This is a genomic window from Kitasatospora sp. NPDC034023 (assembly GCF_055575795.1).
The window spans coordinates 56533-111472 of record NZ_JBVIRY010000032.1 but is presented as its reverse complement, the minus strand read 5'-3'; the positions used below and the strand labels follow the sequence as shown (position 1 = coordinate 111472).

General features: G+C 73.2%; 53 protein-coding genes (2 of these 53 running past the window's edge). 23 read left to right on the top strand and 30 right to left on the bottom strand.

Annotation, left to right across the window (positions count from 1 at the left end; genetic code table 11):
- The 3 genes in view from ACZ52R_RS33335 to ACZ52R_RS33325 are tightly spaced (each overlapping or abutting the next) and all read right to left on the bottom strand, a layout consistent with a single transcriptional unit that may run on beyond the window.
- On the bottom strand, positions 1 to 1005 hold the start of the coding sequence (locus tag ACZ52R_RS33335) for a lantibiotic dehydratase (RefSeq protein ID WP_465660631.1). Its footprint begins 2376 nt before the window's first position; 1005 of the gene's 3381 nt are visible here — the first part of the coding sequence; its start codon is at positions 1003 to 1005; its stop codon lies off the left edge, out of view.
- The gene (locus ACZ52R_RS33330) at positions 1002 to 2393 is read right to left on the bottom strand and encodes a lanthionine synthetase C family protein (protein ID WP_465660629.1); all 1392 of its coding nucleotides are present in this window, start codon (positions 2391 to 2393) and stop codon (positions 1002 to 1004) included. The genes ACZ52R_RS33335 and ACZ52R_RS33330 overlap by 4 nt, the downstream gene beginning before the upstream one ends.
- On the bottom strand, positions 2381 to 3184 hold the full coding sequence (locus ACZ52R_RS33325) for a hypothetical protein (protein WP_465660627.1): 804 nt from the start codon (positions 3182 to 3184) through the stop codon (positions 2381 to 2383). Before ACZ52R_RS33325 ends, ACZ52R_RS33330 begins: the two co-directional genes overlap by 13 nt.
- A 665-nt stretch (positions 3185 to 3849) precedes the next feature.
- Between ACZ52R_RS33325 and ACZ52R_RS33320 the strand changes: the two genes are divergently transcribed.
- Positions 3850 to 4563: a molybdopterin-dependent oxidoreductase gene (locus tag ACZ52R_RS33320; protein WP_465660625.1), complete on the top strand. Its 714-nt coding sequence runs from the start codon at positions 3850 to 3852 to the stop codon at positions 4561 to 4563.
- The gene (locus tag ACZ52R_RS33315; protein ID WP_465614871.1) at positions 4547 to 5161 is read left to right on the top strand and encodes a cytochrome b/b6 domain-containing protein; all 615 of its coding nucleotides are present in this window, start codon (positions 4547 to 4549) and stop codon (positions 5159 to 5161) included. Before ACZ52R_RS33320 ends, ACZ52R_RS33315 begins: the two co-directional genes overlap by 17 nt.
- 182 nt (positions 5162 to 5343) lie before the next feature.
- Here the strand turns inward: ACZ52R_RS33315 and ACZ52R_RS33310 are convergent, their stop codons facing one another.
- A complete protein-coding gene (locus tag ACZ52R_RS33310) occupies positions 5344 to 5745 on the bottom strand; it encodes a hypothetical protein (protein WP_465614872.1) in 402 nt (133 codons plus the stop codon).
- Positions 5746 to 6016: 271 nt separating this feature from the next.
- Between ACZ52R_RS33310 and ACZ52R_RS33305 the strand changes: the two genes are divergently transcribed.
- From ACZ52R_RS33305 to ACZ52R_RS33290, 4 genes are all read left to right on the top strand, one after another.
- Positions 6017 to 7294 carry an ABC transporter substrate-binding protein gene (locus ACZ52R_RS33305; RefSeq protein WP_465614873.1) on the top strand — a complete coding sequence of 426 codons (1278 nt, stop codon included), beginning with the start codon at positions 6017 to 6019 and terminating at the stop codon, positions 7292 to 7294.
- A gap of 98 nt (positions 7295 to 7392) precedes the next feature.
- Complete coding sequence (locus tag ACZ52R_RS33300; RefSeq protein ID WP_360502014.1) at positions 7393 to 8238, top strand: carbohydrate ABC transporter permease; 846 nt, start codon at positions 7393 to 7395, stop codon at positions 8236 to 8238.
- Entirely contained in the window at positions 8235 to 9068 is an 834-nt protein-coding gene (locus ACZ52R_RS33295) for a carbohydrate ABC transporter permease (RefSeq protein ID WP_465660624.1), read from the top strand. The genes ACZ52R_RS33300 and ACZ52R_RS33295 overlap by 4 nt, the downstream gene beginning before the upstream one ends.
- A gap of 40 nt (positions 9069 to 9108) precedes the next feature.
- Positions 9109 to 10323, top strand: a complete 1215-nt coding sequence (locus ACZ52R_RS33290; protein ID WP_465614875.1) for an ABC transporter ATP-binding protein — start codon at positions 9109 to 9111, stop codon at positions 10321 to 10323.
- A gap of 20 nt (positions 10324 to 10343) precedes the next feature.
- Here ACZ52R_RS33290 and ACZ52R_RS33285 read toward each other — a convergent pair whose 3' ends face one another.
- The 3 genes from ACZ52R_RS33285 to ACZ52R_RS33275 all read right to left on the bottom strand — a co-directional run bounded on the left by ACZ52R_RS33285 (position 10344) and on the right by ACZ52R_RS33275 (position 13370).
- Complete coding sequence (locus ACZ52R_RS33285) at positions 10344 to 10727, bottom strand: cupin domain-containing protein (RefSeq protein ID WP_465754698.1); 384 nt, start codon at positions 10725 to 10727, stop codon at positions 10344 to 10346.
- Between the two features lie 163 nt (positions 10728 to 10890).
- A complete protein-coding gene (locus ACZ52R_RS33280) occupies positions 10891 to 12075 on the bottom strand; it encodes a CopD family protein (protein ID WP_465660622.1) in 1185 nt (394 codons plus the stop codon).
- A 35-nt stretch (positions 12076 to 12110) separates the two neighbouring features.
- The gene (locus ACZ52R_RS33275) at positions 12111 to 13370 is read right to left on the bottom strand and encodes an MFS transporter (protein ID WP_465660620.1); all 1260 of its coding nucleotides are present in this window, start codon (positions 13368 to 13370) and stop codon (positions 12111 to 12113) included.
- A gap of 123 nt (positions 13371 to 13493) precedes the next feature.
- On the opposite strand from ACZ52R_RS33275, the gene ACZ52R_RS33270 reads away from it, so the two are divergent.
- Positions 13494 to 13793, top strand: a complete 300-nt coding sequence (locus ACZ52R_RS33270) for a hypothetical protein (RefSeq protein WP_360501876.1) — start codon at positions 13494 to 13496, stop codon at positions 13791 to 13793.
- A 78-nt stretch (positions 13794 to 13871) separates the two neighbouring features.
- Here the strand turns inward: ACZ52R_RS33270 and ACZ52R_RS33265 are convergent, their stop codons facing one another.
- The 3 genes from ACZ52R_RS33265 to ACZ52R_RS33255 all read right to left on the bottom strand — a co-directional run bounded on the left by ACZ52R_RS33265 (position 13872) and on the right by ACZ52R_RS33255 (position 15494).
- Positions 13872 to 14309, bottom strand: coding sequence for a universal stress protein (locus ACZ52R_RS33265; protein WP_465614879.1), 438 nt, complete (start codon positions 14307 to 14309; stop codon positions 13872 to 13874).
- A gap of 117 nt (positions 14310 to 14426) precedes the next feature.
- Entirely contained in the window at positions 14427 to 14990 is a 564-nt protein-coding gene (locus ACZ52R_RS33260) for a YbaK/EbsC family protein (RefSeq protein ID WP_465614880.1), read from the bottom strand.
- A 36-nt stretch (positions 14991 to 15026) separates the two neighbouring features.
- Positions 15027 to 15494 carry a nucleoside deaminase gene (locus ACZ52R_RS33255; RefSeq protein ID WP_360501884.1) on the bottom strand — a complete coding sequence of 156 codons (468 nt, stop codon included), beginning with the start codon at positions 15492 to 15494 and terminating at the stop codon, positions 15027 to 15029.
- Between the two features lie 103 nt (positions 15495 to 15597).
- Here ACZ52R_RS33255 and ACZ52R_RS33250 point away from each other — a divergent pair, with 103 nt between their 5' ends.
- Entirely contained in the window at positions 15598 to 16689 is a 1092-nt protein-coding gene (locus ACZ52R_RS33250; RefSeq protein ID WP_465614881.1) for a hypothetical protein, read from the top strand.
- Positions 16690 to 16714: 25 nt separating this feature from the next.
- On the opposite strand, the gene ACZ52R_RS33245 is transcribed toward ACZ52R_RS33250, so the two are convergent.
- Positions 16715 to 17563, bottom strand: a complete 849-nt coding sequence (locus ACZ52R_RS33245) for a universal stress protein (protein WP_465660618.1) — start codon at positions 17561 to 17563, stop codon at positions 16715 to 16717.
- Between the two features lie 169 nt (positions 17564 to 17732).
- Here ACZ52R_RS33245 and ACZ52R_RS33240 point away from each other — a divergent pair, with 169 nt between their 5' ends.
- Positions 17733 to 18107, top strand: coding sequence for a zinc ribbon domain-containing protein YjdM (locus ACZ52R_RS33240; protein ID WP_465614883.1), 375 nt, complete (start codon positions 17733 to 17735; stop codon positions 18105 to 18107).
- 81 nt (positions 18108 to 18188) lie between these two features.
- Here ACZ52R_RS33240 and ACZ52R_RS33235 read toward each other — a convergent pair whose 3' ends face one another.
- The 4 genes from ACZ52R_RS33235 to ACZ52R_RS33220 form a co-directional block, all read right to left on the bottom strand.
- Entirely contained in the window at positions 18189 to 19193 is a 1005-nt protein-coding gene (locus ACZ52R_RS33235) for a hypothetical protein (RefSeq protein ID WP_465614884.1), read from the bottom strand.
- On the bottom strand, positions 19190 to 20092 hold the full coding sequence (locus tag ACZ52R_RS33230) for an ABC transporter ATP-binding protein (RefSeq protein WP_465754705.1): 903 nt from the start codon (positions 20090 to 20092) through the stop codon (positions 19190 to 19192). The genes ACZ52R_RS33235 and ACZ52R_RS33230 overlap by 4 nt, the downstream gene beginning before the upstream one ends.
- 36 nt (positions 20093 to 20128) lie before the next feature.
- On the bottom strand, positions 20129 to 20536 hold the full coding sequence (locus ACZ52R_RS33225; RefSeq protein ID WP_360501900.1) for a GntR family transcriptional regulator: 408 nt from the start codon (positions 20534 to 20536) through the stop codon (positions 20129 to 20131).
- Positions 20537 to 20635: 99 nt separating this feature from the next.
- Complete coding sequence (locus ACZ52R_RS33220) at positions 20636 to 22156, bottom strand: DUF2079 domain-containing protein (RefSeq protein WP_465754697.1); 1521 nt, start codon at positions 22154 to 22156, stop codon at positions 20636 to 20638.
- Positions 22157 to 22439: 283 nt separating this feature from the next.
- Here ACZ52R_RS33220 and ACZ52R_RS33215 point away from each other — a divergent pair, with 283 nt between their 5' ends.
- Entirely contained in the window at positions 22440 to 22865 is a 426-nt protein-coding gene (locus ACZ52R_RS33215) for an Ohr family peroxiredoxin (RefSeq protein ID WP_465614886.1), read from the top strand.
- A 388-nt stretch (positions 22866 to 23253) separates the two neighbouring features.
- Here the strand turns inward: ACZ52R_RS33215 and ACZ52R_RS33210 are convergent, their stop codons facing one another.
- The 3 genes from ACZ52R_RS33210 to abc-f all read right to left on the bottom strand — a co-directional run bounded on the left by ACZ52R_RS33210 (position 23254) and on the right by abc-f (position 26184).
- On the bottom strand, positions 23254 to 23721 hold the full coding sequence (locus tag ACZ52R_RS33210; RefSeq protein WP_396288244.1) for a hypothetical protein: 468 nt from the start codon (positions 23719 to 23721) through the stop codon (positions 23254 to 23256).
- Between the two features lie 130 nt (positions 23722 to 23851).
- Entirely contained in the window at positions 23852 to 24415 is a 564-nt protein-coding gene (locus ACZ52R_RS33205) for a CGNR zinc finger domain-containing protein (RefSeq protein ID WP_465614887.1), read from the bottom strand.
- A gap of 134 nt (positions 24416 to 24549) precedes the next feature.
- The gene (gene abc-f / locus ACZ52R_RS33200; RefSeq protein WP_465614888.1) at positions 24550 to 26184 is read right to left on the bottom strand and encodes a ribosomal protection-like ABC-F family protein; all 1635 of its coding nucleotides are present in this window, start codon (positions 26182 to 26184) and stop codon (positions 24550 to 24552) included.
- A 433-nt stretch (positions 26185 to 26617) separates the two neighbouring features.
- On the opposite strand from abc-f, the gene ACZ52R_RS33195 reads away from it, so the two are divergent.
- The 3 genes from ACZ52R_RS33195 (at position 26618) to ACZ52R_RS33185 (ending at position 29769) form a co-directional block, all read left to right on the top strand.
- Positions 26618 to 27340, top strand: coding sequence for a molybdopterin-dependent oxidoreductase (locus tag ACZ52R_RS33195; protein WP_465754696.1), 723 nt, complete (start codon positions 26618 to 26620; stop codon positions 27338 to 27340).
- A complete protein-coding gene (locus ACZ52R_RS33190) occupies positions 27288 to 27992 on the top strand; it encodes a cytochrome b/b6 domain-containing protein (RefSeq protein WP_465754695.1) in 705 nt (234 codons plus the stop codon). Before ACZ52R_RS33195 ends, ACZ52R_RS33190 begins: the two co-directional genes overlap by 53 nt.
- Positions 27993 to 28155: 163 nt before the next feature.
- Positions 28156 to 29769 carry a tannase/feruloyl esterase family alpha/beta hydrolase gene (locus ACZ52R_RS33185; protein WP_465754694.1) on the top strand — a complete coding sequence of 538 codons (1614 nt, stop codon included), beginning with the start codon at positions 28156 to 28158 and terminating at the stop codon, positions 29767 to 29769.
- Between the two features lie 357 nt (positions 29770 to 30126).
- On the opposite strand, the gene ACZ52R_RS33180 is transcribed toward ACZ52R_RS33185, so the two are convergent.
- The 7 genes from ACZ52R_RS33180 to ACZ52R_RS33150 all read right to left on the bottom strand — a co-directional run bounded on the left by ACZ52R_RS33180 (position 30127) and on the right by ACZ52R_RS33150 (position 38663).
- Positions 30127 to 31011 (bottom strand): Bax inhibitor-1/YccA family protein, encoded by an 885-nt coding sequence (locus ACZ52R_RS33180; protein WP_465754693.1) that lies wholly within the window; start codon positions 31009 to 31011, stop codon positions 30127 to 30129.
- A gap of 175 nt (positions 31012 to 31186) precedes the next feature.
- The gene (locus ACZ52R_RS33175; protein WP_465754692.1) at positions 31187 to 31654 is read right to left on the bottom strand and encodes an SsgA family sporulation/cell division regulator; all 468 of its coding nucleotides are present in this window, start codon (positions 31652 to 31654) and stop codon (positions 31187 to 31189) included.
- Between the two features lie 303 nt (positions 31655 to 31957).
- Positions 31958 to 32386: an SRPBCC family protein gene (locus ACZ52R_RS33170; protein WP_465614894.1), complete on the bottom strand. Its 429-nt coding sequence runs from the start codon at positions 32384 to 32386 to the stop codon at positions 31958 to 31960.
- Between the two features lie 128 nt (positions 32387 to 32514).
- The gene (locus ACZ52R_RS33165) at positions 32515 to 33012 is read right to left on the bottom strand and encodes an SsgA family sporulation/cell division regulator (RefSeq protein ID WP_465754691.1); all 498 of its coding nucleotides are present in this window, start codon (positions 33010 to 33012) and stop codon (positions 32515 to 32517) included.
- Positions 33013 to 33152: 140 nt separating this feature from the next.
- Complete coding sequence (locus ACZ52R_RS33160; protein WP_465754704.1) at positions 33153 to 35954, bottom strand: helix-turn-helix transcriptional regulator; 2802 nt, start codon at positions 35952 to 35954, stop codon at positions 33153 to 33155.
- A 355-nt stretch (positions 35955 to 36309) separates the two neighbouring features.
- Positions 36310 to 37170, bottom strand: coding sequence for an alpha/beta fold hydrolase (locus ACZ52R_RS33155; protein WP_465754690.1), 861 nt, complete (start codon positions 37168 to 37170; stop codon positions 36310 to 36312).
- 125 nt (positions 37171 to 37295) lie between these two features.
- Entirely contained in the window at positions 37296 to 38663 is a 1368-nt protein-coding gene (locus ACZ52R_RS33150) for an amidase family protein (protein WP_465754689.1), read from the bottom strand.
- 209 nt (positions 38664 to 38872) lie between these two features.
- Here ACZ52R_RS33150 and ACZ52R_RS33145 point away from each other — a divergent pair, with 209 nt between their 5' ends.
- Positions 38873 to 39067 carry a hypothetical protein gene (locus ACZ52R_RS33145; protein ID WP_465614898.1) on the top strand — a complete coding sequence of 65 codons (195 nt, stop codon included), beginning with the start codon at positions 38873 to 38875 and terminating at the stop codon, positions 39065 to 39067.
- A gap of 134 nt (positions 39068 to 39201) precedes the next feature.
- Positions 39202 to 41265, top strand: coding sequence for a sensor histidine kinase (locus ACZ52R_RS33140; RefSeq protein ID WP_465660613.1), 2064 nt, complete (start codon positions 39202 to 39204; stop codon positions 41263 to 41265).
- A gap of 106 nt (positions 41266 to 41371) precedes the next feature.
- Here ACZ52R_RS33140 and ACZ52R_RS33135 read toward each other — a convergent pair whose 3' ends face one another.
- Positions 41372 to 41593, bottom strand: a complete 222-nt coding sequence (locus tag ACZ52R_RS33135; protein ID WP_360501944.1) for a hypothetical protein — start codon at positions 41591 to 41593, stop codon at positions 41372 to 41374.
- 624 nt (positions 41594 to 42217) lie between these two features.
- Between ACZ52R_RS33135 and ACZ52R_RS33130 the strand changes: the two genes are divergently transcribed.
- Positions 42218 to 42835 carry a TetR-like C-terminal domain-containing protein gene (locus ACZ52R_RS33130; protein ID WP_465614900.1) on the top strand — a complete coding sequence of 206 codons (618 nt, stop codon included), beginning with the start codon at positions 42218 to 42220 and terminating at the stop codon, positions 42833 to 42835.
- Between the two features lie 144 nt (positions 42836 to 42979).
- On the opposite strand, the gene ACZ52R_RS33125 is transcribed toward ACZ52R_RS33130, so the two are convergent.
- Both ACZ52R_RS33125 and ACZ52R_RS33120 read right to left on the bottom strand, forming a co-directional pair.
- Positions 42980 to 44344: an FAD-dependent oxidoreductase gene (locus ACZ52R_RS33125; protein ID WP_360501950.1), complete on the bottom strand. Its 1365-nt coding sequence runs from the start codon at positions 44342 to 44344 to the stop codon at positions 42980 to 42982.
- A 187-nt stretch (positions 44345 to 44531) separates the two neighbouring features.
- Complete coding sequence (locus tag ACZ52R_RS33120) at positions 44532 to 45347, bottom strand: slipin family protein (protein ID WP_360502020.1); 816 nt, start codon at positions 45345 to 45347, stop codon at positions 44532 to 44534.
- A gap of 415 nt (positions 45348 to 45762) precedes the next feature.
- Between ACZ52R_RS33120 and ACZ52R_RS33115 the strand changes: the two genes are divergently transcribed.
- Positions 45763 to 46413, top strand: a complete 651-nt coding sequence (locus tag ACZ52R_RS33115) for a helix-turn-helix domain-containing protein (RefSeq protein WP_465614901.1) — start codon at positions 45763 to 45765, stop codon at positions 46411 to 46413.
- Positions 46414 to 46494: 81 nt separating this feature from the next.
- Here ACZ52R_RS33115 and ACZ52R_RS33110 read toward each other — a convergent pair whose 3' ends face one another.
- A complete protein-coding gene (locus ACZ52R_RS33110) occupies positions 46495 to 47706 on the bottom strand; it encodes an MFS transporter (RefSeq protein WP_465754688.1) in 1212 nt (403 codons plus the stop codon).
- Positions 47707 to 47832: 126 nt separating this feature from the next.
- Between ACZ52R_RS33110 and ACZ52R_RS33105 the strand changes: the two genes are divergently transcribed.
- The gene (locus tag ACZ52R_RS33105; protein ID WP_465754687.1) at positions 47833 to 48870 is read left to right on the top strand and encodes an ArsR/SmtB family transcription factor; all 1038 of its coding nucleotides are present in this window, start codon (positions 47833 to 47835) and stop codon (positions 48868 to 48870) included.
- Positions 48871 to 48918: 48 nt separating this feature from the next.
- Here the strand turns inward: ACZ52R_RS33105 and ACZ52R_RS33100 are convergent, their stop codons facing one another.
- The gene (locus ACZ52R_RS33100; protein WP_465754686.1) at positions 48919 to 49632 is read right to left on the bottom strand and encodes an SMI1/KNR4 family protein; all 714 of its coding nucleotides are present in this window, start codon (positions 49630 to 49632) and stop codon (positions 48919 to 48921) included.
- Positions 49633 to 49847: 215 nt separating this feature from the next.
- Here ACZ52R_RS33100 and ACZ52R_RS33095 point away from each other — a divergent pair, with 215 nt between their 5' ends.
- The 5 genes from ACZ52R_RS33095 to ACZ52R_RS33075 form a co-directional block, all read left to right on the top strand.
- Positions 49848 to 51086, top strand: a complete 1239-nt coding sequence (locus tag ACZ52R_RS33095; RefSeq protein ID WP_465754685.1) for a styrene monooxygenase/indole monooxygenase family protein — start codon at positions 49848 to 49850, stop codon at positions 51084 to 51086.
- Positions 51087 to 51216: 130 nt separating this feature from the next.
- Entirely contained in the window at positions 51217 to 51762 is a 546-nt protein-coding gene (locus tag ACZ52R_RS33090) for a hypothetical protein (protein WP_360501963.1), read from the top strand.
- A 138-nt stretch (positions 51763 to 51900) separates the two neighbouring features.
- On the top strand, positions 51901 to 52812 hold the full coding sequence (locus ACZ52R_RS33085) for a phytoene/squalene synthase family protein (protein WP_465754684.1): 912 nt from the start codon (positions 51901 to 51903) through the stop codon (positions 52810 to 52812).
- Between the two features lie 451 nt (positions 52813 to 53263).
- Complete coding sequence (locus ACZ52R_RS33080) at positions 53264 to 54358, top strand: sugar ABC transporter substrate-binding protein (protein WP_360501968.1); 1095 nt, start codon at positions 53264 to 53266, stop codon at positions 54356 to 54358.
- Positions 54359 to 54521: 163 nt separating this feature from the next.
- Positions 54522 to 54940, top strand: partial view of an ATP-binding cassette domain-containing protein gene (locus ACZ52R_RS33075; protein WP_360501970.1) — the 5' portion only. 370 nt of this gene lie beyond the right edge of the window; the window shows 419 of its 789 coding nt (coding positions 1–419); its start codon is at positions 54522 to 54524; its stop codon lies beyond the right edge, outside the window.

The window sequence follows — 54940 nt, the reverse complement described above, 5'->3', positions numbered from 1 at the left end:
GGTGAGCCGGTCGCCGGCCACGGGCCGGGCCATGTCGGTCTGGAACGCCGGTCCGCCGGCCGGGTGGACGGCCTTCGCACGCTGGGCGATGCCGCGGGCCCGCTTCGGTGCCTCGTCCGCCGGGGCCCTGTCGAGATCGGCCATCTCGGCGAGCAGGTCGGCGAGTCGGCCGGCTGTGCGGGCGCAGGCGGGGCGGTCGGCAAGGCGGCCGCGCAGCTCGTCGGCCGGTTCGGCGGTGGTGAGGGCGGCGCGCAGGTCGGTGACCAGGAGGCGCTGGCGCCACAGGTCGGTGAGCAGCCGGTCGACCTGCTCGGGACTGCCGCCCGTGTGGTCCAACAGGTGGCGGCGCAGCGCCGCGTACGGGACGGGGCGGCGGGCGGCGCGCAGTGCCTCGCGTACGGCGGTGGTGAGGCGGACCGAGCCGGTGCTCTGCGCGGGTCCGCCGTCGGCCAGGGCGAGCCGGCCGTGGCGCTCGACGGCGTGGGCGCCGACCGCCCACCGGCTGTCGGCGCGGGCGGCGGGGTCGTCGTCCAGGGTGAGGCACAGGTCGGTCAGCCAGCCCATGTCCGGGCGGGTGCGGATGCGGTCGGCGTCGTTGCGCACGGACAGTGTGGTGCGCTCGCCCCAGCCCGCGAGGGACACGGCGGCGAACGCGCCGTACGGGGTGGGCCGGGTGCTCATCCGGATCAGGTAGCGGGCCAGCTTCAGCTCGGCTCGGGCGGCGTCGCGCGGGCTCGCCCCGGGGCGCTGCAGTGCTTCGAGCAGGTCGGGGCTGGCGATGGCCAGGGCCCGGCGGATGCGCGGGTCGGCGAGGGCGTCGCGGGGGTTCGCGGTGGTGGCGGCGCCCGGTCCGCGGGCAGGCAGCAGGGGGGTGCGGACGATCAGCCAGGGGGCCGGTTCGTAGAGGGGGGCGCGGCTGCGGGGGTGCGGCGGGGCCGCGTCGGCGGCGGCGCCGGTGTTCACGGGCGGTGCCGGGGCCGGGTCGGGGCTCGGGGCCGGCGTCATGACAGCGCCACGGCGCGGTCCCACACCGGCTCCTGGTCCGTCGCGGCCGCGAGCAGGACGAGGGCGACCCCGGCCGCCCCGTCGAGGAAGCCGGGCTGGTCGACGAGATTGCCCGCCGGCTCCACCGTCGCGATCCCCATCGGCCGTGCCGGGTCGACGTGCGCCAGGATCTGTTCGGTCAGAGCGACGGCGGCCTCGGTGAACACGGGCAGCCCGGTGTCGTCGGCGAAGCGGAGCGTCACCTGGAGGAGCCCGGCGACGCCGTGGCAGAAGGTCGGGGAGTCGATGCCGCGCTCGGGGACGGGCCGACGGTAGACGGCCTCCATCGCCTGCACCGCCGCGCCGCACAGGCCGTCGTCGCCGAGCGCGCTGCCCGCCAGCCACAGCGCCCTGGCGATCCCCGGGCTGCCGTAGCACCACGCACTGCGGGTGGCGTGGTGCGCGCGGCCCTCGCGCAGGCCGGGCCCGCCGTCGACCAGCGGGACGACGGCGGGCCAGTTCGGCCCGGCCGCGTCGTCCACCCGGTGGGCCGACAGCCACCGGGCCGGCTCGCGGACGGCCGGTTCGAGGCCCTCGACCACGGCCCCGCTGCGGACGGCCAGGGCCAGCACCGCCAGCGGGCCCGGGATGCCGTGCGCCAGACCGCAGTTGAGGTTGCCGAACGGATAGGAGCGGGCCTGCTCCTCGTCATGGAGCAGCGCCACCGGGGTGTACCAGGCGGGCGGGTGCCCATCGGAGCGGGCGAGGCCCACGAGAGCGCGCAGCACCTGCGGGAGCGCCGGATGCGCGGGCCGGTCCGCACCGGCGGGCAGCAGGTGGGTGGCGATGCCGCTGAGGCCCGAGATGAGGTCGAAGGCCGACACCGGCACGCCGCTGCTCCCGCGCATGGCCGCCGCCGCGGACAGGCTCACCGCCGCGATCCGGCCGTCGAGGACCTGGCGCAGGCGCCGGTAGCCGCGACCGCCGCCCAGTACCGCCGCGCAGAACGCGACACCGCTCAGCCCCCCGAACACGCTCGGCGGGGCGCTGCCGCGCCGCTCCAGCGCGGCCACCGAGCGCGCGAGGTGCGCGTGCCCGGTGCGGTCCCAGCCCTCGGCGGGGAAGCAGCGGTGCAGCTGGGCGCAGAGCAGGGCCTGGCCGGTGTCGCCCTGCGCCAGCGACACGGGGTCCCAGTGCACCGATCCGGGGAACGACGTCTGCCGGGCGGCGAGTTCGATCGCCGCCCGCACGCGCGGGGGGTCGGTGGCCCGGTCGGCGATCAGCCGGGCGGCTTCGAGCGCACGTGCCCCGGCCGCCGGCCCCAGCCGGGGTGTCCAGCCGTCGCGGCCCTGCGCCGCCGGCGCGGGCGGTGTGGGCGAGGCCGTGCCGAATGCCGTCACATCCGGCATTGCGGGTTCGGTCCGCAGGTGAACACGTGCGGGTTGCAGGTGTCGCGGGTTTCGCACAGGTGGCACGTGGCCTGGCCACAGGTGGCGCAGGTCCCTCTGCCGCAGGTGATGCAAGTGAACCCGCCGCAGGTCACGCAGGTGGCTTCGCCGCAGGTGACGCAGGTGGCTCCGCCGCAGGTGACGCAGGTGTTGTCCTCACCGCACGTGGCGCAGGTGTTCTCACCACAGGTGGCGCAGGTCTGGCAGGTCTGGCAGGTCCTGCGGAGGGTGGCGCATACCGTGTCGTCGGTGCACTGGCACGTGTGCGGCTTGCAGCCGGTGTTGAATTCCGTCGGGCAGTCGAAGTCGGTGCCGCAGGCGAAGTCGGTGTGACAGGGGGCCCCGGTCTCCGGCCCGAGGGGCTGCATGCCCGTCGGGCGTGGCTGCCCCAGGCGGAGGTCGAGGTCGAACTCGTCCACGGGAGCGGCCGATTCCACGCGGGTGAAGTGCACGGTCGCGTCGCGACGCAGGGTGACCTTCGTCGCGTCGAGTCCGACGAACGGCGGCTGGTCGCTCGCGACGGTCTCCACCGAGAGCACGTCCGCGGAGGCGAACTCGGCGTAGTAGTCGAGCTGTTTGTTGAAGTACAGGCGCCGGAATCCGGTGCGGTCGCTGTCGCCCAGCAGGCCGCTGAGGGTCAGCGTCTTGGCCGGCCGCTCGGATGGGTCGGAGAGGTTCCTTGCCACGAAGTCGTCCTGTGGGCGGTCGCCGATGCCGCTGGGCCCACCGGGTTCGGAGTTCTTGTCGGCCATGTCAACCTCGGGTGCTACTGATGAGGTTCCGCGCTTCCACGGCGGCGCCGGTTGCACAGGGTGCGGGTTCCCGTGGTGTACGGTCCGGGCCAGCCGGACGGCGGCGTCACCGGCGGGAGGCCGCGGCCGCGTCAGACCGTCGGCCTGTCAGTGGTCCTGCCGCATGCCGGAGCTTGCGAGGAGACGGGCCCGGGACGAGAAACCGCACTGTCCGTGTTGACTCTGCGTCACGCTCGGTCCTGTCTCCTCCTTCCATTGTGGGCCCGCTTGCCCGTACCCGCACGGCCCGTGGGCGGGGTGACGACGGACTCCGGAGCCGTCGCCGAGGAGGTGCGCCGAGGCGGCCTTGCCCTGTGATCCGATGGATACCGGGGAATCTGATACTGGCCCCCGCCGTCTGCCTCGTACCGGCGCTGCGTCGCTGCGGCGGTGCGGACCTGCGGGAGGCGAAACCGGAAAGCGCGGTGGCGAGCGATCTCACGATCCGGCCGGTCGGCTCGGAAGCGCAGACAGCCGAGCCCGCGCCGAGCGCCGCCCTCGGCCACGGCGCGGTGGTGCCGGCGCTGGTCGCGGCCGGCGCGCGGTGCGGTGCCGGAGATGACGAAATTCTGACGGAACGCCCCGGTCGCTGGCCGTGGCCCGCCCTGAGCTGGTCGAATCGGGGCGTGACGAGAGAAGTGGAACATCCCAAGGGCAGTCCGGTGGGCCGGCGGGTCGTGCTGGGCCTGCTCGGGCTCGGCGCGGCCGGCGTGGCGGTCGGCCCGTACCTGCAGCGTGCCGAGTCGGCGTTGGCCGAGCGGGATCCGAGTGGGCTCAGCGGGCTGTTGCCGGGCAACAACGGCTTCCGCTACTACTCGGTGGTGACCTTCGTCCCCGGGCGGGACGCCGCGAACTACGCGCTCACGGTGGACGGACTGGTGGAGCGCCCCACCACCCACCGGCTGGCCGATCTGCAGGCGATGCCGCAGCGGCGGCTGGTCAAGGACGTCCAGTGCGTCACCGGCTGGCGGGTGCCGAACACCCCGTTCGAGGGCGTGCCGCTGGCCCACCTCCTGGACGCCGCGGGGGTGAAGGACGGGGCGAAGGCCGTGCGCTTCAACTGCTTCGACGGCGAGTACACCGAGAGCCTGACCCTGGAGCAGGCGCGCCGGGACGACGTGCTGGTGGCGCTGCGCATGCAGGACAATCCGATCTCGCACGACCACGGCGGGCCCGTGCGGCTGTACGTCGCGCCGATGTACTTCTACAAGTCCGCGAAGTGGCTGTCGGGGATCACCGTCACCGGCTCGGTGGAGCCGGGTTACTGGGAGCAGAACGGTTATGACGTCGACGCCTGGGTCGGCCGGTCGAACGGGCGGGACGATGCGCCGACGAGTTGAGCCGATCCTCCGCTTCACCCCGACCGAGCGCTGGGTGCACCGTACGACCGCCGCGCTGATGGGCGTCTGCCTGGCCACGGCCGCCTTCCTCTACCTGGCGCCGCTCGCCACGCTGGTCGGCAACCGGCCGCTGGTCGTCACCGTGCACGTGTGGTGCGGCCTGGCCCTGCCGGTGCCGCTGCTGCTCGGGCTGGCGTCCCGTGCGCTGCGGGCGGACGTCGCCCGGCTCAGCCGGTTCGTGCCGGCGGACTGGGCGTGGCTGCGGGCCGTCCGGCGGCGCTCCTGGGACCGGCCGGCGGGCAAGTTCAACGCCGGGCAGAAGCTGTACGCGCAGTGGACGCTCGGGTCGATGCTGGTGATCGTCGGCACCGGGTTGCTGATGTGGCTCACCCACCTCGCCCCGCCGTCCTGGCGGACCGGCGCGACCTTCGTCCACGACTGGCTGGCCGCTGCCATCGCGATCGTGGTCGCCGGGCACGTCCGGATGGCCTGGCGGGATCCTGAGGCCCGGCGCGGGATGCGGACCGGGCTGGTGGAGCGGGGCTGGGCCGAGCGCGAGCACCCGCACTGGCAGGCCGCGGACGCGGAGCCGGAGTAGGCCGGGGGAGCCGTCGTTGCGCGCCGAGCGCCCGCCGATCGACCGCCCGGAACCGGCGGCGGGATGACGTGTCGTCAACGCCAGGCAGCGGGTCCGTGGGCGGCCGGCGTGGAACGCCATCAGGGGGTGGACGGCGTGCCGTCGCCCCGGAAGGCGGCTTCCGGGGCGACGGCACGGGGGCGTCAGCCCGTGATCGGCTTCAGTGCGGCGGTCATCGTCGCCGCCATCACGGAGGTGCCGTTGTAGGAGCCGACGGTGGCGTCGTCGAGGGCGTTGACGATGTCGTCCCCGGCGACCTGGTTGCGGTCGCCGACGATCACGGTCCCGTAGTTGCCCCCGGCGGCCTGGGCGGCGTCCATGGCGGCTCCGGCCACCCCGGCCGCGCCGCTCGCGCCGTTGTGGGAGCCGACGGTGGCGTCGTGGCCGGCATTGATGATGTCGTAGCCGGCGACCTGGTTGTCGTCGCCGACGATGACCGTCCCGTGGTTGCCGCCGGAGACGACCTCGGCGCTCGCGGCGGTCGGCACGGCGGCGAGACCGGCGGCGGCGAGGAGGATCAGCGTCCGGGTGATGCAACGATTCATGGGGGATTTCTCCGCTTCTGTCTGTAGATGTCCATGTGCGGGCGAAGGTGACAGTAGGCGCCGCCCCTCGGGGCGGCGGCGATGATCCGCCGCCCGTGGCGTGTCGGACGGGGTCGCCGGGGCCGGTCGAGGCCACCGTCCGAGCCGACACTTCGGCGCCGGGCCCTGACGGGTTGACCCGCCCGGGTGGTCGGCGGCGCGGCACGCCGGGGACCGGGGGCAGCGGCGGGCTAGGGTCGGCGGGGCCGGTCCGCCCCACCACGGGAGAACGATGCCGAGGGTCCCCAGTCTCCGCTCACGGTGGGCGCGTGCCGCCGCCGGACTGGCCGTCGTCGCGTCCGCCCTGACGGGCTGCGGGAGCGGCGGGCAGGGCGGCCCGGTCGCGCTGAACTGGTACAACTTCCCGGACGACTCGGGTGCCCTCCAGCAGGCCGCCGACCGCTGCGGGCAGCAGTCCGGCGGGCGCTACACGATCCACTACAACAAACTGCCCCGCGGCGCGGACGGCCAACGCCAGCAGCTGGTGCGCCGGATGGCGGCGCACGACGCCGACGTGGACATCCTGGGCCTCGACGTCACCTGGCCCGCCGAGTTCGCCGAAGCCGGCTGGATCCGCGAGTGGACCGGGGCGATGCGCGAGCGGGCCACCGCCGACACGCTCGACGCGGCGGTGCGCACCGCGACCTGGCGAGGCCGGCTGTACGCCGTGCCGTACAACTCCAACACCCAACTGCTCTGGTATCGCGACGACTTGGTGGACACCCCGCCCAGGACATGGGCGGAGATGCTCGCCAAGGCCGAAGAGCTGGCCCGCGCGGGCAAACCGCACTACGTGGAGATCCAGGGCGCCCAGTACGAGGGACTGACGGTCTGGTTCAACACCCTCGTCACCAGCGCGGGCGGCTCGATCCTCACCCCCGACGCGCAGGCACCCGCGCTCGGGGCCCCCGCCGTCACCGCCGCCACGGTGATGCACGACCTGGCGACCTCCGCGGCCGCCGACCCCTCGCTGCCCAACCAGATGGAGGACCAGAACCGGCTCGCCATGGAGTCCGGCACGGCCGCCTTCGAAATCAACTACCCCTTCGTCTACCCCTCCATGAAGGCCAACCAGCCCAAGCTTTTCCCGCACTTCCGCTGGGCCCCGTACCCCGCCGTCACCCCCGACCGCCCCGCCAGCGTCACCATCGGCGGGATCGACCTCGCGGTGGGCGCCTACAGCCGGCACGCCGACCTCGCCTTCGAGGCCACCCTGTGCCTGCGCGACCGGGACAACCAGCTCACCAACGCCCTGAAGGGCGGCCTCCCGCCGTCCCTGCGCAGCCTCTACCAGGCGGCGGAACTCACCCAGAGCTACCCCTTCGCCGCCGACGTGCTCACCGCCCTCGACTCCGCGAGCGTCCGGCCGCAGACCCCGGCCTACCAGAACGTCTCCATCGCCATCTCGCACACCCTCTCCCCGCCCGCCGACATCCACCCGGACAAGGACGTGGCCGACCTCCGCGGGCAGATCCAGGACGCCCTCGGCTCGAAGGGGCTGATTCCGTGACACCACCCACCGGAGCCCGCGACGCGGCCGCCCCCGCCCCGGCCGTCCACACCCCGGCCGGGCGCTCCCGCGGCGCCCGCCAGGAACGCAGGCTCGGCCTGCTGCTCTGCGCGCCCGCGGTCATCGTGATGCTCGCTGTCACCGCCTACCCCATCGGCTACGCCCTCTACCTCTCGCTCCAGCGCTACGACCTGCGCTTCCCCGAACAGGCGCACTGGGTCGGGCTCGCCAACTACGGCGCCGTGCTGACCTCGAACTTCTGGTGGCAGGCGCTCGGCGTCACCGTGCTGATCACCGCGGTGTCGGTCGCCGTCGAACTGGTCCTCGGACTGGCACTCGCCCTGGTGATGCACCGCGCCGTCTTCGGACGCGGCACCGTCCGCACCGCGGTCCTGGTGCCGTACGGGATCGTCACCGTCGTCGCCGCCTACTCCTGGCAGTACGCCTGGACACCCGGCACCGGCTACCTGGCCGCCCTGCTGCCCGAGGGCAGCGCCCCGCTGACCGAACAGTGGCCCGCCATCGGCCTGATCATCCTCGCCGAGGTGTGGAAGACCACCCCGTTCATGGCCCTGCTCCTGCTCGCGGGGCTCGCCCTGGTGCCCGACGAGACCGTCCGGGCGGCCATGGTGGACGGCGCGACCTTCGGACAACGGCTGCGCCTGGTCATCCTGCCGCTGATGAAACCGGCCATCCTGGTCGCCCTGCTCTTCCGCACCCTGGACGCCTTCCGGATCTTCGACAACATCTACGTCCTCACCGGCGGCTCCAACGGCACCGGATCGGTCTCGATCCTCGGCTACGACAACCTCTTCACCGCGCTCAACCTCGGCATCGGCTCGGCGATCTCCGTCCTCATCTTCGGCTGCGTCGCGCTCATCGCCCTGGTCTTCGTCAAACTGTTCGGCGCGGCCACGCCGGGCGCCGAACCGGAGCACCGATGAGCACCCGCCACACCCGCGCGCTGACCGGCTGGGGCATCGCCAACCTGGTCGTCGTCCTCTACGCGCTCTTCCCGGTCTGGTGGATCGTCGCCCTCTCCTTCAAGGACCCCAGCACCCTCTCCGACGGCGACTTCGTGCCGCGCACCTGGACCTGGACCAACTACCGCGGCATCTTCCAGACCTCGGAGTTCACCCGGGCCCTGGTGAACTCGATCGGGATCGCGGTGATCGCCACCACCATCGCCGTCGTCCTCGGCACCATGGCGGCCTACGCGGTGGCCCGGCTGCGCTTCCCCGGCAAGCGGCTGCTGATCGGGGTGTCCCTGCTGATCGCGATGTTCCCGCCGATCTCGCTGGTCTCACCGCTGTTCAACATCGAACGGGCGCTCGGCCTCTTCGACACCTGGGCCGGACTGATCATCCCCTACATGACCTTCTCGCTGCCGCTGGCGATCTACACACTGTCGGCGTTCTTCCGGGAGATCCCCTGGGACCTGGAGAAAGCCGCCAAGGTCGACGGCGCCACACCCTGGCAGGCGTTCCGGCTGGTCATCGCCCCGCTGGCGGCACCCGGCGTGTTCACCACCGGCATCCTCGTCTTCATCTTCTGCTGGAACGACTTCCTGTTCGCCATCTCGCTGACCTCCACCACCTCGGCCCGGACCGTACCGGCCGCCATCGCCTTCTTCACCGGGAGCTCCCAGTTCGAGCAGCCGACCGGCTCGATCGCGGCCGCCGCCGTGATCATCACGATCCCGATCGTGGTCTTCGTGCTGCTGTTCCAACGCCGCATCGTCGCCGGGCTCACCGCCGGCGCAGTCAAAGGTTGAGACCGCCCCACCCGGCGGACCAGGAACAGGAAGGCGAACCGTGGCCGAGATCGTCCTCGACGGCATCACCAAGCGCTACCCCGACGGCGCCCTCGCCGTCCACGACGTCAACCTCACCATCGCCGACGGCGAATTCGTCATCCTGGTGGGCCCGTCCGGCTGCGGCAAATCCACCACGCTCAACATGATCGCCGGCCTGGAGGACATCACCGAAGGCACCCTGCGCATCGCCGGACAGGTCGTCAACGACCGCGCGCCCAAGGACCGCGACATCGCGATGGTCTTCCAGAGCTACGCGCTCTACCCGCACATGAGCGTGCGCGACAACATGGGCTTCGCGCTGCGCCTCGCCAAGGTCGACAAGGCGACCATCGGCGCCAAGGTCGAAGAGGCCGCCCGCATCCTCGACCTCACCCAGCACCTCGACCGCAAGCCCGCCAACCTCTCCGGCGGACAGCGCCAGCGGGTCGCCATGGGACGGGCGATCGTCCGCGACCCCAAGGTCTTCCTGATGGACGAGCCGCTGTCCAACCTCGACGCCAAACTCCGGGTCCAGATGCGCACCCAGATCGCCGCGCTCCAGCGCCGCCTGGGCACCACCACCGTCTACGTCACCCACGACCAGGTGGAGGCCATGACGCTCGGCGACCGGGTCGTCGTCATGCGCGCCGGCGTCGTCCAGCAGGTCGGCTCGCCGCAACACCTGTACGACGAGCCGGTCAACCTCTTCGTCGCCGGGTTCATCGGCTCGCCCGGCATGAACTTCCTCGGCGCCGCGCTGGAGGAGAACGCGCTGCGCACCTCACTCGGCGCGCTGCCGCTGGACGACCGCACCCGGCGCGCCCTCGAGCACGCGGACGCCCCGCGCGAACTGATCGTCGGCATCCGCCCCGAGGACTTCGAGGACGCCTCCCTGACCGAGCACACCGGGGTCGGGTACGCCGGGGTCGGGCACACCGGCGGGGTCACCTGCACCGTCGCCGTCGAGGTCAGGGAGTCCGTGGGCTCGGACGTCTACGTCCACTTCGCCGAGGAGGGCGGGCCGGCGCCGACGGACGAACTCGCCGAACTCGCCGCGGACTCGGGCCGGGCCGACACCGGCATGCAGGAGCACCGCGTCGTCGCACGGCTGAACACCGCCACCCGCGCCACCGAGGGCAGCCCGCTGGAACTGTGGGTCGACACCGCGCGGATCCACGTCTTCGACCCCCGAAGCGGGGCCAACCTGACCCACCCGGAACGCCTGCCGGACTAGCGCGGGGGCGGGGGCAGGGGCTACGGCGTGCCGCCCTGTTGGCGGCTCATCCAGTCCTCGATGGCCTCTTCGGTCCGGGCGAGCTTGTCGGTCGGGCTGAACTGCAGCAGTTCGGTGCCGGCGTCGACGTACGGCCGGTGGCCCGGCGGCTGGTAGAAGGTGTCGCCGGCCTCGTACACCTCCTCCTGGTCGCCGAAGACGTAGCGCATGCGGCCGGCGATGACGTAGCCCCAGTGCGGGCACTGGCACGACCCGTCGGGCAGCGCCTGCAGCGGCCCGTCGAGGTCGGCGTCGGCGGCGAAGGAGACGAATTCGACGGTGTAGCCGTCCATCTCCGCCCGGCGGTCGGTCACCGGTCCGAACTCCTGGACCTGTGGCGCGGATTGCTTGGAAACCTTCGGCATTGCTACGGCTCCTCTCGGTGACGCCCCCCGAGACTTCCCGTCGTGTCGAGTCGACCACCCCGGACGGCCGGGCGCATCCGGAGGCGGACGCCCCAGCGCGCGCTGCCGGTCCGGAGGACACCCGGGTCGGCGACGCGCGCGGGGGTGGTGAGGGCCGGTGGTGTCAGAGGGTCGCCGCCGGGGTGGCAGACGGGCGACGGGCCATCGCCTCGGAGGCCTTGGCCGTGGCGTACAAGGAGATGGCCAGGGCGACGACCAGGGCGGCGCCGGCGGCGAAGACACTGCCGGAGGAGACGGCCTTGGCGCTGCCGGCCTCGGTGCGGGCGGACCCGGCGAGGAACGGCACGACCACCAGGACCGCGACCCCGAGGGCGGCCTCGCCCCAGACGACCAGGGGGAAGTGGCGCAGCGTGAGGTGGCGCAGGGAGGCGGTGTCGTCGGCGCGGCGGGCCCGGGCGATGCGCGGCATCAGCCAGAACTGGTTGACGGCACCGGCGGCGACCAGGCCGAGGACGAGGACAACCTTGACGAGCAGGGCGAGGCCGTAGCCGGTGGTCCACAGCTGGGAGACCGAGCCGACGTGCTTCCAGCTGAGCCACAGGCCGGAGACGAGGACGGCGCCGACGCAGACCATGGCGACGAGGCCGAAGCGGCGCCACAGGTCGGCCCACAGCAGGCCGGCGCCGTCGCCGAGGCGGCCGCGGGTGCCGGCGAGGGCGACGAGCAGGGCGAGGCCGCCGAGCCAGACGGTGCCGGAGACGATGTGGACCTGGTCGAGGGCCAGGTCGAGCCAGCGGTCGAGGTCGGCGGGCGAGGTGGTCGGGACGGCGGCGACCAGGGTGACGGCGAGCGCGGCCGGCAGGACGGCGAAGGCGATGCGGTCGGTGTGCCGGCGGGCGGCCGGGACGAACAGGGCGATCAGCGCGGCGGCCGTGGCCAGGAGGACGAGGTTCTGGACCAGGTAGACGGTGCCCTGGGCGACCCAGGCGTCCTTGGCGGCGGGGGCCTGGAGGAAGTCCCGGATCCGGCCGGGGGCCAGGGCGTCGCCGAAGGGCGTGCCCTTGCCGGAGCGGGCGACGCGGGCGGCGAGCTGGAAGTAGCCGGCGAGCAGCAGCACCACGCCCGCCCCGGCGAGGCAGGCCGCCGATCCGGACCTCAGGACCGCGGCGTCGTCGCTGTTCCCGCTGCGCTCAGCCGTCCTGAGGGCGGGGCGGACGGTGGTGGCGTACGTGACGGTGGTGCCGATGGCTCCGCTGAGGCCGATGAAGTAGCCGGTCTTGGTGAGGACCCGCCAGAGCTGGGGCGTGGCGTATCCGGCCGTGTTCGCGGCCGACAGCAGACTGTTCATGAGGGAAGGCTAACCTTTCTAAGGATAGCCTTCCCTCATTCCGGGCCCTTGGTTGTTCTACCGTCATCAACCTGTGACTCGCGGTCGGGTCGGACGGCCACGAGCAGGACGAGGGCGCCCGCCTGGACGACCGTCACCGCCGCGATCAGGGCCGGCACGGACACCTCGTACAACGCGCCGGTCAGGGCGCCCGCCGCCAGGGTCGCGGCGCCGACGACGGCGGCGAAGACGCCGTAGGCGGTGGCCCGGCGGGCGGCGGGCACGAGGTCGGCGACAGTGGCGCGCAGCGTCGACTCCTGAACTCCCATCACCGCTCCCCACAGCAGGACGCCCGCGACCACGGCGGCCCGCGTGCCGCTGAAGGCGAGCGCGGTCATCGCGGCGACCAGCACCGGCAGCACCGCGAGGACGCGCGGCCCGACCCGGTCGTACAGCCAGCCGGTGGCCAGCGCGACGACGGCGTCGGCGAGCATCGCCGCCGCGTACAGCACCGGCACCAACGACACGGACACCAGGTGGCGCTGGACCAGGTGGAAGGAGACCACGCCGAAGGTGGCGAAGCCGGCGGTCGTCGCCGCGGTGAAGGCCGCGTACACCCAGAACGCACGTGGCAGCCGCGGCGGTTCGGCCTCTTCGCCGCCGTCGCTGTTGCCGCCGGAGGGGTGGGCGGGCGTGGAGGCGGGCTCGTAGCGGGCGGGTTCGGGCACGCGGGCGCGCAGCCACACCAGCAGGGCGAGCGCCGCGACGCCCGGCACGGCGAGGACGCCCAGCGCGGGCGCGTAGCTACCGGTCACGGCCAGGACCCCGGCCACGGTGAGCGGGCCGATCACCGCGCCGAACTGGTCGAGCGCCTCGTGCACCGCGAACCCCCGGCCCCGGCCGGTGGCGGCGGTGGCGTGCGAGAGCAGGGTGTCCTTGGCCGGGGACCGGACGGCCTTGCCGACCCGCTCCGCCACCACCAGCACGCACGCGGCCGTGAGCGTCCCGGCCACGCCCAGCAGCGGCACCGCGGCGACGGTCAGCGCGTACCCGGCGATGGTCAGCGCCCAGAACCGGCCGGTGCGGTCCGCCAGCGGCCCGGACACCAGCCGCAGGCCGAACGCCGCGGCCTCCCCGGCTCCGGTGACCACGCCGACCACCAGCGCGGAAGCGCCGAGGGAGGCGAGCAGCGGCCCGGTGACGGACCGGGCGCCCTCGTAGACGAAGTCGGCGAGCAGGCTCACGATCCCGAACCACACGACGAACCGCCACGGTCGCATACCCGTCGACCGCTCCGCCGGGGTGGGCCGGTTCATCCCCACACCCTATCGGCTGCGCGGGCCGGTCGAGGTGCGCGCGGGCGGGAGCGGGAGTTGGCTGGAAGCACCGGGGGTTGGGAACCGCGACGAGAGCAGGGACGAGAGCAAGGGAGCGGTGACATGGCTGTGGTGATGTCGATGCGGTGGGCCGAGGCCACGCCCGAGCAGTACGACACGGTGCGTGACGAAGTCCGCTGGGAGGAGGTCGAGCCGGCCGGTGGGCAGCTGCACGTCGCCTGGTTCGACGCGCAGGGCCTGCACGTGACCGATGTGTGGGAGTCCCAGCAGGCGTTCGAGACGTTCTTCGCCGAACGGTTGGCACCCGCGATCGAGAAGGCCGGCATCCCCGGTGAGCCCGAGACGGTGTTCAGCCCGCTGCATCGGCGCTTCGTCGCCCCGGGCGTCAGCGGCGCCGCGTAGCCGGAAACCGCGGGTGCTCCCCGCGAGCACCCGCGCGCCCCCGCCGGGCCTGGACGCCCGGGCGAGGGCCGCGGGTCGTCACTGCGCGCGGACGATGACCACCGGGCAGGCGGCGTGCTGCGCGCAGCGCGTGCTGACCGAGCCGAGCAGGGCCCGGGTGAAGCCGCCGCGGCCGTGGCTTCCGACCACCAGGACCTCGGCGCCCTTCGACGCGTCCAGCAGGACGTCCGAGGGGTCGCCCAGCACCATCGTCGGCCGAACCTCCACCGGGCGGTCCGTGCCGAGCACCGTGCGGAGTTCCTCGGCGAACCGCCGCCCGGCGAGGTCCCGGTCGAAGGACATGTCGACCACCGGCGCCGACCAGCCGACGTGGCTCGGCGGCTCCCACGCGCCCACCGCCTCCACGACCCCGCCGATCAGCGTGGCGTGCCGGACCGCCCAGCGCAGCGCGGCGTGCGACGACGGCGAGCCGTCGACGCCGACCACGACGCGGGGAGCGGAGTCGTTCGCGTCCATGTCTACCGTCCTGTCGGTCGTCGCCCCTTCCACCACGGTGCGGGCCACCCGATGCCGCCGCCAGTACGGTCCGGCACCCGGGTGACGGCGGCGGCACCCCGGTCGTCGGCCGACCGCTCAGCCGGCCAGGCCCGGCAGCACCTCGGCGCCCGGCAGCCGGGCCAGCGCCCACCCGGGGAGGATCAGCTTGCCCCGGCGCCGACCGCTGCCGACCAGGACGTACGGCGCGGCGGCCACGGCCTCGTCGATGAGCAGTGGCCAGGCGCCGGGCAGGCCGACGGGGGTGATGCCGCCGTACTCCATGCCGGTCAGCTCGACCGCGGTGTCCACCGGGGCGAAGGACGCCTTCCGCGCCCCCAGGTGGGTACGGACCGCCCGGTTCACGTCCACCCGGGTCGTGGCCAGGGCGAGGCACGCGGCGTGCGTGACCTCGCCGGCGCGCTTGGCGGCGACCACCACGCAGTTCGCGGAGAGCTCCGGCGGCGTGTCGTAGGCCGCGCAGAACACCGCGGTGTCCGCCTTCTCGGGGTCGGTGTCCACGTAGAGCACGGCCGCGGCCGCGTCCCTGGCGTCCCAGTTCTTCAGGGCGTCGGCCACGGGGGCGGCCAGGTCGTCGCGAACCTCCAGGGCGGCGAAGGCCGTTGGGAAGTTTCCGAAGGGCGGGGATGCGGACTCGCTCATGGGACGGACTGTAGCGCGGTCCCTCACCCCGCCCGGCTACCCCCAGTACCCCGTGTGCACCGCGGCGGCCTCCTCGGGCAGGTGCGGCCCCGAGACCTCCACGGTGTTGCCGCCGGCCGCGAAGACCTGTCGGCACGGCAGGTCGAGCACCGGCTCCTCCGGGTCGACCCCCGCGATGGCGTTCAGCTCGGTGGCGGAGAGCGCGTAGACGACCCGCCGGATGCCGCTCCAGTAGATCGCGCCGGCACACATCGCGCACGGCTCGGTGCTGCTGTACAGGGTGGCCCGGGTCAGCTGTGTCGGGGCCAGGGTGCGGGACGCCTGCCGCACCAGGTTGGTCTCCGCGTGGGCGGTGACGTCGCGGTCCGACAGCACCGAGTTCTCGGCGCTGAGCAGGACGTTCCCGTCGGAGTCGGTCAGCAGCGCGCCGAAGGGGTGATTGCCGTGCGCTCGCGCGCTGTGGGCGAGTTCGAGGGCGGCGAGCAGGTGGTCGCGGTCGGCCATGGCGTACTCCTCAGGGTGGGCCGGGTGGTGGGGTCGAACGTACGACGTCAGTCTCCGGACGAAAGGGCTCCGACGCCGGGCGTGTGGGTGACAGGATGCCCGGGTGAACGAGATCATGCGTGCCGCCGAGCGCCTGCTCGCCACCCGGCTGTCCGATCCCGCCGACCTGGGCGGGAGCAGCCGCACCAGTGTGCTGCGCTGTCGGACGGCCGACGGACGGAGCGTCGTCGTCAAGGCCTACACCGGCGGACCGGACGCCCTGCGCGGTTTCACGGCGGAGGCCGCCGGGCTCTCGCTCGGCCTGGCCGGCCCGCCGGTGCTCGGGGTGGACCCGGAGGTGCCGCTGCTGGTCCTGGCCGACCTCGGCGACGCGCCGACGCTCGCGGACGTGCTGCTCGGGGACGACCCGAAGGCCGCCGAGGACGGGCTGCTGGCCTGGGCGGTCGGGCTCGGCCGACTGGCGGCACGGTCGGTGGACCGGCGCGCCGACCTCACCCGGCTGTGGGCGCGGTACGACATCGGCCTGCCGACCTGGGCGGACGAGCCGTGGATCGCCCGCAACGCCGCCGACCTCCCCGGCGTGCTCGAAGCGGCCGGTGTCGCCGTGCCGGGCGGCCTGGTCGAGGAGCTCGCGCGGATCGGGACGGCGGTCGGCCAGGAGTACCCGGCGTTCTCCCCGGGCGACACCTGCCCGGACAACAACCTGCTCACCCCGGACGGTCTGCGGCTGCTCGACTTCGAGGTCGCCTGCTACCAGTCGGTGTTCCTGACCGCGGCGTACTGCCGGATGCCGTTCGCCACCTGCTGGTGCGTCTTCGCCCTGCCGGCCGGGATCGCCCGGCGGATCGAGGCGGCGTACCGGGCCGAGGTCGTCCCGGTGTATCCGGCGCTGGCGGAGGACGCGGTGTGGGAGGCAGGGATGGCGCGAGCGGTGGCCGTGTGGACGGCGAACGCGACCCTGCGCCTGCTGCCGCGCACCGCCGAGGACGGCCCGATGCACCGCACCCGGCGGCCGGTGGCGACCAGGCGCCAGGTGCTCAGGCACCGCTGGGAGACGGCGGCGCGGCTCGAAGGGTTCCCCGCGTTCACGGAGACGATGCGGCGACTGCTGCGGGAGGTCGCCGACGGCTGGCAGGTGGAGCCGCTGCCGGGCTACCCGTGTTTCGCGCATGAGGGTGGCGCCCGCGACTCCTGACGGGGCGCTTCCGGCGGCGGCCGGGTCAGCCGTACGGGACGACGGCGACCGGGCAGTGGACATGGTGGATCGCGGCGTGCGCGACCGGGCCGAGGTGGTGGTGGAGGCGCGGCATCCTGTGGCTTCTGCGGCCGACGACGAGCAGCCGGGCCGTCGCCGCGGCGTCCACGAGTTCGACGGTGGGCTTGCCCCGGACCAGGTCGGCCCTCACGGCCACCTCGGGGTGCCGGGCCCGCCAGGACTCCAGGGCCTCCGCGAGATCGGCCCGCTCGTCGGCGGACACCTCGCCCTCCAGCCCGCCGATGGCGCCGTAGGACATGTGCTCGCTGCCGGCCGGCGGGGCCCAGACGTGGACCACGCGCAGCGGCGCCGAGCGGAGCGCGGCGGCCTCGAAGGCGAACGCCAGCACCGGGTCCGCCGGATGCGCCAGGTCGAGGCCGACCGTCACCGCGCCGTCCGCCTCCTCCTCGCCCGCCCGGACGAGCACCACCGGGCAGGCGGCCCGGCGCAGCACCTCCTGGCTGACCGAGCCGACCAGGAAACCGCGGACGGTGCCCAGCCCGCGTGAGCCCAGGACGAGCACGGCGGCGCTCTGCGCGGCGGCCTCCAGTGCCTCGGCGGGCTCGGCGGACACGGACGAGGAGGAGACCGTCAGCCCGGGGGCGAGGGCGCGCAGGGCGGCCTCGCGGGCGGCGAGTCGCAACAGGGTGTGCCGGTAGCTCTGGTCGCTGCCGACCACGTCCCGCTTCGGCCAGGGCCAGGCGTGGAGGAGTTCGAGCCGGAGGCCGCGGCGCCGCGCCTCCCGGGCGGCCCATTCGGTGGCGGCCAGGCTCTCGGGCGAGTCGTCGAAGCCGGCGACCACGGATCCGGTCATGGCGTCCTCCTCGGTTCCCATGCTCGATCGGGGCGGTGCCCGGCCGCCTCGGGTGCGGCCCCAGTATCGGCAGTGGGCGCGCCCGGCGCCTCCCGGGGAGGCGGCGCCGAGCGCCTCGTGCCCGCTGACCACGGGAAACGCCCCTCGGGTGACTGGATATCCTGATCACATGAGCGACAACCTTCCCCCTTGCCCGCAGTGCGCCGGCGAGTACACGTATGAGATGAACGCCCTCATGGTCTGCCCGGAGTGCGGCCACGAGTGGGCGCCCGCCGACGCCGGCGAGGCCGCCTCCGCCGGGGCCGGCTCCGTCGGGGCCGGCGAGCGGGTGGTCAAGGACGCGGTCGGCAATGTGCTGAGCGACGGCGACACCGTGACCGTCATCAAGGCCCTGAAGGTCAAGGGCAGCGCCTCCGGCATCAAGGCCGGCACCAAGGTTCGCAACATCCGCCTGGTCGACGGCGTCGACGGCCACGACATCGACTGCCGGGTCGAGGGTTTCGGGGCGATGCAGCTCAAGTCCAGCGTGGTCAAGAAGGCCTGACCCGCCCCGCCTTGACCTGCCCCGCCTGTTCGACCTGCCCTGTCCCGACCCGCCCTGTCCCGCTCGGCCGTGCCGGGCTCGTCAGGTGCGGATCCGGCGGAAGGCGACCACCAGGATGACGGCGGTGAGCGCCAGCAGGATGCCGGCCTCGACGAGCTGGATCGGTACGAGGTGGCCGACCGGGTGGTACCGCAGCCAGGAGCCGGTGGCTCCGTCGCACGTGGTGTACCGGCACGCGTCGTCGCCGACGCGGCTGCCGTCGGCCAGGACGGCGCCGCGGTCGATCAGCCACGCGTTGGTGGGCTGCGCGATGTACGGGTGCGCGGGGCTCAGCGGGACCACTTCGTCCACGATCGGATGGAAGTACGGGCGGGCCCAGCGGATCAGGCCGTGGGCGGCCGCGACCAGTGCGCCGGTGAGGAACATCGCGGGCAGTGTCCGGCGCACCAGCCGGCCGACGAGGACGCCCAGTGCCAGCGCGAACAGTGACCAGGCGACCGGCGCGACCCCGAGCGCCGGATAGGTGAAGAACTGGAACGGCGGATCGAAGGCGGCCGGCCCGTGCACGATGTCCGTCCACCACACCCAGGTCATCAGGACGGCGAGCGTGCCGCTGAAGGCCAGCACGGCGAGACCGGGCACCGCGAGGCGGGCGGCCAGCCAGCGCATCGGGCTGACGGACTGCGCGCGGACCAGCCGGATCGTGCCGCGCTCGTACTCCTGGGCCAGCAGTGGCGCGCCGACGAAGACGCCGATGAGCAGCGGGACGGCGGTCACCGCGGGCTGGAGGACCTGGGTGTACCAGAAGGTCGGCCGGTCGATCGGCGAGAGCAAGTTCCAGCACCGGGCGCCGGACCAGCTCTCGGGGCTGTAGCAGCCGGTCCGCCGCAGTACGCCCACGATGTGGCTGCTGACGAGGTGGATCCAGAGGAGGTCGGCCCCCACCAGGACCAGCAGGGCGGCCAATGCCCACAGCAGGGCGCGGTTCTGACGGATCGACAGCCAGAGAAGTCCGCGCAGTCGAGGGGTGGCGGGGCGGCGGCCCACGGGCGCGGTGGCGCGGTCGGGCAGGACGTTCGTACTCATGCGGCGGCCTTCTCGTTCCGGTGCTGGTCGTTCGCCGGGGTGGTGTCCGGTCGCGGATCGGCCGGTGCGCGCAGATAGCCGAGCAGCAGGTCCTCCAGGCTCGGCCGCTCGCTCTCCCACGGGCCGTCGAGCGGTTCCCCGGTGCGTACCAGCGCGGTGGCCCGGCGGCCGCCGACGCGTTGCTCGACCACCAGATCGGCCGGGAGGTCGGCGGCCTCGGCGGGCCCGGTGAGCAGCTGGTGGCCGTCCAGGACATCGTCCAGGTCGCCGGCCAGCCGGATCCCTCCGCGCTGGACGAGCAGCAGGTGGTCGATGACGCCGTCCAGCTCGGGGAGGATGTGCGAGGAGACCACGATGGTGGTGCCGCGTTCGGCGGCGGCCGACATCAGGGTGCCCATGAGCTGGTGCCGGGCGAGCGGGTCGAGGTCGGCCATCGGCTCGTCGAGCAGCAGCAGGTCGGGGACCCTGCCGAGGGCGAGCGCCAGGGAGACCCGGGTGCGCTGGCCGCCGGAGAGCGAGCCGATCCGCGCCTTGGGTCGCAACTCGCCCTGGTCGACGATGCGTTGGGCAGTCTCGTGGTCCCATGCCGGGTTGAGCTCGCGGCCCATCCGTAGCGTCTCGGCGACGGTCAGGCCCGGGTAGAGCGGCTTGTCCTGCGCCACGTACGCGACCCGGGCGCGCTCGTCCGGGGTGCCGGACGGTTTGCCGAACACGCGCAACTCACCTTCATTGGCGGAGAGTTGGCGGGCGGCGAGGGAGAGCAGGGTGCTCTTGCCCGCGCCGTTGGGGCCCACCACGCCGCAGATCCGCCCGGCCGGGACGGTGAAGTCGCAGTCGCGCAGGGCCCAGTCGCCCCGGAATCGCCTGCCGAGGCCGGCGGCCTCCAGCGCGGGCGTCATGATTGTCGGGTCTTCCACCCGGTCCCCCCACTGTTCTCAGTTCGGTGTTTCCGGGGAGACCCCGGTGTCGAAACGCTGCTCCAGGACGGAGGCCATCAGCGCGGAGATGTCCTCGCGCTCCAGCCCGGCCTCCCGGGCCCGGTCCACCCAGCCGACCAGGTCCGCGCGCAGCGGACCGTCGGCCGCCGCCTCCGGCCGGGCGAGCGAGCGCCGGACGAAGGTGCCGAGCCCCGGGCGGGGCTCGACCAGCCCCTCGCGCTCGAGTTCGCGGTAGGCCTTCAGCACGGTGTTGGGGTTGATCGCGGTCAGCTCCACCACCTCACGGGCGGTCGGCAGCTTGTCTCCGGGCTGCAGCAGTCCGAGCCGCAGAGCCTGCTTGGTCTGCTGCACGATCTGCTGGTACGTGGAGACGCCGCTGCGCCGCTCGATGCGGTACTCGATCACCGGCGTTCCGGCCTTTCACTAGTTCAATAGTGGAATGGTGGCCCACTGCGGCGCGATGGTCAAGACGGACCGAGGGCGGGGGCGGGAGGAGCGGCCCGGTCAGGGGCGTTTGAGCAGGAGCAGCCCGTCCTGCTCGACCAGCCGCCGGTAGCCGAAACCCTGGTACACCGTCAGCATGCGGGTGGTGTCGGCGATGGCGCACGGGGCCTGGACACTCGGGTCGCGCAGGTCGACGGCCACCCACTCCGGCCCCGGCCACACCGGCTCCCGGCACACCAGGGTGACCTCCGCCCGGCTGGTGAGCTGGGCCGCCAGCCGGTTGGAGGCGGCCACCGTGGCGTCGTCCGGTATCAGCCGGAGCATCGCCCGGGTCTCGGTGAGCCGGGGCGAAGTGCGCCAGGCCTCCGGCATCACCACCTCGTGCAGCGGGTAGAGCGGCAGCGTCACGGCCGTCACCAGGGCGCTGACGGTGAGTGCGCGCCGGGCGCGGCGGGGGAGCGGTCCGGGTCGGGCGGTCCGGGCCGGTGGGTCGGTCAGGGTGGTCAGGGTCGGTGGGTCGGCCGGGCGCGGGCCGCCGCAGCGGCGCACGGCGTCGACCAGGGCGGCGAGCGCGATCGGCATCAGCACCGCGCTGTAGTGGTAACTGACGCCCCAGTAGTGCGGGTTGGCCGAGAAGAGCCGCCAGGCCAGGGTGGGCACGCAGAGCAGGAAGAGCGGCGAGCGCAGGCCGAGGAAGCCGGCCGTGGCGGCGAGCAGGAACAACAGCAGCCATTTGACCGGCGGCCACCCGAGCCGCAACGGCAGGGCCCAGACCGAGGGCTGTCCGCCGCCGCCCAACTGCTGCCAGTAGTCGAAGCCCCCGCTCGGGTTGAACGCGGGCAGCACCACGAGCACGGTCAGCGCGGTCGTGGCGACGCCGACGGCGGCCAGGGCGAGCCCCGGCAGCGGAGAGCGCCGGGCCTGCCGGGCCTGCCAGGCGATCAGCAGGCCGACGGCGGCCACCGTCAGCCCCAGGTCCTCCTTGACCAGCAGCAGCGGCAGCGACCAGAGCGCGGCGGCGAGCGGGCGGCGCCGGCCGAGCGCGGTGGCGGCGAAGGCGAGCAGCGGGACGGCGAACGCGATCTCGTGGAAGTCGTCGGCCGCCGCCCTGACGATCCCCCAGGAGGCCCCGGTGGCGCAGCCGACGAGCAGTGCCACCCGCGGCCCGGCCACCTCGTGGGCCCAGCGGGTGAGCGGAACGACGGCCAGCGCCATGAGTAGCGCCTGGGCGACCACGAGGGTGAGCGGGGTCGGGAAGGCCCGGTACGCGGGGGCGAGGACGGCGATCAGCGGGTGGAAGTGGTCCCCGAGCAGGTGGAAGCCGGGCCCCTTGAGCGGCACGATCGGCGGCCGGAGGTGCGCGTACGCCCGGACGGCCTGTTCGAAGATGCCCAGGTCGTAGGCCTTGGTGAGGCCGCGCCGGTGCCGGTTGACGGCGACGCAGGCGTAGAGCGCGGCGAAGCCCGCCGCCAGGCCCCAGGCCAGTGCGGCAGGGCGGCGGGCGAGCCGGGCGGCCCGTCGGAGCGGGGCCGCGGGCGGGAGGGGGCGGGGCGGGCTGTGCGGGGAGAGGGCCAGGGGCATCGACAAAGAACCCTTTCACTATTCGATTAGTGAAAGGGTGATGGAAGGTCTGAGCGGGCGTCAAGATCGGGTCGCCGGTGCGGGTCGGTGTTCGGGTTGGTGTTCGGGTCGGAGTGTGAGGCAGGTGTGCGTCACTGTCTTGACTGGTGATGTGGGTGGCTGCCATCATTTCATCACCGCCTCAACCGGTGACGAGAAACGTGTCTCGACCCCGGCCCCGGCCCCGGCCTGGCCCCGGTCAGACGGCGGACGGATACCTTTCGACCCAGATGGGGAGCGCACCATGGCAGTCAGCTACACCGCCGTCGTCAACGTCGACGGAGAGGGCCGCAACGGCGGTCGCGTCCGGTCCTCCGACGGCCTGCTGGAGACCGGCCTCGCCCTCCCGAAGGAGCTGGGCGGCGCCGGCACCGCGACCAACCCGGAGCAGCTCCTGGCCGCCGGCTGGGCCGCGTGCTTCCTCGGCGCCCTGCGCCGCGCCGCCTCCCTCCGCAGGATCCGGCTGACCAGCACCACCATCACCGCCGAGATCACGCTCACCCACGGCGACGACGACGAGTTCTCGCTCTCTGCGGTCCTCACCCCGGTGCTCGGCGGCGTGGACCAGGCCACCGCCGAGGAGCTCGCCCGCGCCGCCCACCAGATCTGCCCGTACTCCAAGGCCACGCGCGACAACATCCCCGTCACCATCAACGCCGCCGCCGCCTGATCCCCCCAAGACGGCGGGTCCCGTGCGGAACCCCCGCCGCACGGGACCCGCTCCCACCGTCACACCGTCACGCAGCACCGCCGTCACACCGAACCGCCGACCGGAGAGCGAGGGCCGGAGATGGCCGCCACGACACACACGTATCAACGGGCGGCCGCGCACCGTCGTCACGCCCCTGACCGGTGTTCCACGGGCCCTGCGGAGCGGCGCAGCCGGAGCCGGGGCCCGGAGCGTTCAGGGGAGCGGCCTTGGCCGGACGGCGCGCAGGTGTGGAACTGGGCGGAAACCGTGGTGTCGTCGGGGTACGGTCCCGGAGCGTGGTACTTCGTGTGACGCGGCGCGTGTGACCTGCCGCAGGTGAGGGTGGTGGCGCCGGCGGGCCGGTGGGTCAGTCGGTAACGCCCGGCGTCACGAGGGTGTACAGGACGGTGCGCTCCTGCTTGTGGCGCCGGACGCGCCCCTTGGCCACGAGGGATTCCAGGGTGTTCCGTACCACCTGAGGCGTCGGGTTGCGCTTCGGGTACGTCGCCATGAGCTCCTCGCGCAACTCCTTCGCGGGGCAGGGCTCGTCGTGGTGACCCAGCAGGTCCGCCAGGAGGTCACCGAGCAGAGGCCGGCGCGAGTTCTCCTTCGCGTCGGCCTTCGTCGCGTGCGCCGCCGGTCGCGCCTGCGCGGCGACGGGCTCGTCCTGGGTCTGTTCGGGCAGACGTGACGGGTCAGAGAAGCCCTCGTACCGCTCGGCGAGGGACAGGATGTCGACCAGGAGGGCTTCCTCCTGCTTCAACACCCTGATCGCTTCCTCCAGCTCCTGCTGTCGCCGGTGGTTCTTCTCCAGGTCCGATGCGACCTGTTCCACGTACCGGGACCGGAGTGTGGAGGCTGGTTGGCGGGTCACAACCGTTCACTTCCTCGAGATGGGTGGTGTTGCATGGTACCCATGCCGAGGGTGCCGGCGCGGTCGGGGCGGAACATGTCGGTGGGTGGGGTCAGCGCACACCCAGGGCCGGCGCGGTCTTCTTCCGGGCGCGGTAGGCGGCGGCCTTGATCTTGTTGCCGCAGGAATCCATGCCGCACCACTGGCGGCGCATGCCCCGGGAGCGGTCGATGTAGATCCGCGTGCACTCCGGGTTGCCGCACTCCTTCATCAAGGGGACGTCCGGGCCGCTGAGGAGTTCGACGGCGTGTCGCGCGACGGTGGCCAGGGCCTGCTCGGGCGTCGCCTCGTTGTGCCGCCCGGTCATGGTGAGTTGCGGCGTCACGGGGGCCTTGCGCGCGGCGCCGTTGAGCACGGCGAGGGCCTCGCGGTCGAACTCCTCCTCGGAGAGGCGGTTGGTGACGAGGCGGTAGACGGCCTCGCGCACGGTCTTCGCGTCCCGGACGTCCTGCTCGCCGCCGGGCGTGATGGTGTCCACGAGTCCGCAGTCCAGGTACCAGGCGTTCAGCCGCTCGGGCGTCACGAACATCTCGAACCGGGTCGAGCGCCGCGCGCGGAGGGTCGCCGCGAAGTCGAGGGCCGGGTGCCCGCACACGAAGACATGGTCAAGGTTCACATCACCATCCTGACAGGTGACTGTGAGGGGCGCAAGAACCGGGCAGGCGGGTGGGGGCCGTCTACGGACTGTGAGCGGTGGCGGGCCCGCCGAGCACGAAGCCTCGGACGCGGGCCACGCCACACACCGGCGGGTCACACCCCGGGGCCCCCGGTCTCCCGCAGCGCCCCGTCGGCCAGCCGCAGCCGGCGGTTCACCCCGATCTCGGTGAGGAACCGCTCGTCGTGGCTGACCACCAGGAAGGCGCCCTGATAGGCCTGGAGCGCGCTCTCCAACTGGCCGGCGCTGACCAGGTCGAGGTTGTTGGTCGGTTCGTCGAGCAGCAGCAGGTGGGGGGCCGGTTCGGCGCACAGCACACAGGCCAGGGTGGCGCGCAGCCGCTCGCCGCCGGAGAGCACCCGGACGGGCAGGTGCGCCCGGGCGCCGCGGAACAGGAAGCGGGCGAGCAGGTTCATCCGCTCCGTCTCGGGCCGCTCGGGCGCGAACGCGGCGAGGTTCTCCGCCACGGTGAGGTCCGGGTCCAGCAGGTCCAGCCGTTGCGAGAGGTAGGCGATCCGGCCGTCGCTGCGGGTGATCCGCCCGTCGTCCGGCGTGAGGTCGCCGGTGATCAGCCGCAGCAGGGTGGACTTCCCCGCGCCGTTGGGCCCGGTGAGCGCGATGCGCTCGGGGCCGCGGATGTTCAGGTCGACGCCGCCGTCGGCGAACACGGCCCGGCCGGCGTGCCGGACTTGCAGGCCCTCGCCGAGGAAGAGGTTGCGCCCGGCGGGCACCTGGGTGTCGGGCAGCTCCAGGGAGAGTCGCTGCTCCTCGCGCAGCGCGCGCCCGGCTTCGTCGAGCCGGGACTTGGCGTCGCTGACCCGGGCCGCGTGCAGTTGGCCGGACCGGCCCGCCGCCTCCTGGGCGCCGCGCTTCATGGTGCCCGCGAAGATGCGGGGCAGACCGGCGTTCTTGAGGTTGCGGGCGGCGTTGCTCGCGCGGCGCTCGGCGCGTTCGCGGGCCTGCTGCATCTCGCGCTTCTCCCGCTTCAGCTCCTGCTCGGCGTTGCGGACGTTCTTCTCGGCGACCTCCTGCTCGGCCCGCACGGCCTCCTCGTACTCGGTGAAGTCGCCTCCGTAGAACCGTAGTTCGCCGCCGTCGAGTTCGGCGATGCCCTGCATGCGGTCGAGCAGCGCGCGGTCGTGGCTGACCAGCAGCAGGCAGCCGCTGAAGTCCGTCAGCACGTCGTAGAGCTTGTGCCGGGCGTCGGCGTCGAGGTTGTTGGTCGGCTCGTCGAGCAGCAGGACGTCGGGGCGCTTGAGCAGTTGGGCGGCGAGGCCGAGGGAGATGATCTGGCCGCCGCTGAGCGTGCTCAGGCTGCGGTCGAGGGCGAGGTGGCCCAGGCCGAGCCGGTCGAGCTGGGCGCGGGTGCGCTCCTCGATGTCCCAGTCGTCGCCGATGGTGGTGAAGTGCCGTTCGTCGACGTCGCCGGACTCCACGGCGTCGATGGCCCGGACGACCTCGGCGATGTCGAGTACCTCGGCGACCGTGAGTTCTCCGGTCAGGGGGAGGCTCTGCCGGAGGTAGCCCAGGGTGCCGCCGACCGTCACCGAGCCGGTGGTGGGCGTGAGTTCGCCGGCGATCAGCTTGAGCAGGGTGCTCTTGCCGGAGCCGTTGGGGGCGACCAGGCCGGTCCGGCCGGCGGGCACGGTGAAGGACAGGTCGTGGAAGACCGGGGTGTCGTCCGGCCAGGCGAAGGAGAGGTTGGAGCAGACGATGGCGGCGTCGGACATGGAGGTGACCTCGAAGGAGACTGAGGGCAGGAGTGAGAGCTCTGCCCTGGGCAGACGCGGGGAAGGGGGTGCGACGAAACGGACCACTTCGGCTGCGGCGCCCCTGAAGCGCCGGCCGGTGGCCGTCAGATCCGGGTCTCACCCGGAGATGTCGTCGTCACCCGCCATGTCTGCCACTCCTCGATCACACGAACCTCAGGTCACATGCAGCGTAGCAGGTGTCGCTCGTAGGCAGCCGTCATTTCTCACCGGCCCAGCGGTGTCGGCTCGTTGACAGCCATGGAGGGCCATGTCAGCATCGTCACCAGTTGAGCCGGTGATGATGCTGGGACGGTTCGACGATGTTCACACGTGTGTATGTTCCCGCGACCACGGACGGCCTGGGTTTCCGGCCTCGTCGGCGCGGCCGCCACCTCGAAGGAGCGCACTGACCATGACGGGAAAACCGAAGCGGAGAGCCGAGGGCGCGCCGGTCGGGCGGCGTGCCGTGCTCGGCATGCTCGGCGCGGGCGCCGCGGGGCTCGCCGCGGCGCCGTACCTCCAACGCGGCTGGGAGCGGTTCCTGGCCGCCGCCTCGGAGCACGACGCGACGGGCCTGACCGGACTGCTGCCCAACCCGGGCGGCTTCCGCTACTACAGCGTCGTCGGTTCGGTGCCGCAGAAGGACGAGACCACCTACGAACTGCGGATCGACGGACTGGTGGACCGGCCGATGACCTACACGCTCGGCGACCTGCGCGCCCTGCCGCAGACCCGGGTCGTCCACGACGTGCTCTGCACGGACGGCTGGCGCGTGGACCGGACGCCCTTCGAGGGGGTGAAGCTGGCCGACCTCCTCGACGCCGCCGGAGTGCGCTCCCCGGGTGCGGCGGTCCGGTTCACCTGCTTCGACGGCGCCTACACCGAGAGCCTCACCCTGGAGCAGGCCCGCCGCGCGGACGTCCTGGTGGCGCTGACCATGCAGGACGCGCCCATCACCCACGCCCACGGCGGACCGGTCCGCCTCTACGTGGCGCCCATGTACTTCTACAAGTCGGCCAAGTGGCTGTCCGGCATCTCGGTCACCGACAAGGTCGTCCCCGGCTACTGGGAGGAGCGCGGCTATGCGGTCGACGGCTGGCTCGACGACGCGGACCGGCACGGCGAGGCGGCCTGACGCGACGCGGCGGACCGGCCCGGCGAGGCGGCCTCACCGCGTCGACCGGGTCCGCCGCTTCAGCACCGCCGAGCGGATGGTCCACCGGGCCACCGGCTGGCTGATGCTCGCCTGCCTGGCCTCCGCCGCCTGCCTGTACTTCGGGCCGCTGGCCCAACTCGTCGGCCGGCGCTACCTGATGGTCACGGTCCACGAGTGGTCGGGCATCCTGCTGCCGCTGCCCTTCCTGCTCGGGCTGCTCTCCGCCGAGTTCCGCGCGGACCTGCGCAGGCTCAACCGCTTCGCGCCGTACGACCGGGAGTGGCTGCGCGCCGCCCGCAGGCGCCGGACGGAACCCGGGGCGCGCCCGGCGGGCAAGTTCAACGCGGGGCAGAAGCTCTACGCGGGCTGGATCGCCGGCGCCGTGCTGGTGATGGCGTTCACCGGACTGCTGATGTGGTTCACGGGGCTGCTGCCGTCCATCTCCCGCACCAGCGCGATCTTCGTCCACGACGTCCTGGCCTGGGCGATCGCCATCGTGCTGATCGGGCATCTGCGCAAGGCGTTCCAGGACCCGGAGTCGAGGCGCGGCATGCGTACCGGGTACGTCCGCCGGTCCTGGGCCGAGCGGCACCACTCCCGGTGGCTGCCCCGGGACCGGTCGGACGCCTGAGCGTCACCGGACCCTCGTCGCCACCGGACCTGTCGTCACCACACCTCTACCGTCACCTGTTTGACCGGTGATATGTTTTCGACCAGCCCCCTGCTCATGTGCCGCGCACACGCTTTCTTCGCGGCCGGGCACACACCTACCTACCTACCTGGACGGGATACCCATGAAGAGATTCCTGATCGTGCTCGCGACCGGCGCCGCCCTGGCCGCGGCGAACCTGCCGATGGCGGCGGCGGAGGCCCGGAGCGGCTCCGTACCCGCCACGTTCTCCTGCTCGCCGGTGTCGGTGCGGGCCCCCGCCGGCACCACGGTGGAGTCCGTGACGGCGCTCCGCCAGGAGGGCGGCACCATCGACGGGACCGGGGTCGTGGGCGGCATGGTGACCGGCGTCCCCGCCTACTGCGAGGTGACCGTCACGATCACCCACCCCGGCGACAACGACCATGCCAAGGTGCGGACCTGGCTCCCCCTGACCGGCTGGAACGGCCGCTTCCAGGCCGTCGGCGGCAGCGCCTACGCGGCCGGGGACAACAACGTCGGACTGGGCGCCGCGGTCAAGAACGGGTACGCCGGGACCACCACCGATGCCGGGCTCGGCGACGCCGTCGACGTCAGCTGGGCGCTGAACGGCAAGGGGCAGGTCAACACCGCGCTGCTCGAGAACCTCGCCTCCCGGTCCCAGCACGAGGCGGCGATCGTCGGCAAGGAGGTCGTCGCCGCCGCGTACGGCCGGGGCGCCGCCTACTCCTACTTCAACGGGTGCTCCACCGGCGGACGCCAGGGCTACATGGAAGCCCAGCGCTACCCCGACGACTTCGACGGCATCCTCGCCAACGCGCCCGCCGTCAACTGGGACGAGTTCGAAGTCGCCACCCTGTGGCCGCAGGTCGTCATGAACAACGAGAAGACCTACCCGTCCGCCTGCGAGTTCAAGGCCTTCACCGACGCCGCCGTCGAGGCCTGCGACCCGCTCGACGGCGTCAAGGACCACCTCGTCAACGACGCGGCGCGGTGCGACTTCGACCCCCGCCGGCTGATCGGCACCAAGGTGGTGTGCAACGGCAAGGAGCTGACCATCACGGCGGCCGACGCGGCCGTGGTGCGCAAGATATGGGAGGGCCCGCGCACCGCCTCGGGCCGGAAGCTGTGGTCCGGTGTCCCGGTCGGGGCCGACCTGTCGGCACTGGCCGGCACCGCCCCCGACCCGAACGGCGTGGCCAAGGGCGCACCGTTCCCGGTGCCCAAGCTCTGGGTCACGACCTGGCTGAAGAAGCAGCCGTCGTTCGACGTCTCGACCATCACCTACGACCAGTTCACCCAGCTGTTCGAGCAGTCCCGGGTCGAGTACGACCGGATCATCGGCACCGACGACCCCGACCTCTCCGCCTTCCGCGACTCCGGCGGCAAGCTCCTGACCTGGCACGGCCAAGCCGACCAGTACATCCCCACCCAGGGAACCGTCGACTACCGCCGGCAGGTCGAGCGGACGATGGGCGGCACCAAGCGGGTCGACGACTTCTACCGGCTCTTCCTCGTCCCGGGCGCGGGCCACTGCGGCCTCAACAAGGGCGCCGGCACCATCGACGACCTCGCCGCGCTGACCGCCTGGGTCGAGCAGGGCAAGGCCCCCAGGACGCTGCCCGCCACCCTGGTCGACGCCGCCGGGCAGAACGTCAGCCGCGACGTGTGCGCCTACCCCAAGGTGTCCCGCTACACCGGCCACGGCGACCCGGCCGCCGCCACCAGCTTCCGCTGCGTCCTTCCCTCCCGGCACTGAATCCCCTCCGGTACCGTCCCGGCCCGCGCCCCCCGTGGCGCGGGCCGGGACCTTTTGCGTTCCCGCGGCCCGGGTCGGTCGCGTTGCTCCGTGGCCCGCGTGCGTGGCATCGTTCCGTGGCCCGGGTGCGTGGCATCGGCGATGACCGTGGCGGGCAGGCGGGCAGGCGGGCAGGCGGGCAGGGGCAGCGGGGCAGAGGGGCGTCGAAGGCCTCGGAGGCCTCGGCGGGGTCGAGCTCGCCCGACGGCGGCAGCGCGTCGATCGACCCGTGGGCGGACACGCCGGAGGGGCATGCGCGGCGCGCATGCCCCTCCGGCGTCGGGGGAACCCGGTCGGGGAAAACCCCAGCGGGGAAGCTCAGTTGTCGTTGTTGTTGAAGATGGTCAGGACCTGCAGCACCTCGAGGTAGATCCACACCAGCGTCGTGGTGAGACCGAAGGCGGCCAGCCACGCGTCCTCGCGGGGCGCGCCCTCGGCGAGGGCGTCCTCCACCTGCCGGAAGTCCAGGGCGAGGAAGCCCGCCCCGAGCAGGACCCCGATCGCGCCGAAGAGGAGGCCGAGGCCGCCGCTGTGGAAGCCGAGGCCGTGGCCCGCGCCGAAGGCGGAGAAGAGGAGGTCGGCGAGGAGCAGCAGGAGGAAGCCGGCCGCGGCGGCGGTGAGGAACCCGGCGAACCGGCGGGTGACCCGGATCCAGCGCATCCGGTAGGCGACGAGCACGGCCGCCGACACGGTGAAGGTGCCGAGGACCGCCTGAACGACCACGCCCGGGGCGAGGTAGGTCGAGGTCGCGCTGGAGACCACGCCGAGGAAGACGCCCTCGAACGCCGCGTATCCGAGGATCAGGGCCGGGGACGGCAGCCGCCTGACGGCCTGGAGCATCGACAGCGCGAAGGCGACGACGGCGGCACCCACGGCTATCCCGTACGAGAGGCCGAGGTGCGCCTCGTCGACCGGCAGGAGGAGCCAGGAAAGCACCGCCGCCAGCGTCACGGTGCCGAGCGTCGTCGCGGTGCGTATGACGACGTCGTCCAGGGTCATCGCGGTGGAAGCGGTGGAAGCGGTGGAAGCGGTGGAAGCGGTGGGAGCGGTCGGAGCGTCAGGTGTGAGGGTGTCGGCGGTCCGGAAGCCGCCCGCCGACGGGCCTCCGGCCATGGCGCCGACCGGTTGACGCACCGAGGCGTCGGTGAGGGTGGCGGCGCGGGCGGCGCCCCAACGGGAGAAGACCGGGTTGGTGCTCTTCATGTCATTCCTCCTGGTCGCCGCGTGTGCGGCCTGCGGTGCGGCGTCGTCATGGGCCACCGGGGCGCCACACGTGTGAACATGCTCGCCCGTGGATCGACGACACCGCATTCGTCACCACTCTGACAGGTGACGCACGGGGCGGCAAGTCATCCTCAGGGCAAGCGGCCGGCCGGGCTCATTCGGACGGCGCTCCCGGGCGGTCGAGCAGCCCGTGGAGGAATCCGTCCCAGTCGATCCCGTCCAGCTCCGCCTCGGCCGGGGTGATCCGGTAGGTGGCGTCCAGCCAGGCCGCCAGCCGCCCGGTCGGCAGCTCGAACAGGGCTTCCAGCTCCGGGGTTTCGAGGAGCAGCCAGGAGGAGGCCCGCTCGTCGGGCTGCGCCGGCCACATCCGGACGTCGCCGCAGCCGCTCATCGTCGTCAGGCCGCGGTGCAGGAGCTCGCGGCCGAACCGCCAGATGAGGATCGGGCCGCGTTCCGCGAGGAATTCGACGGTGATCACCGCGGGCGTCGCCGGATCGAACCGGAACTCCGCCTGCACGGGAAGCCGGGTGAACTCGTCGAGCATCCGGTCGATGTCCAGGAGCAGCGAGGGCAGGTGCGCGGGCGTCGAACGTGCCCACAGGGGCGGTTGGTCGCGGTACATGGCAGGCGTTCCCCTCCGAGGTGCGAACTGTGCGGCCCCCACTCTTCGCCCGGGGCGGCCCCCGCACATCGGTCACTTGACGGTGAAGGCCCGGTGCGATGCGGGGGAGTTCACGCGGCCGGGACGGCTCGGCGTGCCGCGCGCGGCCTGTCGGACGCACCGTCATTTGACGGTTCCACCGCCCGCCGCGTCGACCTCGGGGCTCGGAATGGGCATGGCGAAGGGGCCGGCAGCTCGCGCTGTCGGCCCCTCTCGGTCTTCCGTTTTCCGCCGTGGCCCCGCCGAACAGGGCTGCGGGACAGGTCACTTGGCCCGCAGGGGCCCCGCGAAGGACTTGCGCAGGGACGGGGGAGCGGCCACCGGGAGGAGGGCGGCGAGCACCTTGCCCTTGACGGTGGTGGGTTGCCGGGTGAGCTCGACGTCGACCCGGGTGCCGTTGTCCTCGGAGGTCATCCGGAAGACCCAGCCGCCGCCGGCTCCGAAGAGCTTGGAGTCGAGGGTGGTGATGGTGACGGTGTCGCCGCCCGGCTTCCACTCGTACCGGGCGCGTTCCCAGGCGGCGGCGGTGCCCTCGGTGACCTCGGCCCAGGTGTCGCCGAGGTCGTGGACCTCGAAGTGCTTCGCGTCGATCGTGGGCCAGGTCTCGGCGCGGGAGGGGCCGAAGTCGGTCAGTACCGCCAGGACCTCCTCCGGGCCGAGCGTGGAGACGAGATGGAACCGTACGACTGTCATGTGGGGTTTCCTCACCGAAGAGTGACCGTTCTGGCCGGTGACGAAAGAGTTCCATGGCAAGGCGTCACCAGTCAAGGAGGTGACGATGCTGAGGTGTCATGATGCCGCTCGGGGAGAGGGGCCCGGGGTCACCGGGCGTCGAGCAGGCCGGTGGTGATGGTGCCCCAGTCGACGGCGGCGAGTTCGCGTCCCGCGGGGACCGCCTCGTAGGTGTGCGCCAGCCACTCCGCCAGCGGTGCGACGGGCAGTTCGAACAGGGCCGCGGTGTCGGCGGAGACCAGCCGGAGCCACGCGGTCGCCCGGTCCGTACCCTCCGCCCCTTCCGTACCGTCCGCCCCTTCCGTATCGTCCATGCGCTCCGACGGCCGGACCTGGACGTCGCCGAGCCCGCTGCGCGCGGACAGCCCGCGCCGGAGCAGGTCCCGACCGATGCGCCACCGCACGCAGGGGCCGCCGTCGACGCGCAACTCCACGGACACCACCAAGGGGTGCTCCGGGTCGTACCAGAACCCGGCCCGGACCGCCTGCCGGGCGGAGAGGCCCAGGACGCGCTCGATGTCCAGGGTGAGGTCGGGTACGCCGGGTGTCGTTCGGTTCGCCCGGGCACCTGGCCGGTGGCCGCTCATGACGGGTGGGTCCTTCCCTGTGACGGACGTCGGTCCGCCCCACTCTCGCCGTCCCGGCGTCGCCGTACATAGGTAAGTCGACCGTCGATCTTCAGTCATTCGACTGTCGTCCGCGGCCCCCGTCCGGGCGATGCTGGAGTTCACGCGTTCCGCTCGTCGGGCAGCGTGCCCAGGGCGTCGCGCAGGGCGGCCCGGGAGGTGATGCCCAGTTTGGGGAACACGCGGTAGAGGTGGGAGCTGACCGTGCGCGGCGACAGGTGCATCCGGGCGCCGATCTCCTTGTTGGTGAGACCGCCGGCGGCGAGGTCCGCGATCCGGCGTTCCTGCCAGGTCAGGGCCGCGAGATGGGTCGAGGAGGCGAGCGGGGAGGCGCCGGCGGCGCGCAGTTCGACCCGGGCGCGCTCGGCCCAGGCGGCCGCACCGAGCCGTTCGAACGCCTCGGCGGCGAGGGTCAGCGCCGGTCGGGCCGCCTTCCGCCCCTGGGAGTGGCGCAGGCGGACGCCGTGGGCGAGGCGGATGCGGGCGAGTTCGAACGGGAAGCCGGGCGCGGCCGGGTGGCTTTCGGCGCGACGGTACATCTCGGCGGCCTCGGCCGGGTCGGTGGCGGTCATGGCGAGCGCGCCGTGGGTGATGACGGCGAGGCGGGGCGAGATGTCGGGCAGGTCGGCCTCGCGGGCGGCGAGCGCGTGCCGACGGGCCTGCTTGGAGCGGCCGGTGTGCAGCGCCGCCTCGACGAGGTCGAGGAGCGTGCGAGAGGCCTGGTGGGCGTAGGGCGCGAAGGAGCCGGGGGGCGTGATGCCGATGGCGTGGAGGTAGGCGGCCTCGTAGTCGCCCTCGCCGAGGGCGGCGGTGGTGCCGATCGCGTCGGCTATCTGGGTGAGGAAGCCGACGCCGCGCGGGCGGGCCCAGGCGTCGACGGCGGCCTGGAGCTCCCGCGCGCGCTCCGCCCGGCCCTGCAGCGCGGCCAGCAGGCCGAGGTACGCGCGGGTGTGATGAGCGAAGAGGGCGTGCCCGTGCGCCGTCGTCAGCCGCAGTCCGCGCTCTCCGGTCCGCTCGGCCTCGTCCCACTCACCGACGGCGATCTGGTCGAGCATGATCAGGTGCAGCATGGTCATGCCGGACACCATGGCGCCGGTCTCCACCTCGCGGTCGACGGTGCGCTGCAGGTGCGGCCGGTACTGGCTGAGGGTGTCCACGTGGTACGCGGCGACGGACAGCCGGCTGATGTCCCACGGCTCGAGCCTGCCGAGGTCGGCGAACTCCCGCTCCACCCGCGCCCGCACCCCGGCCCCGCGCCGGACCACGTCGCCCCACGCGTCCTGGTAGATCCGGGAGTTGGCGGACACCAGGTCGCCCAGCGAGCCGAGGAGTTCGTGGGTCCGCTCCCACGCCGTCTCGTCGCCCGCGTACTGGTTGATGGCCAGGAGCAGGTTGACCAGCCGGGCGAGCGCCTCGCTCGGCTCCCGCACCCCGCCGTCGCGGACGCCCTCGATCGCCGCCAGGACCTGGCGCCGCGAGGAGCGCACGTCCCCGTCCTCGTACAGCGCGACGTAGGCCGACGCGACCACCGATGCCGGCGACTCGCCCGTCCCGGCCGCGCCGTCCGAGCGGACGAGCTGCTGGGCCCGGTCCAGCAGACCGGCGTGACCGGCGATGAACGACGCGTCGCCCAGCCGCCGGGATCGCTCCCGGTGACCCTCGCTCAGCTCCGCCGCCCGGGTCAGCCAGGCCACGGCGGCCACCGCGCTGCCGCGCCGGGTCGCGGAGTCGGCGGCGGCCTCCAGCGCGGCCGCGACCCGCTCGTCCGGGTCGACCATCGAGGCCGCCAGGTGCAGGGCGTGCCGTTCCACGTCCTCGCGGTGCACCCGCGCGAGGACCGCGTGCGCCGCGCGCCGCTCGTTGGGGGTCGCCAGCTGGACGACCGTCGACCGCACCAGCGGGTGCCGGAAGACCAGGTCGCCGCTGAACGGGTCGACGTCCAGCAGCCCGCCGTCCGCGGCCTCGGCGGCGTCCGTCATCCGATAGCGGGTACGGCGGGAGTTGCCGGCCGCACCCGCCGTGCCCGCACCGGCGCCGTCCAGGGCACCGCGCAGCAGCTCCGCGCGCACGGCCCCACCCAGCGCCTCGATGCGGGCGCCGTACACCTGCTGCAGGCGCCGGGGCAAAGGGATGCCGGCGTACCCGAACGGCTCTGCGCGGTCGCCGGCCGGTCGGCCGCTGCGCAGCACGTGGGGCGGCAGTTCCAGCAGCGCCAGCGGGTTCCCCTGGGCCTCGTCCAGGACCAGGCGGCGGACCAGGGGGTCCAGGCCGGGGTGGTGCAGGTCCAGGAGCTCCTCCGAGGCGCGCTCCGACAGCGTGGTCACCGGCAGTCGGGGCAGCGCGGCCGTGTCGAAGCCGGAGGGCACGTCGGAACGCAGGCCGACGACGAGCTTCACCGAACTGCCGGTGAGCCGTCGCCCCACGAACCCGCACACCTCGGTGCTCGGGGTGTCCAGCCACTGGCCGTCGTCGAGCACCAGCAGGAGGGGCCGCCGCGAGGCCGCGAGGGAGAGCAGGTCGAGGACGGCGATGCCGAGGGTCATGACCGAGGGCGGCGGCCCCTCGCTCCGGCCGAACACGACGTCCAGGACCGCCCGGTGGCCGTCGTCCAGCCGGTCCATGTCGGGGAGCAGCGGGTAGAGGAACTGGTGCAGGCCGGCGAACGGCAGCTCCCACTCGGCCTCGACCCCGACCGCCCTGATCACCCGGTGCCGCTGGCCGGGATCCTCGCCGTGCTCCTTGGCGTGCTCCTCGCTGAGCCGTCGGCCCGACGCGAGGTCGGCGACGTGGTCCAGCAGGGTGCTCTTTCCCACTCCCGTGTCACCCCGCAGGACGAGGGCCCGGCCCCCGGAGGCCGTCACGAAGTCGGACAGCACCTCCTGCTCGTGTGCGCGGCCGACCATGGTCCGGTCGATCGATTCCAACGTTCCCCACATCCTTCGCGCCGCGGCGACTGACACCCGCCGACGCGTCTTCGTCCACACGCTGCGTGGTCTTCCGAGCCGGTGGTCGTCCGACACATGTCCGCCACCCTGACGCAAGAGACTAGATGTCCCGCAGGTGTTCCGTCACCTGGTACAGGCCAACATATTCGGGTGGCGCAGCCTCCGGCCGCGCCCGGGGCGAGACACATGTGTGCTGCCCGAAGCCGCCGCGGCCCGGTGCGACCCGTCGCGACCCGCTGCGGCCCGCCGTACGGCTGCGCCCAGTACGGCCGTTTCCGGCGGTACTGGGCGGCGGGACCGGGCGTGGGGCGGGTCAGCGGGAGGTGGCGCGGGCGGCCTGCTCGATGACGTCCGCGACGAGGCGGGGGTGGGAGACGGCGACGGAGTGCGAGGCGGCCACCTCGGTGGTGTGGGCGTGGGCCCGCTCGGCCATGTAACGCTGCACCGCGGCGGGGATGTTGAGGTCGCGCGTGGTGACGATGGACCAGCTGGGCTTGGTCTGCCAGGCGGCGCTGGTGGCCTTCTCCTCCAGCGCGGCCTGGGCGATCGGGCGCTGTTCGGCGGCCATCAGCGCGGCCTGGCCGGCGGGGACGTCGGCGGCGAACTGGTGGCGGAACTTGTCCTGCCGGATGTACAGGTCGGTGCCGGTGCTGCCGTCACCCTGCCGGTAGGTGACGGGGTCGAGGGCGTCGGGGAGGGTGGAGCCCGGGTACTTGCCGGTGAGCTCCAGGGCGGTCTCGCCGGGGGCGGGCAGGAAGGCGGCCACGTAGACGAGGGCCCTGACGTCGGGGTCGTCGGTGGCGGCCTCGCTGATGACGTTGCCGCCGTAGGAGTGTCCGGCGAGGATCTTCGGGCCCTTGATGTGGTCGAGGACGGTACGCAGGGCGGCGGCGTCGGAGGCCGGACCGCGCAGCGGGTTGGCGGCGGCGACCACGGGGTAGCCGTCGGCGCGCAGTTCGGCGACGACGGCGTTCCAGCTGGAGCCGTCGGCGAAGGCGCCGTGCTCCAGGACGATGGTCGGCTTGGCGCGGCCGCCGAAGCCGTCGGCCTCGGCGGCGCCGGTCGCGCCGCTGGCGGAGCTCGGGAGGGTGAGCGCGCAGAGCGCGAGACCCGCCGTGAGCGCCGAGACCGCACCCGTCACTACTCGCTTGCGTCCACCCTTGATGCTCACCACGACAAACCCCTTTCGGACATTTCGGCAGTGGACGGGCCGGACGCGCCGACCCGTCACCGCTCTGACTGGTGATGAGTTTGTCGTGGCGTCGAGTCACCTGTCAAGGTGGTGACGGGTCGGGCCGGCTACCCGTGCCGCAGGCGGGCGTCGACCCGCACGGCCACCGACAGCAGGTCCCGGTCGGCCATCCGACGCCCGATCAGCTGCAGTCCGACCGGCGGGGACGCGGTGACGGGAAGCGGAACCGTCACCGAGGGCAGACCGGCCGTGGCCGCGGGGGAGGTGTTGCGGATCAGGGTGAAGAACGTGGGCGCGTCCTGCCCGTTGAGGGGGAGGGAGTCCTCGAAGCGGCGCAGCGGCCGGGCGCATACCGGGACGGTGGGGCTGAGGATCGCGTCCAGACCGTCGGCCGCGAACAGGTCCGCGTAGGCCGCCTGCATCGCTTGCCGCTGCGCGAGCGCCCCCTGCAGCGCGGCGGGCCCCGGGTGCCCCGGGCCGCTGGGCAGGGCGGTCGCCCGGAGCGTCTCCGCCATGACCGGGTCGCCCGCCGTGTCGAGGACGTCGGCCGGCGTGAGCCCGGCGCGGTGTTCCTCGAGGTAGCGGCCGAGAGCGGCGGCGAACTCGCCGAAGACGAGCGGGAATCCGATCCGGGAGTCGTGCGCGACCAGGTGTGCCGTGTCCACGGGGACCCAGGTGTGCCCCGCCGCGGCGAGACGGTCGACGGCCGCCTCCCAGGCGTCCCGGACGGGGCCCTCCAGGTCCTCGGTGAACACGTGCCTCGGCAGGCCCAGCCGGAGCGGGCGTTCCGGGTCCTGCGGACTCCCGGTCTCCCCGGTGAGGAGGGTGTCCAGCGTCAGGAGGCGGTCGAGGGTGTTCGCCATCGGACCGGGCGTGTCCCGCGTGGGGCACAGTGGCGTGAGACCCGCCGAGGGGTAGCGCCCGGCGCTGGGGCGCAGGCCGTAGATCCCGTTGAGGGCGGCCGGGATGGTCATGGAACCGCCGGTGTCGGTGCCGAGCCCGGCCTCCGCGACGCCCGCCGCCACCGCCGCGGCCGTACCGCCGCTGCTGCCGCCCGCGAACAGGGCCGGGTCGGTGGCGTTGCCGACGGCGCCGAAGGTGTGGTTGCAGGAGGTGGCACCCAGGGCCAGCTCGTGCATGTTCGTCTTGCCGAGGACGATCGCCCCCGCCGCGCGCAGGGATCGGACCACCGGCGCGTCGGCGTCGGGGACGAAGCCCTTGAGCGCGGGGGTGCCCGCGGTGTTGGGCAGTCCCGCGACATGGATGTTGTCCTTGACGACGAGGCACCAGTGGGCCTGCCCCTCCTGGTCACCCCGAGCATCGCGCCGGGTGTCGTGACGGGCCGCCTCGGCGAGTGCCCCCTCGGCGTCGAGTGTGATGAACGCGTTGAGGTGGGCGGTCGCGGCGGCGCGGTCGAGCGCCGCCGACACCGTCTCCTGCGCGAGGCCCTGGCCGGCCGTGTCCGGGTTGACCATGAACGTTCTCCTTCGCACTGCTCTTCGTGTGGGTGGACGAGTGTGTCGTGAACGAGTCCGCCGTGGCCCGCCCCGGGTAACGATGCCTCAGGCAGGGCCTCGGAGAGTGGGGAATCGGTCAAACACGTGTGTCCGGCCGGCTCGGCGAGCGGGCACCCCGGAAGCGTCACCACCTTGACAGGTGATGTATCAAGGCGCACGCTGAGCGGATGAACGATGACCTCGCCCGCGACCCCGCCGCCGAAGCGCGGCACGCGCGCTACGGCAGCCTGCCCGAGCGCATCCGCTTCGAGGACATGACCGAAGGGGTGGACACCGGGCCGGGCGGCCAGGCAGGCGACCCGTACAACCCCGAAGGCTCCTGGACGTTCTACAACTGTCTCGCCGTCGACCTGAGCCTGTAGGCGCCGGCGGAGACCACCCCCTCGGCCCCCGTCCGGGGTGCCGCGCCCCGCCGGGGCCACTGCCTCATGTGCCCGGGACACCGGGTGCAGGAGACTGCTGGCATCCGGTGGGTCGCGGAGAGGAAAGGGTGCTCATGGCTGCGGAGAGTGCGCGGAGAGCCTGGGGGCGGCCCCGGTCCGGCCCGGCGGAGCGGCAACTGGCCATGGCGGGTCTGTGCGCCGTCGTCTGCCTGGTGGCCGGGGGTCTGTGGATCGGCTACGTCCTGAGCCACCAGGGCGTCCCCGGGATCTCCCAACCCGCCCACCACCTGGCGGTCCTGGGCTACGGCCTCGCCGCCGTCGCGGGCGGGGTGCTGCTGCACGCGCACCGCCCGGGCAACCAGCTCGGCTGGGTGCTGCTCGCGTACGGGACGGCGCTGATCGTGCCGCTCGCCGCCCAGGCCCCGGTCTGGGGCGAGGTGGGCGACTCGCGGGTCGTCGGAGCCGTGGTGGTCCTGGTGTCGGCCGGATACACCGTCAGCGGCACCATCTGGCACGCGCTGCCACTGTGGCTGCCGTACGGGACCCTGCCGAGCCGCCGGTGGTGGTACGCGATCGGCGCCCTGGCCCTGTGGATGCTGCCCCAGGCCGGCTACTACGTCTACCAGCCCACGGTGTTCGGCCGGCCCAACCCGCTCGCCGGCAGCACCGTCGCCGAGTGGCTGCGGACGTTCAACGACCGGATGCACCTCACCCAGCTCGTCGTGTTCGTGGTGCTGACCGTCCTGGTGATCCTGGTCCCGCTCGCCCGCACCCGGGGGGTGCCCAAGCGGCGCCGGCAGAACGTCCTGCTCGCCCTCGGCGTCTACCTGCTGTGGGGCGGCGCCGAACTCGGCTACTACTTCGACGACCAGAGCACGCCCTCGTACGTCGCCTTCGCGGTGGCCTCCGCGCTGTGGACGCTCACCCTGGCCGCCGTCGTCGTCCGGGACGGCTCCTGGCGGCTCGACCGGGCGGCCCGGCGGGTCCTGGTCGGCCTGCTGATCGCCGCCGGACTGGTCGTGGTGTTCGTGCTGGTGGCCTGTGTGCTCTCCACCATGCTGATGCCCGGGCGGCGCGGTGCCGGGGCGCTGCTGCTGGTCGCCCTCGTCTTCCTGCTCGCGGCCGGCCTGCCGCGGGGCGTGGGCTGGGCCTCCGGCGTCGTCGACCGCTGGTACTACGGCGCGCGCGCCCAGCCGTACCAGGTGCTGCGCAGCCTCGCCGGACGGGTCAGCCAGACCGTCGACCCGCAGGACGTGCCGGCCGTGCTGTGCGCCACGGTCAGTGACGAACTCCGGCTGTCCGGTGTGGCGTTGACCGTCTCCACCCGTGGCGGCGAACGCCCGCTGGCCGCTGTCGGGGACCGCTCCGGCCGCGGCGAGGGCTTCGCCCTGGTCCACCGGGGCGCCGAGATCGGACGGCTCACCGTCGCCCCGCGCCCCGGCCAGCAGACCCTCGACGACAGCGACCGCGACATCCTGCGCTCGCTCGCCGACCAGGCCGCGCCCGCCGTCGCCTCCCTCCAGCTGATGGAGGACCTCCGGGCGAGCCGCGAGCAGATCGTCGCGGCCCGCGAGGAGGAGCGCCGCCAGCTGCGCCGCGACATCCACGACGGACTCGGCCCGCTGCTGGCCGGCCTGCGGCTGCGGCTGCAGGGGGCGGCCGCGGTGGACGACCCGGCGCTGTTCTCCGGCGCGCTGGAGCGGGTCGCGGACGACCTCGCCTCGGCGGTCCGGGAGGTCCGGCGGGTCACCGACCGGCTCGGGCCCACCGCGCTGGGCGACTACGGACTGTCCCGGGCGCTGGACCGGCTCGCGGAGACCTTCAGCGGCGCCGACCTCGCCGTCACCGCCCGGCTGGAGCCGGATCCGCTGCCGGAGCTGCCCGCCGCCGTGGAGGTCGCCGTCTACCGGATCACCGCGGAGGCGCTCAACAACGTGCTGCGGCACGCCCGGGCGAGCAGCGCCACGGTGTCCGTCCGGGTGGACGCCGGGGCGCTGGAACTCGTCGTCGAGGACGACGGGCAGGGCCCGGGCCGCAGTGGCCCGGCGCACCCGGGGGTGGGACTGCGGTCGATGTCCGAGCGGGCCGCGGAGATCGGCGGCAGCTGCACCGTCGACGCCCTGGGCCGCGGCACCCGGGTGCACGCGGTCCTCCCGCGCCGGCCCGCGGGCGGCTGAGCGCGGACGCCCCTTCGGTGGTACGCCACCGCCCCCGGCGCGACGGGCGGTCGGCCGGGGGCGGGACCTGCGGGGGATCTAAGGAGCACAAGGGTTGACAACGGAATCAATTGCAGTTCGGCGGATTGGGGCAATGGGGCTTGGCCGGGCCGCCGCCGTGACCGTGCCCGAGGTGGGGCCGCGGCTTCGGCCTGCGGCTGCCCTTGACGCTCTCGACGCTCCTGACCGGGCACCTGCACGCCCGGGCGGCTGCGGCGAGGCTCACGGCGGCGAAGAGCGCGGCCGCACCGGCCGCCATCAGCGCCGTGCCGACCGTTCTGTCGGTCATGGTGACCTCCACGGTGGGTTCCGCAGGCCGGCCGCTCCGACCTGCTCCTCCATGCCACCGCCGGTCCTGCCCCATCCGCATGGGGCGAGGGTCCTGTCCCGGTCCCGCTGAGCGCGAGGACGGTCACCGTGCATGATGCCGGTGCGGGCGGTGGCTGGTCTGGTGTCCGGCACCTCCGCGGCCGGGTGCCGCTGCGTTGCACGGGACACCCCCGCGTTCCGGTCGGGGGGTGGGTTCGGCGCGGGTGCGGCGCGGGTGCGGTGCGCTGGGGGCGACTCGGCGGACGGCCGGGCCCGGGCAACCGCGGGAGCCTCTTCTGGAAGCGTAGCGGGGCGAACATCCTTTGCAACTCGGCTACTTGGGAACTCGGTGCAAGGGTGCAAAGGCGGAGGGGGTGGGAGGGAACGGGTTCGTTCACTAACATCGACAGTAGGCCCGTGACAGTAGGCCCGTGACAGTAGGCCCGTGACAGTGGGCCCGTGAGGGAGAAAACGCATTCGCCATTGCTTGGGCGGCCGAGCGCCTTTCACCATTCGCGGATACTGGCGGATCGGAGAACGACGGCGCGGGAGAATGTGTGTACCGGTGGGATCGAGGAAGGGCGACTGAAGAAGGTGCGCAGCCATGACCGCTGATACGGATGCCGTGCGAGGACCGGTGACGGGCGCCCCGCTGCGGCGACGCGGCGAGGCGTTGGAGAGCGCCATCTACGAGGCGGTCCTCCAGCAGCTCACCACCGACGGCTACGCCCGGCTGACCATGGAGGGGGTGGCCGCCGCTGCGCAGACCGGGAAGGCCGCGCTCTACCGCCGCTGGTCCTCCAAGGAGGAACTGGTCATGGACGCGCTGCGGAACAGCCTGCCGCCCGGCGCGTCGGCCCCCGACACCGGCAGCCTGCGCGGGGACCTGCTGGAGGTGGTGGCCAGGCTGCGCGCCGCGATGTTCAGCGAGCTGGGCGCCGCCGTCCGGGCGATCATGAGCGAGCTCGACCACCAGCGGGCGCACGCCTTCGTGGAGATCGTGTTCGAGCGGGTGGTCGAGCCGACGACCGCGCTGATGGCCGAGGTGCTGGACCACGGCGCCGCACGCGGCGAGGTCCGCCCCGGGGCGGTCACCCCGCTGGTCACCGACCTGGTGCCGGCACTGATGCTGTACCGGATCAAGATGTGCGGCGGGGACGCGGTGCAGCTCGATCCGGAGGAGATCGTCGACGAGGTGCTGCTGCCGATCGTCCGTCCGTGACGGGCGCGGGTAGGACGATCGGCAGCAGCCCCCGGAATTCCGGCCCCGGAATCGGCCGGAATCGGGCCGGTGCCCATCCGGTTATCGGCCTGGTGCTCGTTCCGGGGTAATTCCCGGGATTTTCGGTGAAGGCGCGGGCCGCGTTCACGCCCCGCTGTGGCGGAGCATCTCCTCGCGCTCGACGACCTTCACCCGCTCGCGGCCCTCGGCCTCGCCGAGCGCGCGCTCGTGGGCGTCGAGCAGCTGCCAGCCCGCCCAGGTGGTGTACCGGACGCCCTGGCCGCGCAGGTGCTCCTCGACTGCCGCCGGGTCCGGCTCGACGGCGCCGGGCAGACGGCCGGCCGCGTGGTCGTCCAGCAGGCAGGCGACCGTCTCGTTGGCGTCGCCCTTGGTGTGGCCGATCAGGCCGACCGGGCCGCGCTTGATCCAGCCGGTGACGTACGTGGCGGAGCGGTGCGAGCCGTCGCCGTCCTCGACCCGGCCGGCCGTGTGCGGGACGGTGCCCGAGACCGGGTCGAAGGGCAGCTTGGGCAGCTCGTCGGAGTAGTAGCCGACGGCCCGGTAGACCGCCTGCACGTCCCAGTCGGTGAAGCGGCCGGTGCCGCGCACGTTGCCGGTGCCGTCCAGCTCGGTGCGCTCGGTGCGCAGCCCGACCACCCGGCCGTCCTCGCCGACGACCTCCACGGGGGACTCGAAGAAGTGCAGGAAGATCCGGTGCGGGCGGTCCCCGACGTCGCGGATCGCCCAGTTCTCCAGCGTCGCCGCGACCAGGTCGACGTGCTTGACCGCGCGGCGCTCGGCGATCGAGCCGGCGTCGTACTCGATGTCCTCGGGGTTGACGATCACCTCGATGGTCGGGGAGTGGTCCAGCTCGCGCAGCTCCATCGGGCTGAACTTGGCCTGGGCCGGGCCGCGGCGGCCGAAGACGTGCACCTCGCGGGCGCGGTTGTGCCGCAGGCCCTCGTGGACGTTCCCGGGGATCTCGGTGGGCAGCAGCTCGTCGGCGGTCTTGGCGAGGATCCGGGCGACGTCCAGTGCGACGTTGCCGACGCCGAGCACCGCGACCTTCTCGGCCTCCAGCGGCCAGTTGCGCGGCACGTCCGGGTGGCCGTCGTACCAGGAGACGAAGTCGGCCGCGCCGTAGGAGCCGTCCAGCTCGATGCCGGGCAGGTCCAGCGGGCGGTCGGCCGTCGCGCCGGTGGCGAAGACGACGGCGTCGTAGAACCGGTGCAGGTCGTCCAGGGCGAGGTCGGACGGGTAGTCGACGTTGCCGAACAGGCGGACCTGCGGCTTGTCGAGCACCTGGTGCAGGGCCGACACGATGCCCTTGATGCGCGGGTGGTCGGGCGCGACGCCGTAGCGGATCAGGCCGAACGGGGCGGGCATCCGCTCGAACAGGTCGATCGAGACGCCGGGCGTCTGGGCGGCGTCGGACTTCAGCAGGGCGTCGGCGGCGTAGATGCCGGCGGGGCCGGCACCGACGATCGCGACTCTGATCGGGCGGGGCATGACGGGCGGTCCCTCCGGTCGGGCGCAGCGGGAGGTGGTCTGGACCCTTGCAGCCAACCCGGTGGTGGGACGGGGGTGTAGTCGGTTCCGGTCTATGAGGTCATAGAGACAAGCTATGACGGCGACGACCGGTGACCGGGCTGGCGGCGCGGGCCGCCCGCCCGGTCACCGGTCGGGCAGCGCGCGGTCAGCTCCCGTCGGCCGAGGGCTGCGCCGGAACGGCGGGCGGCTGGGCCGGGGCCCTGACGGCCGAGGCGTCCGAGCCGCCTGTGCCGTCCGTGCCGGCCGAGCCGTCGGCGATCCGGGCGGCGGAGGCCTCGAAGAAGCGCAGCAGCTCCACCGGGAACGGCAGCACCAGCGTCGAGTTCTTCTCCGCCGCCACCTCGACCACCGTCTGCAGCAGCCGCAGCTGCATCGCCGCCGGGGTCTCGGCCATCTTGGCGGCCGCCTCGGAGAGCTTGGCCGCGGCCTGGAACTCGCCGTCGGCGGTGATGATCCGGGCCCGGCGCTCGCGGTCGGCCTCCGCCTGGCGGGCCATCGAGCGCTTCATCGAGTCGGGCAGGCTGACGTCCTTGATCTCCACCCGGTCGATGTGCACGCCCCAGCCGGTGGCCGGGCTCTCCAGCATGACCTCCAGCCCCTGGTGCAGGTTCTCCCGGCCGGAGAGCAGGTCGTCCAGCTCGCTCTTGCCGATGATGGAACGCAGCGAGGTCTGGGCGACCTGCAGCATGGCGAAGGCGTAGTTCTGCACGTCCACGGTGGCCCTGATCGGGTCGATCACGCGGAAGTACAGCACCGCGTCGACGCTGACCGAGACGTTGTCCTTGGTGATGCCCTCCTGCGCGGGCACCGGCATGGTGATGACCTGCACGTTGACCTTGCGCATCCGCTCCAGCACCGGCATCAGCAGGGTGACGCCCGGCTCGCGGACCTGCTCGCGCACCCGCCCGAGCCGGAAGACCACACCGCGCTCGTACTGCTGCACCACCCGCACGCCGGTCATCAGCCAGAGCAGGAGCACCACGACCACGATCACGACCACTGCCACGATTTCGACCTCCCCCGTCGCGGCGCAGCCGGGCCGGGACCGGATGGGCCCTGTCGCGCGCTGCGAGCCGCGCAGGACAGTATGCGCCGGGGGAGGGAGGGGTGACAGGCGTGTGCACAGCGGTTTTGACAGATCTTTAGCGGACGGTGGCCGGTCGGGGTGGCGGTCTGCTGCCGGCCCGGTGCGGGCCCGCGGGATCGAGGTCGGAACCCGGGACCGCGACCGGGATCGAGGTCGGAACCCGGGGCCGTCGACGGTGCTCACCGACACGCACGGGGCCGCGCTGTTGCTCGACTTGCCGCAGGCCGGACGCTTGGATGGGTGCGCCCTGGCCAACCCGACGGCCCCGGCCAGCCGAGGAGTCACCACCGTGAACGACACCCCCGATGCCGCCGCCGTGGCCCGCCGGATCACCGAACGGCGCGAGCAACTCGGCCTGAGCGAGGAGGACCTGGCGCGCCGGGCCGCGATGGCCCCCCGCTACCTGCGGCACCTGCTCGAAGCCGGGCCCGTGTTCGACCCCGGAGGGTTCCTGCGGATCGCTGCCGCCCTCGGCAGCAGCCGGGCCGAAATCCTGGAGGGCCGCACCGACTCTCCGCCCGGACAGGGCGGCCCCGGCCCGCGCCCCCGGCTGCAGAACCTCACCGAAGCCGAATGCTGGGAGCTCGTCGGCACCCACGGTATCGGCCGGATCGGCCTGCCAGTCGAGCCGGGACCGCAGGTCCTGCCCGTCAACTACGTCGTCGACCGGGCCTCCTTCGCCTACCGCACCGGCGCGCACGCGGGCACCGCCCCGGACGAGGGCGCCGTGGTCTCCTTCGAGGTCGACCACATCGACGAGTACCTCGGCCGCGGCTGGAGCGTGCTCGCCCTCGGCCCGGCGCACTACGTGGACGACCCGGACGAGTTGGAACGCCTGGCCGGCCTGCCCGGCGCGGCACCGTGGGCGGGCGGCGACCGGCCGTGCTGGGTCCGGATCCGCCCGCAGGAGATCACCGGGCGCCGGCTGGTCTCGGGCTGAGGCGGCGGGTCGCCGGGCGAAGGGGTGGCCGGGGTGGGACGGGGTGTCGGCGCTGCCGCGGGGTCGGGGCGCGTCCGTCCGTCATCGGGTCAGGCACCGCTGCTCACCGTCGGCAGGTGACCGGGTGCGGCCCGCGCCGCGTACCGCCGCGAGGTGGCGGGCCAGGGCGAGGGTGGCGAGTCCGGCGAGGAGTGTGCACACGCCCCACCAGCCGGTCCGGTTCCACACCCGGACGCCGAGCCAGGAGCCTGCGCTGCCGCCCAGGTAGGCGCAGGTCATGTAGGCGGTTCTGAGGCGGCCTCGGGCCTTCGGCCGCAGGGCGTTGACCCGGGTCTGGCCGGCGACCATGCCGCACTGCATCGCCACGTCGAGCAGCAGGGTGCCGACGGTCAGGGCGGCCAGGCCGAGCGGGCCGCCCCGGCCGCCCGCGGTGAGGACGGCGGCGGAGGCGAGGACACCGAGCAGGCAGACCAGGTTCACGGGGTCGGGGCCGTGGCGGTCCACCAGCCGGCCGGCGTACGGGGTGCAGAGCACGGTGGCCGCGCCGACCAGGGCGAGCCCGCCGACCGCCCGGGCGTCCAGCCCGTACGTGGGGCCGGTGAGCAGGAGGGACAGGCAGGTCCAGACGGCGGAGAACCCGGCGAAGACGCTCGCCTGGTAGACGCAGGAGCGGCGCAGCTCGGACTCGTCGCGCAGCAGGCGCAGCGGTGCGGCGAGCAGGGCCGGGTACGGCGCGTGGGAGGTGGGGGCGGTGGCCGGGACGGTGCGGGCCAGGACAGCGGCGAGGAGCAGGGTGAGGGCGGCGGCGGCCAGGTAGGGGGCCCGCCAGCCCAGCCACTCGCCGAGGGTGCCGCTGAACGTGCGGGCCAGCAGCATGCCGCCGGTGGACCCGCTGAGCAGGGCGCCGGTCACCCTTCCCTGGCGGTCGGGGCCCGCCAGGCCGGCCGCGAGCGTCCCGACGATCTGGGCGGCGACCGTGGTGAGGCCGACGGCGGCACTCGCCGCGACCAGGACGGGCAGGGTCGGCGCGCAGCCCGCGGCGAGCAGGGCCAGTCCGGTGAGGGTGAGCAGGGTGACGAGGAGCGGGCGGTGGGGGAGCCGGTCACCGAGCGGGACGAGCAGGACGATTCCGGCGGTGTAGCCGAGCTGGGTGGCGGTGACGACGAGGGCCGCCGCGTCCGGGGGGACGTGCAGTCCGGCGGCGATCAGCGGGCCGACGGCCTGCGGGAAGTAGAGGTTGCCGACCGCGACGGCGCAGGTGACGGACAGCAGCAGGACCAGTCGGCGGGTCATCCGTCACCCCGCGCGGGGGCTCCGGCGACGGTGCGCCGTACGGGAGTTGTGAGCCGAGTCGTCGGTGTCATGGCGCCAGTGCACGGCATCGTCGTGGCGCCGCCAATCGATGTAGCGTGGTGCTTGATGATCAGCTTCGTACTCGACGTCGAGGACCTCGCGGACACCCGGTTCGCGCTGTCGCCGCTGCACGAGGCCGTGCTGAGCCTGCGGGTGCTGCAGGACCCCGGGTTGTCGGCGCTGCACCTGCCGTGGCGCAGGTCGGTCCTCGGCCGGCTGGGGGCGCTCGACGCCGGGCTGCTGATGTCCCTGGTCGCCCGCCGGCGCACCGTCCCCGACTTCCTGACGCCGATTCCCGGGAGTTTCGCGCCGGGCTTCGAGGACGAGCTGTCGGTCGTGCGCCGGACCTCCCCGGCCCTGGTCCGCCGCGACCTGCTGCTGACGCACGCACCGGACCCGGTGCCGGAGGCCCTGCGGGTCGCGGCGGAGGGCGATGACGACGCGGTCGCCGGGCTGCGCGACGCCCTGTGCGAACTCCTGCGCCGGTACTGGGAGTCGGCGATCGCGCCGGAGTGGCCGACGATGCGCCTGGTGCTGGAGGCGGACATGACGTACCGGGCTCGGCGGCTCGCCCTCGGCGGCGCCCGCCTGCTGTTCGCCGACATGCACCCGGACCTGCGCTGGCGAGGCGGCGTGCTGCACATCGACCGGATGATCAGCCGGCACCGTGTCGCGGCGGCGGGCCGGGGGCTGCTGCTCATACCGTCCGTGTTCGCGCACAAGCCCGCGCCGCCGCTCAGCCCGGAGGAGCCGCCGAGCCTGGTCTACCCGAGCCGGGGCGTGGCCACCCTGTGGGACTCCCCGCCGGCCGAGGGCCTGATCGGGCTGCGCGGCCTGACCGGCCTGGCCTCCCCGACCGGCCCGTCAGCCCTGGCCGCGCTGCTCGGCGCGCCGCGCGCCCGGCTGCTGGTTCTGCTGGCGGAGCCGTCGGCCACCGTGGAGGTCGCCCGCCGGCTGCGGGTCACGCCGAGCGCCGTCTCCCAGCACCTGCGGGTCCTGTACGCGGCGGGCCTGGTCGCCCGGGCCCGCGACGGGCGGCACGTCCTGTACCGGCGCAGCGCGTTGGGCGACCAGTTGGTGGCCGGGCGCGCGGCGGTTTCGTAAAGGCGGGTTCGTGGCGGCGGGTTCGTGGCGGCGTTTCAGGAGGGGCGTCTACGAGCGGTACTGCCGCCAGTCGTCGAACCAGCGGCCGGAGATCGGGGTGTGGGCCCGCTTCTCCGGCGAGTCGGGGCGCTCCGCGTGCGCGAGGTCGTCGAGGTACCACTCGGTGAAGGTCGCCGGGCGGTCGTCGTCGGTGAGCAGCGGGTTGAGGCGGTCGCAGGTGCCCCGGCCGTCGAACCACATCGTGCCGCGCTGCGGGCCGCTGACCACGAGCAGGGTGGAGAAGCTGCAGCCGCCCGCGACCAGGAAGACCGCCCCGCTGACGCGGGCCTCGGCGGCGGCCTCCGCCTCCTCGCTCCAGGCGGCGTGCGCGGCGGCGAAGGCGGCGGGGTCGGCGTGGTCCTCCTCCTTCGGAGCGCGGTCCCAGACCTCCTCCTCGGCGGCGAGGGCGGTGTCGTGGTCGGGGAACGGGGTGCCGAGCCGGGCGAGGAGGGTGTCGTGGTCACCCCGCCAGCGCCAGCCGTGGTCGGAGCGGTGCAGCTCGCGGATGCGGTTGTGCTCGCTGCCCGCGCTGACGTGCAGCAGGTACCGGCGGTAGTCGGCGGGGAGGGCGAGGCCGAACTGTTCCTCGGCCTCCCGGATGTGGCCCTCGGTCAGCGGCGGCGGAAGGGGAGGACGCGGACCGCCCTGTTCGGCTTCCCGCATCGCCCGCAGGGCGAGCGCCCGCCGCCGGACGTCGTCCCAGTCCACCTCCGCTGTTCGCATGATCGGATTGTGTCAGGCGGCTTGGAGCCGGATCCCGGCGGACCCCGGCGGACCCCCCCGGCGTTGCGTACGGTCCCTGCTCGGCCCGTGGACGCGCGCGCCGATGACTGGTATCCAGGCCACTGGGTAACCGGGCGGAGCCGGCCGCCGAGCCGGGACGTACGCGATGCCGGGACGTACCACCACCGGGACGTGCCAGCAGGAGAGCAGGGGCGATGCGCAGAGTTCTGATCGTCGGCGCCGGGCAGGCCGGACTCCAACTGGCCCTGGGGCTGCAGTCCCACGGCTACGACGTGACGGTGCTGACGGACCGCAGCGCGGAGGAGGTGCGGGCCGGGCGGGTGCTCTCCTCCCAGTGCATGTTCGACTCCGCGCTGCGCACCGAACGCGCCCTCGGCCTGGACCTGTGGGCCGACGAGGCGCCCCGGATCGAGGGCGTCGGGGTGTCCGTGACTGGGCCGGAGTCGGCACGGGTGATCGACTGGGTCGGACGGCTGGACGCCTCCGCGCACTCCGTCGACCAGCGGCTGAAGATGTCCGCCTGGCTGGAGACCTTCGCCGAACGCGGCGGCCGGGTGGAGCTGCGCAAGGTGACCGCCGCCGACCTGCAGCACCTGGCCGGCTCGTACGACCTGGTGCTGATCGCCTCCGGCAAGGGCCCGCTGGGCTCGCTGTTCGAGCGCGACCACGCGCGCTCGCCGCACGAGCGGCCGCAGCGCGCGCTGGCCGCCGCCTACGTGCACGGGCTCGCGCCGCGCCCCGAGCACGACTTCCCGGCGGTGCGCTGCAACGTGGTGCCCGGTATCGCCGAGCTGTTCGTGATGCCGGCCCTGACCGTGTCGGGGCCCTGCGACATCCTGCTCTGGGAGGCCGTGCCGGGCGGACCGGCGGACGCCTTCGACGGGATCCGCGACCCGGCGGAACACCTGCGGGTGACCCTGGAGTTGATGAAGACCTTCACCCCTTGGGAGTACGACCGGGCGCGGTCCGGCGTCGAACTCACCGACGCCGGCGCCACCCTGGCCGGGCGCTTCACCCCGGTGGTCCGCCACCCGGTCGGCGAACTGCCCGGCGGCAGCACGGTACTGGGCGTGGCGGACGTGGTCGTCACCAACGACCCGATCACCGGGCAGGGCGCCAACAACGCCGCCAAGTGCGCGGCGGGCTACCTGGCGGCGATCCTCGCCCACGGCGACAAGCCCTTCGACCGCGACTTCCAGCAGGCCGCCTTCGACGGCTTCTGGGAGACCGCGGGCCCGGTCACCACCTGGACCAACGCGATGCTCGCCCCGCCGCCCCCGCACGTCCTCGACCTGCTCGTCGCGGCGGGCGAACACCCGGCCGTGGCCGACCGGTTCGCCAACAACTTCAACGATCCGGCGGACGTGGAGCGGTGGTTCCTCGACCCGGCGAAGGCCGCCGCCTACCTGGCCTCGGTCACGGCCGATAACTGAAAGGTCACAACCTTTCCGAATCGGGTGCGAACACGCGTTGATCATGGTGGGTTCGTGTCGCCCCCTCGCCGAGCGGGTATGCGGTTCGGGACGCGAGCCGTACGGACATCCGGACAACAGGAGACACGTGGTGGCGGTCGACGGGGGCAACATGGCCCAGGCAGTGATCGATACGGCGTACAACGAGCGCAAACGGCTGCACACCGGCCGTAGCCGGACCACCGCCGTGGTCGTGCTGGGCCTGCTGGCCGCAGTCGGCCTCTTCCTGGCGCTGGTGGTCGGGAAGTCGGACCCGAACTCCGCGCCGACCTGCGACGGCAAGACCATGACCCGGGACAGCGAGTGCCGGATCTGGTCCAACCACGGCGGCGGGGGCACCTACTCCTACGACGAGATGATCGACCGCCGGGAGTCCTCGAGCAGCGTGTGGCGGTACATCGGCTTCGGCGGCGCCGGCCTCGCCGTCGTCCTGATGGTGGTCTCCTACAGCAAGCTGGACCCGAACCGCCCCTGGGGCAAGCCGGTCAGCGCGGCCTGCCCGCGCTGCCGGGAACTGAACCTGCGGGAGAAGGTCACCGTCCACAGCGTCACCAAGGGCCGCACCACCTACCGCTACAGCGGCATCGTCACCCTCTGCACCCCCGCCTGCGGCTTCTCCACGATCCGCCAGCGCTGACCGTCCGGTCCCCGGGCGTTCGGCCCCTGGGCGTTCGGCGCCTCGGGTGGCGACCGTCTCGGGTGGCGTCTCGAATAGGACGCCCGGCTCCCACCGACTACGCTCGGCCCCGATCGAACAAGTGATTGGGTGGACCGAGTGGGCAGGTGGGAGCGGGCGCTGGACGCCGCCGGCGTGCAGGACCCCGGACTGCGGGCCGACTACGGCCGGCAGCGGGAACAGGTCACCCGGTACAAGCGGGAGGTCACCCTGGCGGCCGGCCTGCTGCTGCCGGACCGCACGGTCCCGCACGTGATCGCGGCGGCCGCCTTCATGCACCGCACCGACACCCTGCTCGACAGCGGCCCCCTCGCGCAGCGCCGGGCGGCGTCCGCCCGCTGGCAGCGGGACGTCACCGAGAGCCTTGCCGCCGGCCGCACCGACGACCCCGAGCTGCGCCCCCTGCTGAACAGCGTCGGCGCGCACCCCGCCCTGCGCGAGCGCGTCCTGGACTTCCTCGCCGCGGCGGACGCGGACCTCGACTTCACCGGGTTCGCCACCGAGGCGGAGTACCAGGCGTACGTGGACGGGTACTCGCTGCCCGGCTTCATGGTCGTCGCCGGCCTGCTCGGCCCGGCCGGCGACCAGGCGGTCTTCCGCGCCGCCTGCCGCACCTACATCGACGGCGCCCAGCGGCTCGACTTCGTCAACGACCTCGCGGAGGACCTGGCCGAGGGCCGGCTGACGGTCCCCGAGCAGACCCTGCGCGAGCACGGCGTCACCCGGGCCGACCTGGAACAGGCCCGCGACCTGCCGGCCGTCCGGACGCTGCTCGGCGACCTGCTCGACCGGGCCGACCGCACACTCGCCGAGGGCAGGGCCGTCATCGAGCTGGTGCCGCCCGCCCACCGGCCGATGGTCCGCTGCCTCCTCGGGGTGGACGAGCTCATCAGCGCCGCCGCCCGCGCCGACCTGGGCGCGCTGCTCCGCCGCTCCGCGAGCCCCGCCAAGGCCGCCGCGCTGCGCCTGCTCGGCCGCGAGTACCTCCGGGCCCGGCGGCTCCGCGACTGACGGGCCGAGCCATTCACGCGAGCCGCCGCTGACGTTCCGCCAGAAAGCCTTCCGGGCAGGCGAGTCGGGCCGGCAGCGCGGGTCAGGGCAGATGCCTGCCCGACGGGGCTTCCTCGGCTGAGTCCGTAGCCGACCCGCGGACTATACCCCGGTCGACACATCTTGAACGCACCAGCCCCGTAGGAAGCCGCTCCGCACCCAGGGCACCCAGCCCGCGGAGCGCCTCCGGCAGTCCGCCCGGCCTGCAGTCGATTTCGTCACCGATAGTCCCGTTCATGCTTCTCTGCGTGTTCACGGGTGCAGAACCCGGCGCTTCATGCGTTCAGGAAGATAACAAAAAAGCCAACATGATCTCGTCTTGGATTTACTTCTTGACTCCATCTGACATCTGCGGGTTGACTCCCTCCCACTCCGCCGCACCGTCGCGGCGACGTCAGGGAGGCACCCCCACATGAACGCAACGATGCGTCGCGCCGTTATCGCCACCGCAGCCGTCTCGATGGCCCTGTCCATGGCCGCCTGCGGCAAGGCCGGCGGCGACAAGAAGGACTCCGCCGCGGGTGGTGACACCAAGTCGATCGGTCTGCTGCTGCCCGAGAACGCGTCCTCGACCCGCTACGAGTCCTTCGACAAGCCGTTCATCGAGGCCAAGGTCAAGGCCCTGTGCGCGGACTGCAAGGTGCTCTACAACAACGCCGAGGGCAGCGCCGCCAAGCAGAAGCAGCAGTTCGACACCCTGATAGCCCAGGGCGTGAAGGTGATCGTCCTCGACGCGTTCGACGCCACCTCCACCCAGTCCTGGGTCAAGGAGGCCGCCGCCAAGGGCGTCAAGGTCGTCGCCTACGACCGCCTGGCCACCGGCCCGGTCGCCGCCTACGCCTCCTTCGACAACGAGAAGGTCGGCGAACTCCAGGGCCAGGCCCTGGTCGACGCGCTCGGCGCGCAGGCCGCCGACGCCAACATCGTCATGATCAACGGCGACGACGCAGACCCGAACGCCGGCCAGTTCAAGTCCGGCGCGCACAAGGTGCTCGACGGCAAGGTGAAGAAGGTCGTCTACGAGCAGTCGGGCGAGTGGAAGCCCACCGTCGCCGGTCAGAAGATCGGTGCCGCGATCACCCAGTTCGGCAAGGACGGCTTCCAGGCCGTCTACTCCGCCAACGACGGCATGGCGGGCGCCATCATCACCCAGCTCCAGGGTGCGGGCATCAAGGTCCCGGTCGGCGGCCAGGACGCCGGCCTCGACGCCATCCAGCGCATCGTCAACGGCGACCAGGCCTACACGATCTACAAGGCCTACAAGCCGCTCGCCGACAGCGCTGCCGAACTGGCCGTCGACCTCCTGCAGGGCAAGGACGTCAAGACCGTCGCGACCGCCAGCGTCGACAGCGCCACCGACAAGGGCATCCCGGCCAAGCTGCTCGACCCCAAGGTCGTCACCAAGGCCAACATCAACGACACCGTCATCGCCGACGGCCTCTACAAGGCCGCCGACATCTGCACCGCGGACTACGCCGCCGCCTGCGCCACCGCCGGCCTGAAGTAGCACCGCCCGGGCCGGGCTCCCCGCATCCCCGGGGAGCCCGCCCGCAGCCGCGGCGGACCTCGGCCCGCCCCGACAACCCCTTTTGACGCTCACCCGCCCGCCCGCACGGCGCGCGGGCCACCCCGGCCGCCGACCCACCATCACGGCGCGCGGGAAGAAGGAGATGGTTCACGTGACAGGCGCACCCGTACTGGCGTTGCGCGGGGTCTCCAAGCGCTTCGGCGCTGTCCAGGCACTCACCGACGTGCACCTGGAGGTGCACGCAGGCGAGGTGGTGGCCCTGGTCGGCGACAACGGCGCCGGAAAGTCCACGCTGGTGAAGACCATCGCCGGCGTCCACCCGATCGACGAGGGAGCGATCGAGTGGGAGGGCCAGGCGGTCTCCATCGGCCGCCCGCACGACGCCCAGGCCCTCGGCGTCGCCACCGTCTACCAGGACCTCGCGCTGTGCGACAACCTCGACGTGGTCGGAAACCTCTTCCTCGGCCGTGAGCTGAAGCGCTTCGGCACGCTCGACGAGGTCGCGATGGAGAAGCGCGCCCGTGAACTCCTCGACACCCTCTCCATCCGCATCCCGAGCGT

Excerpts from the sequence above, each read along its gene's own strand:
- ACZ52R_RS33135 (WP_360501944.1), bottom strand. The coding sequence starts at position 41,593 with ATGACCGACAGAACGGTCGGCACGGCGCTGATGGCGGCCGGTGCGGCC.
- ACZ52R_RS33130 (WP_465614900.1), top strand. The coding sequence starts at position 42,218 with ATGACCGCTGATACGGATGCCGTGCGAGGACCGGTGACGGGCGCCCCG.
- abc-f (WP_465614888.1), bottom strand. The coding sequence starts at position 26,184 with ATGTCCGACGCCGCCATCGTCTGCTCCAACCTCTCCTTCGCCTGGCCG.
- ACZ52R_RS33265 (WP_465614879.1), bottom strand. The coding sequence starts at position 14,309 with ATGGACGCGAACGACTCCGCTCCCCGCGTCGTGGTCGGCGTCGACGGC.
- ACZ52R_RS33310 (WP_465614872.1), bottom strand. The coding sequence starts at position 5,745 with ATGAATCGTTGCATCACCCGGACGCTGATCCTCCTCGCCGCCGCCGGT.
- ACZ52R_RS33285 (WP_465754698.1), bottom strand. The coding sequence starts at position 10,727 with ATGCCGAAGGTTTCCAAGCAATCCGCGCCACAGGTCCAGGAGTTCGGA.
- ACZ52R_RS33120 (WP_360502020.1), bottom strand. The coding sequence starts at position 45,347 with ATGACCGGCGTGCGGGTGGTGCAGCAGTACGAGCGCGGTGTGGTCTTC.
- ACZ52R_RS33195 (WP_465754696.1), top strand. The coding sequence starts at position 26,618 with ATGACGGGAAAACCGAAGCGGAGAGCCGAGGGCGCGCCGGTCGGGCGG.
- ACZ52R_RS33165 (WP_465754691.1), bottom strand. The coding sequence starts at position 33,012 with ATGAGCGGCCACCGGCCAGGTGCCCGGGCGAACCGAACGACACCCGGC.
- ACZ52R_RS33245 (WP_465660618.1), bottom strand. The coding sequence starts at position 17,563 with ATGACCGGATCCGTGGTCGCCGGCTTCGACGACTCGCCCGAGAGCCTG.
- ACZ52R_RS33095 (WP_465754685.1), top strand. The coding sequence starts at position 49,848 with ATGCGCAGAGTTCTGATCGTCGGCGCCGGGCAGGCCGGACTCCAACTG.
- ACZ52R_RS33220 (WP_465754697.1), bottom strand. The coding sequence starts at position 22,156 with ATGCCCCTGGCCCTCTCCCCGCACAGCCCGCCCCGCCCCCTCCCGCCC.
- ACZ52R_RS33280 (WP_465660622.1), bottom strand. The coding sequence starts at position 12,075 with ATGAACAGTCTGCTGTCGGCCGCGAACACGGCCGGATACGCCACGCCC.
- ACZ52R_RS33215 (WP_465614886.1), top strand. The coding sequence starts at position 22,440 with ATGGCAGTCAGCTACACCGCCGTCGTCAACGTCGACGGAGAGGGCCGC.
- ACZ52R_RS33315 (WP_465614871.1), top strand. The coding sequence starts at position 4,547 with ATGCGCCGACGAGTTGAGCCGATCCTCCGCTTCACCCCGACCGAGCGC.
- ACZ52R_RS33270 (WP_360501876.1), top strand. The coding sequence starts at position 13,494 with ATGGCTGTGGTGATGTCGATGCGGTGGGCCGAGGCCACGCCCGAGCAG.
- ACZ52R_RS33255 (WP_360501884.1), bottom strand. The coding sequence starts at position 15,494 with ATGGCCGACCGCGACCACCTGCTCGCCGCCCTCGAACTCGCCCACAGC.
- ACZ52R_RS33295 (WP_465660624.1), top strand. The coding sequence starts at position 8,235 with ATGAGCACCCGCCACACCCGCGCGCTGACCGGCTGGGGCATCGCCAAC.
- ACZ52R_RS33140 (WP_465660613.1), top strand. The coding sequence starts at position 39,202 with ATGGCTGCGGAGAGTGCGCGGAGAGCCTGGGGGCGGCCCCGGTCCGGC.
- ACZ52R_RS33260 (WP_465614880.1), bottom strand. The coding sequence starts at position 14,990 with ATGAGCGAGTCCGCATCCCCGCCCTTCGGAAACTTCCCAACGGCCTTC.
- ACZ52R_RS33190 (WP_465754695.1), top strand. The coding sequence starts at position 27,288 with ATGCGGTCGACGGCTGGCTCGACGACGCGGACCGGCACGGCGAGGCGG.
- ACZ52R_RS33230 (WP_465754705.1), bottom strand. The coding sequence starts at position 20,092 with ATGACGCCCGCGCTGGAGGCCGCCGGCCTCGGCAGGCGATTCCGGGGC.
- ACZ52R_RS33145 (WP_465614898.1), top strand. The coding sequence starts at position 38,873 with ATGAACGATGACCTCGCCCGCGACCCCGCCGCCGAAGCGCGGCACGCG.
- ACZ52R_RS33080 (WP_360501968.1), top strand. The coding sequence starts at position 53,264 with ATGAACGCAACGATGCGTCGCGCCGTTATCGCCACCGCAGCCGTCTCG.
- ACZ52R_RS33325 (WP_465660627.1), bottom strand. The coding sequence starts at position 3,184 with ATGGCCGACAAGAACTCCGAACCCGGTGGGCCCAGCGGCATCGGCGAC.
- ACZ52R_RS33235 (WP_465614884.1), bottom strand. The coding sequence starts at position 19,193 with ATGAGTACGAACGTCCTGCCCGACCGCGCCACCGCGCCCGTGGGCCGC.
- ACZ52R_RS33330 (WP_465660629.1), bottom strand. The coding sequence starts at position 2,393 with ATGCCGGATGTGACGGCATTCGGCACGGCCTCGCCCACACCGCCCGCG.
- ACZ52R_RS33105 (WP_465754687.1), top strand. The coding sequence starts at position 47,833 with ATGATCAGCTTCGTACTCGACGTCGAGGACCTCGCGGACACCCGGTTC.
- ACZ52R_RS33175 (WP_465754692.1), bottom strand. The coding sequence starts at position 31,654 with ATGTACCGCGACCAACCGCCCCTGTGGGCACGTTCGACGCCCGCGCAC.
- ACZ52R_RS33110 (WP_465754688.1), bottom strand. The coding sequence starts at position 47,706 with ATGACCCGCCGACTGGTCCTGCTGCTGTCCGTCACCTGCGCCGTCGCG.
- ACZ52R_RS33180 (WP_465754693.1), bottom strand. The coding sequence starts at position 31,011 with ATGAAGAGCACCAACCCGGTCTTCTCCCGTTGGGGCGCCGCCCGCGCC.
- ACZ52R_RS33160 (WP_465754704.1), bottom strand. The coding sequence starts at position 35,954 with ATGGTCGGCCGCGCACACGAGCAGGAGGTGCTGTCCGACTTCGTGACG.
- ACZ52R_RS33305 (WP_465614873.1), top strand. The coding sequence starts at position 6,017 with ATGCCGAGGGTCCCCAGTCTCCGCTCACGGTGGGCGCGTGCCGCCGCC.
- ACZ52R_RS33185 (WP_465754694.1), top strand. The coding sequence starts at position 28,156 with ATGAAGAGATTCCTGATCGTGCTCGCGACCGGCGCCGCCCTGGCCGCG.
- ACZ52R_RS33240 (WP_465614883.1), top strand. The coding sequence starts at position 17,733 with ATGAGCGACAACCTTCCCCCTTGCCCGCAGTGCGCCGGCGAGTACACG.
- ACZ52R_RS33150 (WP_465754689.1), bottom strand. The coding sequence starts at position 38,663 with ATGGTCAACCCGGACACGGCCGGCCAGGGCCTCGCGCAGGAGACGGTG.
- ACZ52R_RS33100 (WP_465754686.1), bottom strand. The coding sequence starts at position 49,632 with ATGCGAACAGCGGAGGTGGACTGGGACGACGTCCGGCGGCGGGCGCTC.
- ACZ52R_RS33125 (WP_360501950.1), bottom strand. The coding sequence starts at position 44,344 with ATGCCCCGCCCGATCAGAGTCGCGATCGTCGGTGCCGGCCCCGCCGGC.
- ACZ52R_RS33275 (WP_465660620.1), bottom strand. The coding sequence starts at position 13,370 with ATGAACCGGCCCACCCCGGCGGAGCGGTCGACGGGTATGCGACCGTGG.
- ACZ52R_RS33170 (WP_465614894.1), bottom strand. The coding sequence starts at position 32,386 with ATGACAGTCGTACGGTTCCATCTCGTCTCCACGCTCGGCCCGGAGGAG.